46 protein-coding genes and 5 pseudogenes (1 of these 51 running past the window's edge) are annotated in these 57671 nt (G+C 68.9%); 20 read left to right on the forward strand and 31 right to left on the reverse strand.

What is annotated here, in order from left to right; all coding sequences use genetic code 11:
• From VGZ32_RS11970 to VGZ32_RS11985, 4 genes and pseudogenes are all read right to left on the reverse strand, one after another.
• Positions 1–852 (reverse strand): annotated as a pseudogene (locus VGZ32_RS11970) (hypothetical protein); the annotation flags it as partial.
• A 114-nt stretch (positions 853–966) separates the two neighbouring features.
• The gene (locus VGZ32_RS11975; protein ID WP_326886029.1) at positions 967–1530 is read right to left on the reverse strand and encodes a hypothetical protein; all 564 of its coding nucleotides are present in this window, start codon (positions 1528–1530) and stop codon (positions 967–969) included.
• Positions 1531–2296: 766 nt separating this feature from the next.
• The gene (locus VGZ32_RS11980) at positions 2297–2590 is read right to left on the reverse strand and encodes a hypothetical protein (RefSeq protein ID WP_326886030.1); all 294 of its coding nucleotides are present in this window, start codon (positions 2588–2590) and stop codon (positions 2297–2299) included.
• A gap of 211 nt (positions 2591–2801) precedes the next feature.
• Entirely contained in the window at positions 2802–3377 is a 576-nt protein-coding gene (locus VGZ32_RS11985) for an RICIN domain-containing protein (RefSeq protein ID WP_326886031.1), read from the reverse strand.
• Between the two features lie 218 nt (positions 3378–3595).
• On the opposite strand from VGZ32_RS11985, the gene VGZ32_RS11990 reads away from it, so the two are divergent.
• Positions 3596–3883: a hypothetical protein gene (locus VGZ32_RS11990; RefSeq protein ID WP_326886032.1), complete on the forward strand. Its 288-nt coding sequence runs from the start codon at positions 3596–3598 to the stop codon at positions 3881–3883.
• A gap of 1425 nt (positions 3884–5308) precedes the next feature.
• Here VGZ32_RS11990 and VGZ32_RS11995 read toward each other — a convergent pair.
• Both VGZ32_RS11995 and VGZ32_RS12000 read right to left on the reverse strand, forming a co-directional pair.
• Positions 5309–5464 (reverse strand): annotated as a pseudogene (locus VGZ32_RS11995) (PIN domain-containing protein); the annotation flags it as partial.
• 298 nt (positions 5465–5762) lie between these two features.
• Positions 5763–6053 carry a GMC family oxidoreductase N-terminal domain-containing protein gene (locus VGZ32_RS12000; protein WP_326886034.1) on the reverse strand — a complete coding sequence of 97 codons (291 nt, stop codon included), beginning with the start codon at positions 6051–6053 and terminating at the stop codon, positions 5763–5765.
• Between the two features lie 156 nt (positions 6054–6209).
• Between VGZ32_RS12000 and VGZ32_RS12005 the strand changes: the two genes are divergently transcribed.
• The 7 genes from VGZ32_RS12005 (at position 6210) to VGZ32_RS12035 (ending at position 14007) form a co-directional block, all read left to right on the forward strand.
• Positions 6210–6875: a GntR family transcriptional regulator gene (locus VGZ32_RS12005; protein WP_326886035.1), complete on the forward strand. Its 666-nt coding sequence runs from the start codon at positions 6210–6212 to the stop codon at positions 6873–6875.
• Positions 6876–6972: 97 nt separating this feature from the next.
• Complete coding sequence (locus VGZ32_RS12010; RefSeq protein ID WP_326886036.1) at positions 6973–7920, forward strand: dihydrodipicolinate synthase family protein; 948 nt, start codon at positions 6973–6975, stop codon at positions 7918–7920.
• Positions 7908–9698: an IlvD/Edd family dehydratase gene (locus tag VGZ32_RS12015; RefSeq protein ID WP_326886037.1), complete on the forward strand. Its 1791-nt coding sequence runs from the start codon at positions 7908–7910 to the stop codon at positions 9696–9698. Before VGZ32_RS12010 ends, VGZ32_RS12015 begins: the two co-directional genes overlap by 13 nt.
• Before the next feature lie 96 nt (positions 9699–9794).
• The gene (locus VGZ32_RS12020; protein WP_326886038.1) at positions 9795–11021 is read left to right on the forward strand and encodes an extracellular solute-binding protein; all 1227 of its coding nucleotides are present in this window, start codon (positions 9795–9797) and stop codon (positions 11019–11021) included.
• Between the two features lie 36 nt (positions 11022–11057).
• Complete coding sequence (locus VGZ32_RS12025; protein WP_326886039.1) at positions 11058–12242, forward strand: ABC transporter ATP-binding protein; 1185 nt, start codon at positions 11058–11060, stop codon at positions 12240–12242.
• Complete coding sequence (locus VGZ32_RS12030; RefSeq protein WP_326886040.1) at positions 12239–13162, forward strand: sugar ABC transporter permease; 924 nt, start codon at positions 12239–12241, stop codon at positions 13160–13162. The genes VGZ32_RS12025 and VGZ32_RS12030 overlap by 4 nt, the downstream gene beginning before the upstream one ends.
• Entirely contained in the window at positions 13159–14007 is an 849-nt protein-coding gene (locus VGZ32_RS12035) for an ABC transporter permease (RefSeq protein WP_326886041.1), read from the forward strand. The genes VGZ32_RS12030 and VGZ32_RS12035 overlap by 4 nt, the downstream gene beginning before the upstream one ends.
• A gap of 59 nt (positions 14008–14066) precedes the next feature.
• On the opposite strand, the gene VGZ32_RS12040 is transcribed toward VGZ32_RS12035, so the two are convergent.
• Complete coding sequence (locus VGZ32_RS12040) at positions 14067–14945, reverse strand: 2-oxoglutarate and iron-dependent oxygenase domain-containing protein (protein ID WP_326886042.1); 879 nt, start codon at positions 14943–14945, stop codon at positions 14067–14069.
• Positions 14942–15352, reverse strand: coding sequence for an STAS domain-containing protein (locus VGZ32_RS12045; protein ID WP_326886043.1), 411 nt, complete (start codon positions 15350–15352; stop codon positions 14942–14944). The genes VGZ32_RS12040 and VGZ32_RS12045 overlap by 4 nt, the downstream gene beginning before the upstream one ends.
• A gap of 184 nt (positions 15353–15536) precedes the next feature.
• Here VGZ32_RS12045 and VGZ32_RS12050 point away from each other — a divergent pair, with 184 nt between their 5' ends.
• Entirely contained in the window at positions 15537–16928 is a 1392-nt protein-coding gene (locus tag VGZ32_RS12050; RefSeq protein ID WP_326886044.1) for a helix-turn-helix transcriptional regulator, read from the forward strand.
• A 113-nt stretch (positions 16929–17041) separates the two neighbouring features.
• Positions 17042–18400 (forward strand): glycoside hydrolase family 27 protein, encoded by a 1359-nt coding sequence (locus VGZ32_RS12055; protein ID WP_326886045.1) that lies wholly within the window; start codon positions 17042–17044, stop codon positions 18398–18400.
• A 31-nt stretch (positions 18401–18431) separates the two neighbouring features.
• On the opposite strand, the gene VGZ32_RS12060 is transcribed toward VGZ32_RS12055, so the two are convergent.
• The 9 genes and pseudogenes from VGZ32_RS12060 to VGZ32_RS12095 all read right to left on the reverse strand — a co-directional run bounded on the left by VGZ32_RS12060 (position 18432) and on the right by VGZ32_RS12095 (position 27105).
• Positions 18432–19835 carry an alkaline phosphatase family protein gene (locus VGZ32_RS12060; RefSeq protein ID WP_326886046.1) on the reverse strand — a complete coding sequence of 468 codons (1404 nt, stop codon included), beginning with the start codon at positions 19833–19835 and terminating at the stop codon, positions 18432–18434.
• Positions 19832–21004, reverse strand: coding sequence for a metabolite traffic protein EboE (gene eboE, locus VGZ32_RS28695; RefSeq protein WP_349263577.1), 1173 nt, complete (start codon positions 21002–21004; stop codon positions 19832–19834). The genes VGZ32_RS12060 and eboE overlap by 4 nt, the downstream gene beginning before the upstream one ends.
• Positions 21004–21871: pseudogene (locus tag VGZ32_RS28700) on the reverse strand (TatD family hydrolase). Before VGZ32_RS28700 ends, eboE begins: the two are co-directional and overlap by 1 nt.
• A 29-nt stretch (positions 21872–21900) precedes the next feature.
• Positions 21901–22485: an EboA domain-containing protein gene (locus VGZ32_RS12070; protein ID WP_326886048.1), complete on the reverse strand. Its 585-nt coding sequence runs from the start codon at positions 22483–22485 to the stop codon at positions 21901–21903.
• A complete protein-coding gene (locus tag VGZ32_RS12075) occupies positions 22482–23339 on the reverse strand; it encodes a sugar phosphate isomerase/epimerase family protein (protein WP_326886049.1) in 858 nt (285 codons plus the stop codon). Before VGZ32_RS12075 ends, VGZ32_RS12070 begins: the two co-directional genes overlap by 4 nt.
• Entirely contained in the window at positions 23336–24208 is an 873-nt protein-coding gene (locus tag VGZ32_RS12080; protein ID WP_349263579.1) for an SCO3242 family prenyltransferase, read from the reverse strand. The genes VGZ32_RS12075 and VGZ32_RS12080 overlap by 4 nt, the downstream gene beginning before the upstream one ends.
• Positions 24209–24245: 37 nt before the next feature.
• Positions 24246–25382: an inositol-3-phosphate synthase gene (locus VGZ32_RS12085; RefSeq protein ID WP_326886051.1), complete on the reverse strand. Its 1137-nt coding sequence runs from the start codon at positions 25380–25382 to the stop codon at positions 24246–24248.
• 53 nt (positions 25383–25435) lie between these two features.
• Entirely contained in the window at positions 25436–26632 is a 1197-nt protein-coding gene (locus VGZ32_RS12090; protein ID WP_326886052.1) for a prenyltransferase/squalene oxidase repeat-containing protein, read from the reverse strand.
• On the reverse strand, positions 26629–27105 hold the full coding sequence (locus VGZ32_RS12095) for a GAF domain-containing protein (protein ID WP_326886053.1): 477 nt from the start codon (positions 27103–27105) through the stop codon (positions 26629–26631). The genes VGZ32_RS12090 and VGZ32_RS12095 overlap by 4 nt, the downstream gene beginning before the upstream one ends.
• A 239-nt stretch (positions 27106–27344) precedes the next feature.
• Between VGZ32_RS12095 and VGZ32_RS12100 the strand changes: the two genes are divergently transcribed.
• Positions 27345–28073 (forward strand): family 16 glycoside hydrolase, encoded by a 729-nt coding sequence (locus VGZ32_RS12100; RefSeq protein WP_326886054.1) that lies wholly within the window; start codon positions 27345–27347, stop codon positions 28071–28073.
• 111 nt (positions 28074–28184) lie between these two features.
• Here VGZ32_RS12100 and VGZ32_RS12105 read toward each other — a convergent pair whose 3' ends face one another.
• The 6 genes from VGZ32_RS12105 to VGZ32_RS12130 all read right to left on the reverse strand — a co-directional run bounded on the left by VGZ32_RS12105 (position 28185) and on the right by VGZ32_RS12130 (position 36449).
• On the reverse strand, positions 28185–29588 hold the full coding sequence (locus VGZ32_RS12105; RefSeq protein WP_326886055.1) for a PQQ-binding-like beta-propeller repeat protein: 1404 nt from the start codon (positions 29586–29588) through the stop codon (positions 28185–28187).
• 73 nt (positions 29589–29661) lie between these two features.
• On the reverse strand, positions 29662–30867 hold the full coding sequence (locus tag VGZ32_RS12110; protein WP_326886056.1) for a glycoside hydrolase family 88 protein: 1206 nt from the start codon (positions 30865–30867) through the stop codon (positions 29662–29664).
• A 30-nt stretch (positions 30868–30897) separates the two neighbouring features.
• Complete coding sequence (locus tag VGZ32_RS12115; protein ID WP_326886057.1) at positions 30898–31590, reverse strand: polysaccharide lyase family 7 protein; 693 nt, start codon at positions 31588–31590, stop codon at positions 30898–30900.
• Positions 31591–31678: 88 nt separating this feature from the next.
• The gene (locus tag VGZ32_RS12120) at positions 31679–33598 is read right to left on the reverse strand and encodes a right-handed parallel beta-helix repeat-containing protein (RefSeq protein WP_326886058.1); all 1920 of its coding nucleotides are present in this window, start codon (positions 33596–33598) and stop codon (positions 31679–31681) included.
• A gap of 92 nt (positions 33599–33690) precedes the next feature.
• A complete protein-coding gene (locus tag VGZ32_RS12125) occupies positions 33691–34950 on the reverse strand; it encodes a glycoside hydrolase family 27 protein (protein ID WP_326886059.1) in 1260 nt (419 codons plus the stop codon).
• Entirely contained in the window at positions 34947–36449 is a 1503-nt protein-coding gene (locus VGZ32_RS12130) for a glycoside hydrolase family 28 protein (RefSeq protein WP_326886060.1), read from the reverse strand. The genes VGZ32_RS12125 and VGZ32_RS12130 overlap by 4 nt, the downstream gene beginning before the upstream one ends.
• 295 nt (positions 36450–36744) lie before the next feature.
• On the opposite strand from VGZ32_RS12130, the gene VGZ32_RS12135 reads away from it, so the two are divergent.
• The 3 genes and pseudogenes from VGZ32_RS12135 to VGZ32_RS29060 all read left to right on the forward strand — a co-directional run.
• Positions 36745–38238, forward strand: a complete 1494-nt coding sequence (locus tag VGZ32_RS12135) for a glycoside hydrolase family 28 protein (protein WP_326886061.1) — start codon at positions 36745–36747, stop codon at positions 38236–38238.
• A 67-nt stretch (positions 38239–38305) separates the two neighbouring features.
• On the forward strand, positions 38306–39382 hold the full coding sequence (locus VGZ32_RS12140) for a LacI family DNA-binding transcriptional regulator (protein WP_326886062.1): 1077 nt from the start codon (positions 38306–38308) through the stop codon (positions 39380–39382).
• Positions 39383–39479: 97 nt separating this feature from the next.
• Positions 39480–39698, forward strand: a pseudogene (locus tag VGZ32_RS29060) (integrase core domain-containing protein); the annotation flags it as partial.
• A 1392-nt stretch (positions 39699–41090) separates the two neighbouring features.
• On the opposite strand, the gene VGZ32_RS12145 reads toward VGZ32_RS29060, so the two are convergent.
• Entirely contained in the window at positions 41091–41714 is a 624-nt protein-coding gene (locus tag VGZ32_RS12145; protein WP_326886063.1) for a transposase family protein, read from the reverse strand.
• Positions 41715–42083: 369 nt separating this feature from the next.
• Between VGZ32_RS12145 and VGZ32_RS12150 the strand changes: the two genes are divergently transcribed.
• Positions 42084–45119: an ATP-binding protein gene (locus VGZ32_RS12150; protein ID WP_326886082.1), complete on the forward strand. Its 3036-nt coding sequence runs from the start codon at positions 42084–42086 to the stop codon at positions 45117–45119.
• 41 nt (positions 45120–45160) lie between these two features.
• Here the strand turns inward: VGZ32_RS12150 and VGZ32_RS12155 are convergent, their stop codons facing one another.
• Entirely contained in the window at positions 45161–46348 is a 1188-nt protein-coding gene (locus tag VGZ32_RS12155) for a ricin-type beta-trefoil lectin domain protein (RefSeq protein WP_326886064.1), read from the reverse strand.
• A gap of 550 nt (positions 46349–46898) precedes the next feature.
• On the opposite strand from VGZ32_RS12155, the gene VGZ32_RS12160 reads away from it, so the two are divergent.
• A complete protein-coding gene (locus tag VGZ32_RS12160) occupies positions 46899–48089 on the forward strand; it encodes an IS110 family transposase (protein ID WP_422653141.1) in 1191 nt (396 codons plus the stop codon).
• Positions 48090–48344: 255 nt separating this feature from the next.
• Entirely contained in the window at positions 48345–48581 is a 237-nt protein-coding gene (locus VGZ32_RS12165; protein WP_326886066.1) for a transposase, read from the forward strand.
• 97 nt (positions 48582–48678) lie between these two features.
• On the opposite strand, the gene VGZ32_RS12170 is transcribed toward VGZ32_RS12165, so the two are convergent.
• From VGZ32_RS12170 to VGZ32_RS12180, 3 genes are all read right to left on the reverse strand, one after another.
• The gene (locus VGZ32_RS12170) at positions 48679–49188 is read right to left on the reverse strand and encodes a transposase (protein WP_326886067.1); all 510 of its coding nucleotides are present in this window, start codon (positions 49186–49188) and stop codon (positions 48679–48681) included.
• Positions 49136–49732, reverse strand: coding sequence for a transposase (locus VGZ32_RS12175; protein ID WP_326886068.1), 597 nt, complete (start codon positions 49730–49732; stop codon positions 49136–49138). Before VGZ32_RS12175 ends, VGZ32_RS12170 begins: the two co-directional genes overlap by 53 nt.
• 200 nt (positions 49733–49932) lie before the next feature.
• Positions 49933–50697, reverse strand: coding sequence for a hypothetical protein (locus VGZ32_RS12180; protein WP_326886069.1), 765 nt, complete (start codon positions 50695–50697; stop codon positions 49933–49935).
• A 237-nt stretch (positions 50698–50934) separates the two neighbouring features.
• On the opposite strand from VGZ32_RS12180, the gene VGZ32_RS12185 reads away from it, so the two are divergent.
• A complete protein-coding gene (locus VGZ32_RS12185; RefSeq protein WP_326886070.1) occupies positions 50935–53748 on the forward strand; it encodes an ATP-binding protein in 2814 nt (937 codons plus the stop codon).
• Positions 53749–53777: 29 nt separating this feature from the next.
• Positions 53778–53987: an antibiotic biosynthesis monooxygenase gene (locus VGZ32_RS28705; RefSeq protein ID WP_349263578.1), complete on the forward strand. Its 210-nt coding sequence runs from the start codon at positions 53778–53780 to the stop codon at positions 53985–53987.
• A gap of 4 nt (positions 53988–53991) precedes the next feature.
• Here the strand turns inward: VGZ32_RS28705 and VGZ32_RS12190 are convergent, their stop codons facing one another.
• The 3 genes and pseudogenes from VGZ32_RS12190 to VGZ32_RS12200 all read right to left on the reverse strand — a co-directional run.
• A complete protein-coding gene (locus VGZ32_RS12190) occupies positions 53992–54522 on the reverse strand; it encodes a hypothetical protein (protein WP_326886071.1) in 531 nt (176 codons plus the stop codon).
• A 15-nt stretch (positions 54523–54537) separates the two neighbouring features.
• Complete coding sequence (locus VGZ32_RS12195) at positions 54538–54720, reverse strand: hypothetical protein (RefSeq protein ID WP_326886072.1); 183 nt, start codon at positions 54718–54720, stop codon at positions 54538–54540.
• 93 nt (positions 54721–54813) lie between these two features.
• A pseudogene (locus tag VGZ32_RS12200) lies at positions 54814–55187 on the reverse strand (helix-turn-helix domain-containing protein); the annotation flags it as partial.
• A 30-nt stretch (positions 55188–55217) separates the two neighbouring features.
• Here VGZ32_RS12200 and VGZ32_RS12205 point away from each other — a divergent pair.
• On the forward strand, positions 55218–57671 hold the 5' portion of the coding sequence (locus VGZ32_RS12205) for a tetratricopeptide repeat protein (RefSeq protein WP_326886074.1). It continues 534 nt past the right edge of the window; the window shows 2454 of its 2988 coding nt (coding positions 1–2454); the start codon lies at positions 55218–55220; its stop codon lies beyond the right edge, outside the window.

Consider the following 57671-nt stretch of genomic DNA (forward strand, 5'->3'; position numbering starts at 1 on the left):
GAACGAGTCGACGGTTCCTGACACGGAGGTCACGGTGGATGGTTCGGAGGCCATCGAGCCGCCGAGGCTGGCCGGGCCGACCCAGCCGGATCCGCCGACGCTGCCCCAGCTGTGCTGGAGGCTGCCGGATGCGCCCTCGTACAACTCGTCGATCACACCCGAATTCTGCGACGCGGCCTCAGACGCCTGATGCGAACCAGACGAACTCGGAGCGGGTGCGGTGAAGTTGTCGTAGCGGTATGGCCAGTATGTGTCGCCAAAGCTTCCGCTGACCGCGCCGTCCGGTATCCCGTTGGTGCTCCAGTACGGGTAGGGAATCACGTCGGTGTTGTCGCCGCCGATGGTGTTGGGCGGGGTTTCCTCGATGGCGTAGTACTTCGTGTGGGCGCTGTCGTACCAGCCGTTGAAGATCACGGTGTGCCCGCCGGCGATCAGAGCATCCCCGGGCTGAAGCTGGGAGGGGTCGGGGTTGCCATTGGAGGTCAGCTCGTACGAGTACGCGGGCAGTCCGTAGGTGTTGGTGTCGGCTGTCAGACCCCAGGCCATGCTCACGAATCCGGAACAGTCCTGTCGGTAGGGCCCTCCGACCTGGTTGTCGGTCCAGAAGGACCACGGTGAGTTGTCCCAGTTGCCCGACGACCCGGTGTATGGCACGGCCTGGCTGGACCAGTCCTTGGCGCGGCCGATCACGGTCGCCGCACTGATCGAGCCGCCGAGCGTGACGCCGAGGCTGCCGGAACCGCCCGATGTAGGAGCGAGGCCCGCGTCCGAGCTGCACTGGCTGCTGCCGGTGCATGAACTGTCCGCGGATGCCGGCACGGCGGACACGGCGAGCGATCCGGCGATGGACATCGCCAATCCGATCAGGGTTATTCGCCGCCTGATTAAGGCATGCATGAAGACACCTTTCTGTTTGGCTGAGGGTTGGGGGGCGATCGCGCGGTGAGCAAGCCGCGCGGCTTCGGCCTATCCGGCGGAGCCGGAGAGGCTGGCGGTAAGGGCGTCCAGGACGGACTGGTCGCGCACGTTGTTGAGGTAGAGCTGGCTCGGTGTGCCGGTCGAGGTTGCGGTCACCACGTCGACGACGGCGATCAGGGGCCCGTGTTGGGCGAGGTATTCGTGGGTTTCGCGCACCGCCCCGCCGAAGCCCTGCGCTGTGACCGGAGTCGGGTAGACGGCAAACGCCGCAGACCGTGGGCCCACAGCAGTCTGATGGACGCCCGGCGCGGTGGCGTTTGAGGCGATGGCGGCGCAGCCGCGGGCACCGTTTGTGATCTTCGCGAGGGCCTCCGCTGCCGCCCGGCTACTTGTGAAGGAATACGCCTGCTCTTGCGCGGTGAATTCGTCGTAGTACGGGCTGTCGGCAGCGGTGCTCGGCAGCGCGCTGCGCCCTTCGACGGACACGGCGCCGAGCTGCGCGAACGTGCCGTGGCTGCAGACATAGCCCTGATACATCGGATCGGGTACGTCAGACCATGTCCAGTGGTAGACGCCGGCAAGCGGAATCGAGCCGGCGGCCAGCCAGGTCACGCCGCCTGAAGAGTCGAGCGTGACAGAATTCGATGGTACTGCCGGTGTGCCGGTAGACGTGCTCGATGGCGCCGCGGAGGGCCGCTCGACGGGGGCTACAACTCCTGCGGGCGGGCCGCTCGTCGCACGAAACGGGGTTGAGTGAGTCGAAGAGGAGTTGGCCGTCGAGTTCTGCGATGTGCCGCCCATCGCGGGTTGGCCACCGAGCGCGACCACAGCGGCCACGCCGGTGCCGCAGACGATCGCGGTCGTACCGAGCAGCAGCGCGGTTCGCCGACTGCGACGTGGAAGCAGGCGCGCCGGAATCTTCATGCGGTTCAGGCCGTTCACGAACGCCCCCAGAGGAATCTGTGAATTGACGGATACAGATGAGTTTTGAAGGCGCGCAAGCGACCGCCGCGCCCTACATCGCCTGAGCGACGGAGGGCCGTAGCCCCAGGCAGAACCCAGCGATCCGCCACCGTCCGCGATCACCGGAATTTGGGTGTCGCCGATGGTGCCGTTGTCGGTCGCGGCTCGTCGCTGCGGTCGTGGCGCTTCGACGAGAGTCGGGCAGGGCGTTGTGTCGCGGTGATAGCCGCGTTGTGCCGGGTGTGGCGCGCGGCGTCTTAGGGCCCGATGTCGCGTTTCAAGGACGTGGCGCGCATGGGGTCATCCTCGGTGAGTTGCGGCAACGAGGCCTCTGCGACGTCGCGTTTGGCATCTGCCGCAGTCAGCCTGCCGACGCTCGCTAATACGGCGCTCACCGCCCGCTCACGCGTTTCCCTCACCGGCTGCAATCACCGTGAAAAGTGAGGCCCTTTACTGTTGAGGGCTCTGTTTCTAGGAACTGTCCGTGGTTCGGATCGCGTGGCTGAGGTAGGAATTTCAGCCACATGATCGCGCCGCGCATGAGCAACCCGGCCACGTAGATTTCGGGAGACTTGTCGAACCGCGTGACCAGGGCATGCCAGGCCTTGATCTGCCGGATACAGCACTCGACCGCTCGACCGTTGCGCAGCTGGTAGAGCGCCTTGTCGTGGCTGACGGTGCGCCTTCGGCTTAGCAGTTCTAGAGGCATCCTCACCTTCGCGGATGAATTCTCGGCACCCGCACGGGTGGTGTCGACGTCCGCGGCGTCGAACGCGCCGTACGTGTTGGTTGTCAGCGGAGCGCAAGGCGTAGGCATGCGCCGCGGCCCCCGGCGAAGCGCTGGGGGCCGCGGCCCGGCCGATCTTGACACTCAATGCTTACATGCCGGTGATATGAACGTTCGGAGCCTCACGTGCGGTCTAGTCGGGGGAGACCGACCACTCCTGGTTCGTGGGCACCGGGATGAACCCGCTGTAGAGCTGCACGTTGTCGCCGTTCTGGGAAGGGTTGTGAGTTGCGTCGGTCTGGGCGTCCAGCACGAGGCCATACCCGTTGACGAGCGCGTCTTGGCCGGCGGTCGTAAGCACTTCTTGCCACTGCTGCTGCTTACTGCCGTTGCAGGCCCAGAGCTGGATGGGGTCGCGGAGGTTGGTCGGGCTGTGGGTTGCATCGGTGACGGCGTCCAGGCACAGACCGCCGTCGTCGTTGGTGATGGTGCCGTTGTCGTTGAAATTCCACGTCTGGTTCAGGCCGCCGGCACAGCTCCAGAGCTGGACCCTGTCGCCGTTGTGGCTCGGGTCGTGGGTTGCGTCGGTTTGGGCGTCCAGGCACAGACCGCCGTAGTAGTTGACGATCTCGACGTAGTTGACGCTGAATGGCCGGACACCCGCCTTCGTCGCCGCCGCCGCAGGCGTGGCCGCCGCGACAGTGCTGCAGAGCGCTGCCGCGGCGGCGAGCGCGACCGCCGCCGACGTCGTCGTGCGATTTCTTCCCATGCGTGATCCCTCCATAGGAGCGTGCTCCGTGCTGCCGATGGCCCCGTGAACAACCGTGGTGTACGCCGCGGTCGGGGCGTCTCGACTAGAGTCGGCGCAGGGCGTGACATCGCAGTGATAAGTACGCTGCACGGGATGTCACGGCGGGTGTCACAGGGCGCGACACTGCATTTCGGGGGTACCGGGTTTGGGTTGGGGTGCTGGGTACGCTGCGTGTCGTGGCGAAGGGTGCGCAGGAGCGGCCGTTGGTGGTGGCGGGCCGCCTGCGGGTGTTGCTGTGGCACGTCAATGAGCCGGTGTCGGTGGACGAGTTGAGCGAGTTGGTGTGGGACGGGGCACCGCCGCCCGGTGCACCGGCGGCGTTGCGCGCCCTGGGCCTGCGGCTGCGTCAGGCGCTGGGCCCGCAGGCCGGTGCACGGGTCCTGACCCAGTCTCCGGGCTACCTGATCCAACTGCTCGACGACGAACGACGCCACAAACAAGGCCATCGAAGATGGGCTGGATGACGAATAACCAGCGGGCCTCTCATGACCGGAAGCGGCCCCCGAGTTCGGGGGCCGCTTCCTCATTTCCACGGCTATTAGGAGTCATCGCAGCATCGACCCGAGTCGGACCGACTTATCCCTCACAATTCGGGCACTGCTGATCCGCAGCCACAGACTGCCCGGCACTCGTGGGCCGCGTGTACCCACGGGCGCTCATCCGCCGGCCATCCGAAGCCCCGTTACCCGATGCTGGGCATGCTATGAGGCGCGGGCCACCGGGCGCAGTGTGTCAGGAACCCCATCCGCCCCAACACCGGCTCCGCCGGAGGCCAAAAAGCTGGCACGTAGCTGGCACGTGGACGGCGACAAACAGCGACCTACGGTGACACACACTGACAGGGCTTTGATGAAAGAGCGCTGATTCAACAAAGTAGAAAGACCAGGTCAGACTACGTCTGGCCTAGTCTTGATCCTGTAGCCCCGACGGGATTCGAACCCGCGCTACTGCCTTGAGAGGGTAGCTGCCCCGAGGCATATTTCCGCAGGTGAAAGCCTGCTTCAGTGACCTCTCGTAGTACGTCGGCGCACACCTGGCGCACAGCGTGCCCAGCTCACGCTCACTTCAGCTACGGCACGCGACAGACACATGCGACGCTGCGCAACGGTGTGTCACTGCTCCACCACACGAACGCCGTCGGCAGTCGCAGTTCGATGCCACAGCCACAGCAGCGCATGAAGACCGAGACGACGGGCCCGGACAACAACGACGATTCATCGCCTGGCATGAAGTGCCCGGACGTTATCGCCAGCCGGCGCCGCACCCGAAGAGTAGCGTGCATAAAAGCATCGAATTCTGAATCCCCCAGAAAACGATTTCCGCGCATCCATAACCAGAATTAAGAAATGACCGCACAAGGCAACCGGCATACTGAATGAGAATTTCGAAAAGATCAACAAGTCAGATTCGAGGCCTAAGGCCACAAGGCGGGGCGGGCAACTCGCGCAGTCTTCAGATCACGGTGACCTGCGCGCTCCCAAGGATTATGAGTCTGCATCCTGATATGTTAACCCATATTCACGAGTGCCAATCCGTCCACCCGTGTCCGGTCTTCGACCGGTCTCCGTCCCAAATTCACCGCCCCGTGCCGCGGTATACCGTCGCCGCCCCTCCCACTTCCTTCTCACTGCGCACCGCGCATTTCGTCCGTGGTCCCTCTCACCATGACCGATGGCGAGAGGGAGCGTGGAGGCTTATTCAGAACTCGACGCGACCGCGCTCGGGCGAGCGGTCGCGTAGCACTCCGACGCTGGTCGACCGCATCCGGCGTATGGTCGCGCTTGCCAGCTCTGCGAGTTCTGCATAACCCTCATGGTTCCGTGGATCCGTGTCCGATTGCGTGGTCGGCGCGTCGTGCGCAGCGCCTGGCGTGCCGAGGTTTATCGCGTTCAGATCCGCGCGTCGCGCTCGCGTGGTTCGGGCAGGACGCGGGCGAGGGCAGTGAAGTCGTTGTCCACGTGCAGGACGGTCAGGTCATGGTGGACCGCGGTCGCGGCCACCAGCAGATCGAGCACGCCGAGCCCGCGGTGCTGGGAGTGCCCGGTCCCGCCGCCAGCCTCGGGATCACACACGACGTGCTGGGTGCCCAAGACACCCATATCGGCAGTCTGTGTCTGTTTACCGACGGCACCTGGCTCTGGCACTCCGAACTGGCCTACTACGTCGAGCACCACCACCTCGACCTCGACCTCGACCCCAGATTCACCGCCCACGCCCACAGCCACCGCTGGAGTGCGCCGACACCCACCACCGAAAGACGTACTCAAGACCGAGCACACACTCATCCATGCCACCCCGTCAGCCCAGTACCAATCCAAAGAACCGGCCCCGCAACGATCCCCGTCAGAACCACGTCCCGGTTAAGTTCGAAGAGCCGGCATGCGCGGCGTTGCTGTCCTCATTGTGAGAGTGGGCTGCCTTCGCGGCCGCTTTGAAACACGCTTCCCACAGCGGATCGGTGGTCGAGGGAAGCCTGACGTGGACCGGGCCATTCAGATCTCGGTAGTCCGGATCACTACCGACGGCTCGCTCGCTGCGCTTGAAGAACGGCAGTAGCTCGTCGTCGTTCCACCCCTTGGCGCCAGCCGCCTGCCACGCGTCGTAGCCGGACCGGTCGCCGTGAACGAAAATCAAACATTGATTACGCAGGGTCCACCCGGCACTTTGCCTTGCGGCATGAGAACAGGGATTGACGTCCCGGGTACCGAGCAGTAGCGTTCGCACATCGTATACGAAATATCCAATGCGAGATCTCGGGTGTGGCGGCGGCCGCACGCCGAACGGAGTCAGATGTCGAATGCGGTCGTGCCGTCGGTCGCGGTTCCCTCGCGTACCGAGGCAGTGTTGGACGCGCTCAAGCACGCGATCCTCACCGGGGGGCTGCCGCCGGGGCAGTCCCTGGTCGAAAACGAACTGGCCACGCAGATGGGCGTTTCCAAGACGCCGGTGCGCGAGGCGCTCAAGACCCTCGCCGGCGCCGGCCTGGTGACGATGAGCCCGTACAAGGGCGCCACGGTACGCACCGTCGATGACGTGCTCGCCCACTCCGTGTACGACATCAGGCTGCTGCTCGAGCCGGAGGCGTTACGCCGTGCCGTCGCCGCTGACGGTAGTGCATCAGCGCACTGGCGGTCGGCGGCTGACGCGCTCGATCGGGCCGATCAGTGCACCGACCGGGCCGATCGGTCGCTGGCCAACCGGGATTTCCACCGCGCGCTGTATCTCGGCTGCGGCAATGAGCTGATGGTCGGAATCCTGGACGGGCTGCGCGACCAGACCGCGCTGGTCTCGGCCGTCGTGTGGAACCGCACGCCGAGCTGGGAGCAGGAGGCCACCGAGCACCGGGCGATCCTCGACGCGGTGCTCGCCGGATCGGCCGAGCGGGCCGCGACCCTGCTGCACTCGCACATCGCGGCGTTCGTCGAGCGCAACTTCGGCAAGGCGCGAACAAGCTGACCAACCGAGAACAGCGCACGGCGGTCCGGCCCGCGGCAACGGACCGGACCGCCTCTCCACCGCACACGCTCCGCACCTGGACAGAGCTTGGAGCAGCATGCAATCCGACGATGACACAGAAACGGCCTTCGCGGGGCTCGAACACACCCGCGCGACCTTGTCCGGGGTGGTCGCCATCCCGGTCACGCCGTTCGCCGAGGACGGCTCGGTCGACTGGGACCGGCACGCCGCGCTGCTGCAGCGGCTGGTCTCCGCCGGCGTCGGCGCGGTCACGCCCAACGGGAACACCGGCGAGTTCTACACGCTCACCCCGGCCGAGGCACGCCGCGCCGCCGAGAACACCGTCAAGGAGGTCGGCGAGCGCGCCACGGTGATCGTCGGCGTCGGGCTGGACACGGCCGGGGCCGTCGCGGCGGCCGCGCATGCCCGGGACTGCGGCGCGAACCTGGTGATGGTGCATCAGCCGGTGCATCCGTACATCTCCGGCGAGGGCTGGACCGAATACCACCGCACGGTCGCCGACGCGGTGCCTGAACTCGGCGTCGTGCTCTATGTCCGGGACGCGCGCATCACCGGCGAGCAGATTGCGCAGCTCGGCGAGCTGTGCCCGAACGTGGTGGGGGTCAAGTACTCGGTCGCCGATCCCGTCCGCTTCGCCTCGGTGGCCCAGGACGCGGGGCGCGAACGGTTCGTCTGGCTCGCCGGGCTCGCCGAGCTGTCCGCGCCCGGGTACTTCGCGCTCGGGGCCACCGGATTCACCTCCGGGCTGGCCAACGTCGCGCCGGAGATCGCGCTGGAGATGTACCGGTTGCTGGCTGCCGGTGATTACCATGGCGCGCTGGAGATCTGGGATCTGATTCGGCCGTTCGAGCAGTTGCGCGCGGCAGATTCGTCCGCTGACAACGTCAGCGTTGTCAAGGAGGCACTTGCGCAGCTTGGGCTGTCACGCCGCGACGTGCGACCGCCGTCCCGCACACTGCCGACCGCGGTGCGCGGCCACATCGAGTCCATCCTCGCCGACTGGGGCGCGCGATGGCAGCTGTGAGCAACGCACCGCAGCCGCCGGAACCGCGGCAGCAGCCGGAGCAACAACGGCCGCTGCGTAGTGCGGCGTGGTTCGGTGAAGGCGAGGTCGGCGACCATCTGCGTGCATTCAGTCACCGTTCGCGGATGAGCCAGCTCGGTTACCTGCCCGGGGAGTATCTGGGCAGGCCGGTCATCGCGATCCTCAACACGTGGTCTGATATCAATCCTTGTCATATGCACTTGCGCGAGCGGGCCGAGGCGGTCAAGCGCGGGGTGTGGCAGGCCGGTGGCTTCCCGCTGGAGTTCCCGGTCTCGACGCTGTCAGAGACCTTCCAGAAGCCGACTCCGATGCTCTATCGCAACCTACTGGCGATGGAGGCGGAGGAGCTGCTGCGCTCGTATCCGGTGGACGGCGCGGTGCTGATGGGCGGCTGCGACAAGACGACCCCGGCGCTGCTGATGGGCGCGACCAGCGCCGATCTGCCGGCTGTGTTCGTGCCGGCCGGGCCGATGCTGCGCGGGCACTACCGAGGCACGACGCTCGGCAGCGGCACCGACTTGTTCGGGTACTGGGACGAGCACCGCGCCGGACGGATTGGCGACTGCGAACTGGCCGAGGTCGGCCGCGGCCTGGCCCGCTCTCCCGGGCACTGCATGTCCATGGGCACCGCGTCCACGATGACCTCGGTCGCCGAGGTGCTCGGCGTCGCGCTGCCCGGCTCGGCGTCCATTCCGGCCGTCGACAGCGCGCACGAGCGGATGGCTGCGGCAAGCGGGATGCGCGCGGTCGCCCTGGTGCGCGAGGGCCGCACGATCCGCGAGTACCTGACCCGCGAGGCGTTCGAGGACGCGGCCGCGGCCGTATTCGCGCTCGGTGGTTCAACGAATGCTTTGATTCACCTGATCGCGATGGCCGGGCGCGCCGGGGTGGCGTTGGGCCTTGATGACTTCGACGTGATCTCGCGCCGCGTGCCGGTGCTGGCGGACCTGCGGCCGTCCGGCGGGTATCTGATGGAAGACTTCTACTACGCGGGCGGCTTGCCGGGGCTGTTGTCCGAGCTGGCGAAAGTGCCCGGCGCGCTGCACACGCAGCGGCCGACGGTCGGCGGCGGCACGCTGGGCGAGCACCTGGCCGCCGCGCGGGTGCACGACGCCCGGGTGATCCGCACGATCGACGAGCCCTGCGACCGCGAGGGCGGGCTGGCGGTACTGCGCGGCAATCTCGCGCCGGACGGCGCGGTGATCAAGTACATCGCGTCGCGCAACCCGAGCCTGCTCAAACACACCGGGCCCGCGGTGGTCTTCGACTCCTACCAGGAGCTGCGCGACGGCATCGACGACCCCGTACACGGGATCACGCCGGACACGGTGCTCGTGCTGCGCGGCGCCGGACCGATCGGCGGCCCCGGCATGCCGGAGTACGGCATGCTGCCGATCCCCAAGTACCTGTTGGAGGCCGGTGCCACCGATCTAGTGCGCATCTCCGACGCCCGGATGAGTGGCACCAGCTACGGCACCTGCGTCCTGCACATCGCGCCCGAGTCCCACGTCGGCGGCCCGCTGGCGCTGGTACGCACCGGCGACGCGATCAGCCTCGACGTCGAAGCCAGGACCCTGACGCTCGACGTACCCGAAGCGAAACTGGAGCGCCGCCGCGCCGCCTGGCGCCGGCCGCAGCCCCCGTTCGAGCGTGGATACGGCTCGCTCTACCAGGAGCACGTCACCCAGGCGAATCAGGGCTGCGACTTCGACTTCCTGGCCCGGGAGGGCCGCAACCCGCAGCCCGACCCGCATTGAGGCTGGCCGGCCCGGCTCGGTTCATCGCTCGGCTCACGTAACTCAGATCACCGCACGGCTCAACCCCTTACGACGATGTAGGAGGTGCGGAACCCCATGTCCGCTCAGCTTCCCGAGATCAGCCGCCGGACCCTGCTCGGCACGCTCGCCGCCGGCGCCGCGGCCCCGGTGCTCGCCGCGTGCGGCGCGCCGGGCAGCGCCACCTCGACCAGCAGTTCGGCGCCGACCGTCGCGTCGACACCGGGCAAACCGGTCACGCTGAACATCCTGGACGTGGCCGGCAATCTGGCGCTGACCAAACCGGCCATCCAGGCGTTCGCCAAGGCGCATCCGGAGATTGTCTCCGGCGTGACCTACACCACCGGCACCGCGCCGCAGCTCGCCGCCAAGATCGAGGCGCAGCAGCAGGCCGGCAACGTGCAGACGCATCTGGTGCTCACCGGCACCGACGGCCTGTCCGCCGGGATCAAGCTCGGCCTGTGGCAGAACGTGAAGACGTACTACACGCAGTTCTTCCCGTCGCTGATGGACAACTACCAGGCCGCCGCGGCGGACATGGCGACGCTGGCCCAGGATCAGGGCATCGAAATAATCTGGTACCCCTCCGGGCCGCTGATCGAGTACAACCCGGCGAAGGTCGCCACACCGCCGGACACGACGGATGCGCTGCTGGAATGGGCCAAGGCCAACCCCGGCAAGTACCAGTACGCGCAGCCGCGCAACTCAGGACCCGGACGCACCTGGCTGATGGGACTGCCCTACCTGCTCGGCGACTCGGACCCCGGCGACCCGACCAACGGATGGTCGAAGACGTGGGCTTATCTCACGGAGCTGAACAAGTACGTCTCCAGCTACCCGTCCGGCACGACCGCGACCATGAAGAACATCGCGTCCGGCACCGTCGACATCATCGCCTCGACCACCGGCTGGTACATCAACGCGCGCGCCATCGGCACCGTGCCCGCTTCGGTCAAGGTCGCCAAGTTCCAGTCCTTCACCTGGGTCACCGACGCGCAGTACGGCGTCATCCCCAAGGGCGTCTCGGACGACGTGCTGATCGCCGACCTGCGGCTGCTGCAATGGCTGCTCACGCCCGAGCAGCAGGCGGTCACCTACGACCAGGGCTACTTCTATCCGGGTCCCGCGGTGAAGAACGTGCCGCTGACGGCGGCTCCGGCCGCCTCGCAGCAGGTGATCGCGCAGTACGGCGTGCCGGACTTCGACACCTGGATGACGCAGTACCCGATGCGCAACTCGCTGCCCGCCGACGCCCAGGTCACCGCGTTCGACCTGTGGGACAAGAACATCGGCTCGACGAAGTGACGAAGGACCCTGAGCCGAGAAGGACCATGAGCCGTCATGAGTAACGCCGTGCAAAGCCCGCAGCCGGCGCCGCCCGGCTCCGTGCGCGCGGCCGCCCGCGAGCGCGCCGGGGACAAGCGTTTCAGCGAGCTGCGACTGAACGGGATCAGCCGCGCGTACGGCGGGCACGTCGCGCTGCACCCGCTCGACCTGACCGTCCGCGGCGGCGAGTTCATCGCGCTGCTCGGGCCGTCCGGCTGCGGCAAGACCACGGCGCTGAGCAGCATCGCCGGGCTGCTGCCGCTGACCGCCGGGTCGATCGAGCTGGACGGCCGGCGGATCGACACGCTGCCGCCGGAGCGGCGCGGGTTCGGCATGGTCTTCCAGAACTACGCGCTCTTCCCCCACCTGACCGTGCGCTCGAACGTGGCGTTCGGCCTGAAGATGCGCAAGCTGCCGAAAGCGCAGATCAACCAGCGGGTCGACGACGTGCTGACGCTTGTGCGCCTGACAGAGCACGCACACAAGCACCCGGCGCAGCTGTCCGGCGGCCAACAGCAGCGGGTCGCGATCGCCCGCGCGATCGTGCTCGAACCGCCGCTGGTGCTGATGGACGAGCCGTTGTCCAACCTCGACGCCGCGCTGCGCCTGGACATGCGCGCCGAGATCCGGCGCATCCACCAGGAGTTCGGCCTCACCACGCTGTACGTCACGCACGACCAGGAGGAGGCGCTCTCGCTGGCCGACCGGCTCGTCGTGCTCGATTCGGGCCACGTCGCGCAGATCGGCACGCCGGCCGAGCTGTACGAGACGCCGGCCAGCGCGTACGTCGCGGCGTTCATGGGCTATCGCAACATCCTCACGCTCACTGCCGACGCCGTGGACGCGGCCGGGGTGCGCGCGAGCGGACGCGGAATCTCGTTGCTGGGCAAGGCGAGGCAGCATGCGGACGGCCGGGTCGGCGAGCAGATCAAGCAGGGCTCGAAGGTGCGGGTCGCGGTGCGGCCCGAGGATCTGAGGGTCGTGCATGACGGCGCGCAGGCGGGTGCGGGCGTCTCCGCGGTCTTCGACGTGGCGGCCGAGGTCGTCGAGTACCACGGCCGCGGCTTCCACATCGACGCGCTCACCCCGGCAGGCGACCGGATTCACCTGCGCACCGACGTGCGTGTCGCGCCGGGCGATCCGCTGCGCCTGACCGTGTCCCCCGAGCGCGTCCTCGTCTTCCCTGGAGCGGACGAATGAGCACACTGACCGAACCGGCAGGAGTGCGCCCGCCGCGCCCCGCGTTGCGCCACCGCCTGGCCGAGCGTGGGATCGATCGTACGCTGCTGCTGCTCGTACCCGCCGTCGTCGCGATGATCGCGCTGTTCTGCTATCCGTTCATCTACGGGCTCGGACTCTCGTTCCAGCCGCAGGGCGAGAACGCGGGCCACGGGATATTCGCCTCCTACCGCGCGTTCTTCGACGACGGCTTCGCCCGCGGCTCGATCGGCACGACCTTCCGGCTGGCCATCCCGGCGGCACTCATCAACGTCGGGCTCGCCGTGCCGATCTCCTATCGGATGCGCTCGGAGTTCCGCGGCAAGCGGGTGCTGCTGACGCTGCTGGTCATCCCGATCACGCTCGGGACCGTGCTGACCGCGGAGGGCATCCTCGAGTACTTCGGGCCGGTCGGCTGGTTCAACTCGACGCTCAGGCTGCTGCATCTGACCGCCAGCCCGATCACGCTGATCAACGACTACTGGGGCGTGCTGTTCTCGCTGATCATCAGCGGGTTCCCGTTCGCCTTCCTGCTGATCCACTCCTACCTCTCCGGCATCCACCCCTCGCTGGAGAAGGCCGCCGCGACCCTCGGCGCGGGCTGGTGGCAGCGCTTCCGGCACGTCACCTTCCCGCTGCTACTGCCGGGGCTGCTGACCACGTTCTGCCTGACTTTCGTGCTCGCGTTCGCCGTCTTCCCCTCGGCGATGATCGTCGGCGACCCGGACGGCAAGACCCACGTGATCTCCATCGAGGCCTATGAGCAGGCGCTGCAGAAGTTCAACTATTCGCAGGGCTGCGCGATCGCCATGGTCATGACCGCGCTGATGCTGGCCGTGATCGGCGCCGCCATGGCGCTGCGCTCCCGCCTCTACATCGGTGCGACTGGAGGCAAGGGATGAGCACCGTGACTGCCGACGCGCGCCGCCGCGCGGTGACGCTGCGTCCCGGCGCGTGGCTGGTGTGGGGCGTCGTCGTGTTCTTCCTGCTGAACCTGATCGGCCTGGTCGGCACGGTGGTGCTCGACTCGTTCGCCCGTACCTGGTTCAACGGCTGGCTGCCGCGCGGATATTCAAGCTCGAACTACTCGGCCGCGTGGAGCGAGTTCGACCTCGGACAGGTGATGACGGTCACCTTCGAGGTCTCCTTCCTCGTGGTCGGCATCTCGCTGCTGCTCGGCGTCCCGGCGGCGTACGCGCTGGCCCGGCGCTCCTTCCCGGGCAAGAAGGCGGTGATGCTGCTGCTCGTGCTGCCGATCCTGGTGCCGCCGATCGCCTATGGCATCCCGCTGGCCACCGTGCTCTACAAGTTCCACCTGGCCGGCTCGCTGACCGGGGTCGTGCTCGCGAACCTGGTGCCGTCCATCCCGTTCGTCGTCTACACGATGACGCCGTTCATCGAGCAGATCGACCCGCGGCTCGAGGCGGCGGCCCGGATGTGCGGCGCGCCGACCCGCGCGGTACTCGTGCGGATCATCGCGCCGCTGCTGCTGCCGGGCATGCTCGCGGCCGGAATCCTGGTCCTGGTACGCACGTTCGGCATGTTCGAACTCACCTTCCTCACCGCCGGGCCGACCAGCCAGACGCTGGTGGTCAGCCTGTTCTCGGCGGTGTTCTCGGCAGGCATCCGCAGCGCTCAGTCCATCGACGCGATGGCAGTCGTCTACACCGGCTCCATGCTGGTGCTCCTGGTCCTGGCGCTGCGCTTCGTCAATCCCACCCAACTGGTCGCCCGCACCCGCGACTGACGGCTGACAGCTGACAGCTGACAGCTCACGACTCAAAAGGAAGGCTGAAAGGCTCTGCTCTATGAGGTCAGGGAGCTGAACGGCACCGACCCGCAGGCGGAAAAGGTCTGAGACGCCGCCTGCTCGCGTAGGCCGGTCAGAACGGCGAGCCGATCTTCGGCCAGGATGCGCGAGGTCGTGACGCGTTCGGGGTACCGGCTCATGAACGTGCCGGTGAAGTGTGTGCCGTAGTGGAGATAGTCGTCGCCTGACATGCCCGCGGTCACCGGCGCGCCGGGCAGCGGCCTGACGCAGCTCTGGAAGTTTGGCACGTGGAAGTACGTCATCGTGTACTGCTCACGCGCCTCCGGCTGCGGCTGCGGACACTGCGGCGCGGGCGACAGTATCCCGCCGGTGAGGAACCGCAGGACGGCGCCGGGCAGTACGGTCAGCTCGTCCGAGTCGTCCCTTATCGCGATCACCAGCAACCCGTCTTTTCCGGCTTCGGCCGCAGGGTCGATCGCCGCGCGTCGCGGGGGGATGCGCGCAGCGCGCAGATGGTGCCAGCCGCTCCACGTCAGCCGGGCGAACACACCCGGATCGTCGAGCCCGAGGTCCTGCGCCGCCTCTCGCAGCATTCTGTCGGCCATGACGCCGAGCGCGTCGGTGAGGGCGAGCATCGCGCGCCGGAATTCCGCGTCCGGCCAGGGCGCCGGGCCGTGGCAGGGCCAGCGTTCGCGCACCCGGGGATCGGGCGGCGCGATGTCCTGGCAGACGGTGAACACCTCGCAGCCCGCCGCCTCGGCTCGGTCGTGGTCCTCCCCCGGCGCGGCGTATCCGGCATAGGTCAGATCGCTGACGAAGCGCGACTTGCGGCCGGGCGGCTGCGCGAAGAACCGGCGCAGCGACGCGAAGGCACGCTGGACCCGCGGCCGCAGCGCGTCTTCGTCCCCTGTCACCGTCGGTTCCCCGTACCGGGGCTCCCGTGCGGGGGAGCCCCGGCGGCCAGGGCGGTCCCGAGGTCGGGCAGGGCCGGCAGCCGCCGGTCGCCGCTCAGGACCCGAAGATGCTCGCGCACGGTGCCGGGCGGGCACACCAGCCGCATGCTCCCGCCGAGCTCCGCCGCCCGGTCGCGGGCGCGCACCAGCGCCCGGAAGCCGCCGGAGTCGAGGAAGGTGACCGGGGTCAGGTCCACGATCACGTCGGGCCGCGCCGGGCTGAGCGCGCCGGCCAGCTCCCGCTCCACGGTCCGCTCGGCCGCGCAGTCGATCTCCCCGGACAGCTCCACCACGAGCCAGCCGTCGACGACATAGTGGAATGCGGAGTGCAGTCCTGGCGGCGGCGCAGCGCGTGAACCCGGGTCCATGATCAACGCTCTCTCCGTCTCGTCGTCGCCACTCCGCGTCCTTCACCGCCTCCACAGTACCTGGTGTATGAGATACGATCGGTGGGCTGATGCAACAGTCGCATCTCCTATGCGGAATCGGCATACGCACGCGCCGGGCACGGTCCGAAGCACGAGGTTCGAAGTCGACGCAGACGGGAGACCAATGCTGATCTCGACACCGGACGGCGAGCCGGCCGCCGGCCGGCCATGGGGCTCCGGCTACGCGCTGAGCCCGTTGCCGGTCGTCTTCTGGCGGTCCTGGGAGGTGACCCGCGCCGCCTCGGCCGGGACGCCCGGCGCGGTGATCGCGCTCGCGCGCCAGGCCCACGGGCTGAGCCAGGCCGAGCTCGGCGCGCTGGCGGGTTTCTCGCAGTCCGCGCTCTCCCGGCTGGAGTCCGGCGGCAATCCCGGCTACGACATCAGGGTCCTCAAGTCGCTGGGCCGGCTGCTGGGGGTTCCGCCGCGCCTGCTCGGCCTCGCGGACGAGGGCGGTACGCCGGCCGCCGCGGCGCAGATGACCGCCGCCCTGCCGCGCACCGCGGTGGACCGCAAGTCGGTGCTCGACGCGTGCATCGCCGCGATCGTCGGCGCGCCGACCGCGCGGGCGTGGCGGCTCGCGGACGACGGCCTGCCCGCGGACGAGCAGACGGTGCACAGCCTGCTCGTGGTGCGCCGCCTGGTGAACGACGCGGACAACTGGATCGGCGCGGGGAATCTGGCGCCCGCGATCGCCGAGCTGTACGGGCTGATCGACCGGATGCGGCGGGCCGCGAAGGGCGAGATGCGCCGGTGGCTGCTGGACGTGACCGCGCTGTACGCCGAGTTCTACGGCTGGCTGTGCCAGGAGATCGGCGACCTGCGCGGCGCCGCCGAGTGGACCGAGCGCGCGCTCCAACAGGCCCAGGCCGCGGACGACCGGGACCTGGTCGCGTACGCCTACGTGCGCATGGCGCAGCTGGCCGAATGCGACCACGACGATGACCGGGTCATCGGTCTGTCCCGCGCCGCGCTGCGCGAGCCGGACATCAAGATGCAGGTGCGCGGCCTGGCTCTGCAGCAGAAGGCGCGCGGCCACGCCCTCGCCCGGGACGAGTCGTCCTGTCTGCGCGCGCTGGACCGGGTGCGCGAGCTCGACCTGCCCGACGTGCCGCCGTGGAGCGACGAGTACCGGGTCGGCTACTACTTCAGCGCGCACCACCAGAGCGCGCAGCGCGCCTCCTCGCTGCTGGACCTCGGACGTGTGCGCGAGGCGATCGCGTCGTACGAGCGGCACCGCGACAGCTGGGAGCAGCTGTGCCGGTGGGAACAGGCGGTGCACACCGCACGGCTCGCCCGCGCGTACGCGCTCGTCGGCGAGGTCGAGCACGCCGCGGCCGTAGGCTCGCAGGCGCTGGGGCTGGGCGCCGGGACCGCCTCCGCGCTGGTGGTGACCGAGCTGCGCAAGCTCGACGCCTGGCGCGGCGTGCCGGCCATCGCGAGCCTCACCGCGGAACTGGAGTCCGCGGCGCCGGAGTCCGCGGCGGTGGAACCTGCCGCCTCAGACAGTGAAACCTGATGAAACATCGGATCAATTCTTGTTCTGGTGTGTCGGCCGGAGTAAACCTCTGATCCGAAGACTGGATTAGTACGCGGTGCCGGACATACACCGATAGGACACCGATGAACCATATGCCCCGGAGAGCCTGGGCCCTGATATCCGCGGCATTGCTGGCCGCGACTGCCGCCTTCGCGGCCGGAGCCCTGCACGCGACGACGGCCGAAGCCGAGAGCAACGGTGTGGGGCTCACCCCGGCGCTGGGCTGGAGCAGTTGGAGCTTCATCCGCCACGACCCGACGGCGGCGAAGATCGACGCGCAAGCCGACGCGATGAAGAACAGCGGGTTGGCGGGCGCCGGCTTCCAGTACGTCAACGTCGACGACTTCTGGTATCAGTGTCCGGGCAGTCAAGGTCCGAACGTCGACGCCAACGGCCGCTGGGTGACCGACCCGGCGAAGTTCCCGGCGAGCGGTTCCACCAACGGCATCGAGGTAGTGGCCGACCACGTACACGCCGACGGCCTCAAGTTCGGGCTCTACGTCACGCCGGGCGTCTCGCACCGGGCCGTCGTCAAGAACAGCCCGATCCTCGGCACGCCTTACCACATCGACGACATCGCGACCACGACCGGTGAGAAGAATTACAACTGCCACGGCATGGTCGGCATCGACTACAGCAAGCCCGGCGCGCAGCCGTTCATCGACTCGTGGGCGGACGAGTTCGCGTCCTGGGGCGTGGACTACGTCAAGATCGATGGAGTCGGCACCGGCGACATCCCGGACGTGAAGGCCTGGTCGGCGGCCCTGCGGCAGACCGGCCGGCCGATCCACCTGGAGCTGTCCAACAACCTGAGCATCAGCGCCGCGTCCACGTGGGCGCAGTACTCGAACGGCTGGCGCACCGGCGGCGACATCGAGTGCTACGGCTGCGAGAGTGGCGGCAGCAGCTACCCGCTCACCGACTGGGCACAGGTGCAGCGCCGGTTCGGCCAGGTCGCCTCGTGGCAGCCCGACGGCGATCCCGGCGCCTTCAACGACTACGACTCCACCGAGGTCGGCAACGGAAGCAACGACGGGATCAGCGCGCCCGAGCGGCAGTCGATGCTGAGTCTGTGGGCGCTGGGCGCCTCGCCGCTGATCCTCGGCACCGACCTGACCCACCTCGACGCGACCGACCTCGGCTACCTGAAGAACGCCAGGGTCCTGGCCGTCGACCAGGACGCGATCGACGCGCGGCGCATCGTCGACAACGGCAACCAGCAGGTCTTCGCCAAGACCGAGAAGAACGGCGACGTCATCATCGGCCTGTTCGACTACAGCGGGACGAGCGGCCTGACCGTCAGCGTGAGCCTGACCGCGGCCGGCGTCAGCAGCGGTAAGGGCACTGCGACGGACCTGTGGAGCGGCGCGTCGCTCGGCACTGTCAGCGGCACGTACCGCGTCACGCTCGGTGCCGGCGCGGTCCGGCTGATCCGGGTGACGCCGAACTGACGGAACTGACGACCTGACGACCTGACCGGGGTCACGCCGACTCGGTGAGTCCTGCGAGCCCGAGAAGCAGGCCCTTCACCTCAACGGCCGCGTACCTCGGCCGAGCGGCAGCCCCGGGACGCGAGCACAGCAGAAGCGGCGCGTGCCGGGGATCGGAGGGGAGGCGGCCGTGCGTACCGCGCACGGCCGCCGCTCCCGCGTCGAGGCCGATGACGTTCATCAGGTACCGCATGCCGAGCCGCTTGCGCAGCAACGCCGCCGCCGCGCGTGTCCGCGCCGCCGCCGGGCCGGCCGGATCGAAGAACAGCTCGGCCGGGTCGTATCCGGGTTTGCGGTGGATGTCGACGAGCCGGGCGAAGTCCGGGGCGCGCGCGTCGTCCAGCCAGTAGTAGTAGGTGAACCAGGCCTCCGGCTCGGCGATCAGGACCAGTTCGCCCGACCGGGCGTGGTCGAGTCCGTATTCGCTCTTGCCGGACTCGTCGAGCACCTGCGCCACGCCCGGCAACGCCTCACACAGCTTGTGCACGCGCCGCAGGTCCGCCGGGTCGGCTACGTATATATGCGCGATCTGATGGTCGGAGACCGCGAACGCCCGCGAAGTCCACGGGTCCAGATACTCCATCCCGGCCTGGGTGTAGACGGTCAGCAGGCCTTCCGCGCGCAGGGCGCGATTGACGTGAACCGGAAAAGACGCCTTCGTGATCCCGTATTCGGACAGCACGACGACCGTCGCCTCGCGCGCTGCGGCCGCGTCGAGCAGGGGCATCAGTACGAGGTCGAGCCGCGCCGCCGCGGCGGCGACGTACGGCCCGGCGGGGCCGTGGCGCTGGAGGTCGTAGTCGAGTTCGGGCACGTACACGAGGGTCAGGTCGGGCGAGTGCTCGGCCATGATCTGCTCGGCGGCCCGGCAGATCCAGCGGGAGGAGGCGATGCCCGCGCCGGGGCCCCAGTACTGGAAGAGCGGGAACGGCCCGAGGCGGGCGGTCAGCCGGTCGTGCAGTTCCGGCGGCCGGGTGTAGCAGTCGGGGTCCTTTCGGCCGTCGGCGTGGTAAATGGGGCGCGGGGTCACCGTCCAGTCGACGTCGGCGCCCATCGCGTACCACCAGCAGACGTTCGCGACCGTGTAGCCGGGGTGGGCGCGCCGCGCCGCGTGCCAGAGCTTCTCGCCGCCTACCAGCGCGTTGTGCTGGCGCCACAGCAGGACCTCGCCGAGGTCGCGGAAATACCAGCCGTTGCCGACGATGCCGTGCTCACGCGGGAGCGCCCCGGTGAGCAGCGTGGACTGCACGGTGCAGGTGACGGCCGGCAGCACCGTGCCCAACTCGGCGCGGGAGCCGGCATCGGCGAGTGCGGTCAGCCGCGGCATGTGTTCGAGGATGGCCGGGGTGAGTCCGACGACGTCGAGTACCAGGAGAGGTGTGGGCCGGGTCGTCATCGTGATCGTGGCTCCGCTGCGGTGTGGTTCAGCTCGCTGAGATCGAGCGCGCGCAGTTCGTCGCGGGCGAAGGCCAGTTCCGCGGCGATGCCCCTGGCTAGGCCGTCGGGGTCGTGCGGTCGCTGCGCCGGGGGCAGCACGCTCCAGGTGTAGGTCTCCACCTCCAGGTGATCGCAGAGTGCTGCCGGGCCGCCGAGGAGGCAGCCGAGCGCGTCTCGCAGCACGTCGGCGGTGGAGCCGAGCGGCGGCAGCGGCTCGGCGTGTAAGGGCACGTGGTAGTGGATCCGCCACGGTCCGGGCAGCGCGCGGATCAGGGCCTCGTCGAGGTCGTCCGCGCTCGGCCCGGCGGCGGAGCGGACCTGGTGCAGGAAGCGCGGCTCGGCGTATTCGTTCAGGACGTGCGCATCCCGCTGCGGCCGGTCGCTGACGAGGGCGGCCGACAGCTGCACCTTGACGATCGGAAGCCCGGCTTTCGTCAGCGTGTCAAATGCCTGCGACGGCTGTTCCCAGGCGCAGGCCAGGTGCGCCAGATCGACGCAGACGCCCAGGTACTCCGGGTCCACCCCGGCCAGGTGGGTGGCGGCCTGTGCGGTCGACTCGACTACGCAGCCGGGTTCGGGCTCGAACGCGATGCGCACCGCGCGACCGGTGTCCCGATGCAGGGCCCGCAGATGCCGCGCGAGCGTGTCGAGGGCGCGCCGGGCGGCGTCGCCGCGCGCCGCATCCCAGACGGTGCGCCAGGCCAGCGGAAGGGTCGAGACCGAGCCGCGCGCCGCGTCCTCGGGCAGCAGCCCGGACAGGACCGCAGCCAGGTCGAGGGTGTAGTCCAGGCGCCGCGGCGAGGTCCAGTCCGGCCGGTACACGGCGTGCTTCACCACCGGCGCGTGAAAGGCCTGATACGGAAATCCGTTGAGCGTGACCGTCTCGAGCCCGCGCGCTTCGAGCTGCCCGCGCAGGCGCCGGACCGCCGCGGGATCGGCCGCGAGCGCCGCGGCGGCGGGAGCGGGCAGCCACAGCCCGACGCCGAGCCGGTCCGCGCCGAGCCGTTCGCGCACCGCGACCGCGTGCAGGTCGAGCTGCGCCACGATGTCGGGCAGGCTCTCGGCCGCGTGGACGTTCGTGCAGTAGCCGAGGTGGACGGCCTGGCCGTCGCGGTGCGCGAACCGCATCAGCCACCGCGCACGATCGTGTTGCCCGCGAACGTCGCGGCCGGTGCGTCGGCAGCGTCGTTCTCGGGTGCGCCGGCCAGGTCGAGACGGCCCGACCGGCCGAAGAACTCGACCGGGTTGCGCCACAGCACCCGGTCCACGTCGTCGTTCTCGAACCCGGCTTCGAGCATCAGGCGCGCGACGTGCACGGTGGACAGCGGGTCGCTGCGGCCCCAGTCGGCGGCGGAGTTGACCAGCATGCGTTCGGGGGCCGTACTCGCCCAGGATCGCGACCATGCGCTCGGCGGACATCTTCGTGTCCGGATAGACCGAGAAGCCCATCCAGCAGCCGCTGTCCGCGACCGCACGGACCGTCAGCTCATTGAGATGGTCGAGGACGACGAGTGCGGGCTCGATGCCTGAGTCCTTCACGACGCGCAGGGAGCGCTCGGTGCCGCGGGGTTTGTCCCGGTGCGGCGTGTGGACCAGCGCCGGCAGGCGGTGCCGCAGCGCGAGGTCGAGCTGTGCGGCGAACGCTTCATCCTCCTGCGCGGTCATCATGTCGTAGCCGATCTCGCCGACCGCGACAACGCCGTCCTTGGCCAGGTAGCGGGGCAGCAGGTCGAGTACGCCGCGACAACGCGGATCGTTGGCCTCCTTCGGGTTGAGGGCCAACGCGCAGTGATGGTGGATGCCGTACTGCCCCGCGCGGAACGGCTCCCAGCCGACCAGCGCGTCGAAGTAGTCCGCGAACGACCCGATGTTTGTGCGCGGCTGGCCCAGCCAGAACGCGGGTTCCAGCACCGCGCGCACACCGGCCGCCGCCATGCGCTCGTAGTCGTCGGTCGTGCGTGACGTCATGTGGATGTGCGGGTCGAAGATCCGCATTGTCAGGTCCCTCCGTCGTGCGTCGTACGTCATGCCTGTGGCGTTTGAAGCCGGGCGAGCAGCGCGGTCGCGTCGGCGGCGAAGGTCCGGCCCGCGGCACGGCGCTCGGCGGCCAGGTCCGCCAGCATGAGCGCGAGTTCGGCGTCGGCGCGCTCGTCCAGTGCGTCGATCGCGGCCAGCTCGATGCCCATGAACACGCACTTGAGCACCCCTTGCCGCCAGGCCGCGGCGTCCAGGTGCCGGGCATAAGGACCCAGCGATGCGGCGACCAGGCGGGGATCGTTCGTGCGCAGCGCGTCGCGCAGCAGCTCCACGGCGCCGTCCGCGAGGTCGAGCCGGGGCAGCGCGCGCAGCACGCCCCGCTTCTCGGCCGCGTCACCGTCGTGGTAGAGCACTGTCACGGTCGCGGCCAGCGCTTCACCGCGTTGTGGCAACGCGGTCAACAGCACGGTGCGTGCCGCGTCGTCGACGGTCCAGCTGGCCTCCTGCGGACCGGGGTGCGGCAGCGGTCCGCGTCCGCAGTGCCGGCCGGCCGACGGAAACAGCTCCCTGATGGCGTCCGGATCGGCGGCGACGCGGGCGGCAGCGGCGCCGAGCCAGCCAGGATCGGTCACCCGGGCTCCTTCTGTTCGGCGGCGCGCAGGAATGCCAGCGACTCACGGGCCACGACCGGCGCCGCGTGCGAGTGGCGGGGCAGCTCCACGGAGACCAGCCCGCGATAGCCGCAGTCCGCGAGCGCGCGCAGCACCGGAGGGAAGTCGATCTCGCCGACGCCGAACTCAAGATGCTCATGCACGCCGCGCCGCATATCGTCGATCTGCACCGTGGTCAGGTACGGCCCGGCCCTGGCGACGCAATCCGGCACCGGTTCGGGTTCGAGGCAGCGGCAGTGCCCGATGTCGAGCGTCAGCCCGAACACGCCGGGAGCGCCGAGCGCCGCGCGCAACGCGAACCACTGATCGAGCGTCTGCACGAGCATGCCCGGCTCGGGCTCGAACCCGATCCGCACGCCGGCCGCGTCGGCCTCAGCCACCAGCGCGGCGCAGCCGCGCACCAGCCGGTCCCACGCCTGGCCCGGCGCCAGCTGCGGCGGCGCGGTGCCGGACCAGCACGAGACCGCCTCGGCACCGAGGTCGGCGGCGATGTGCACGGCGCGGCGCAGCAGGTCGAGCCGGGGTTCGGGGTCGTCGTCGAGCAGGGTCGGGGCGTGTTTGCCCTGGGGGTTGAGCAGGTAGCGGGCACCGGTCTCGACGACGACCGCGAGCCCGAGCCGCTCCAGCCGCACCGCCAGCCGCGCGAGCCGGCGGGGCAGGCCGGGCGGGTAGGGGTCGAGGTGCCGGTGGTCGAGGGTGAGCGCGACCCCGACGTATCCGAGCTCTGCGACGATGGCCAGGGCGTCGTCGAGTCGGTGGTCGCCGAAGCCGTTAGTTCCGTAGCCGAATCGCAGGGCCTTGTCGGACGTCGTCATGTTACCGCCGTCCTGGCGGCGAGGCGGCGGCCGACCGCGGCGGCCAGGGCCAGCGCCGCCGCCGCTCCCGGCATTCCCAGCCCGGCGGCCAGCGTGCCCTGGAGAGCAGGCAGGCTGGTGATGCCCGCACCGACGGCGCGGCGCACGTTGGCCGCGCTCGGCTCGGCGGCCGCACGCAGCTGCGGCGCGCCGTAGAGCGCGGCGTATCCGGCGGCGAACGCTCCCGTCAGGAGCCTGCGAGAACTTTGGCCGCGTGCCGGCGCCGTGGCCAGCGTCGTCACCGCGGCCGTCGCGATCAGCGTGGCCGCCGGCAGCCCGCGGCTCGCGCCGTGAACCTCGTAGCGCGACAGCGCAGTCACCGTATACGTGTGCGCTGCGATGGTGAGCGCCGGCAGCGCGGCCCGGCGCATCCGGCCCGCGCTCGCGCCGAGCAGGACGTCCAGACCCCGGCAGGCCGCCATCGCGGCCGGCCCGACGACAGTGCCCTTCAACGCGACGTCGTACGCCCACACCGTCCCGGCCAGCACGCTCGCCGTCGCCGCGGCGCTCCTGCCGCCGGAGAACCCTGCGAGCACGCACCCCGCCGCCGTCAGACCGACGGCCAACCCGAACGCGTCGCCGGGCCGCACCCGTCCCGACGGGATCGGCCGGTGCGGGCGTTCGGCGGCGTCGAGGTCGCGATCCGCCCAATCGTTGGCGGCCATTCCAGCCCAGTAGAGGCATACGGACGCGGCGGCCAGTCCGGCGGTGCGAGTGACGGCGCGGGTGCTGAGATCGCCGGTCGCGGCGGCGCCGACTAGGGCGTCTCCCGGCACGGACAGCGCGGCCGGGGCGCGCACCAGCTCGGCCAGGTCGCCGCAGGTCGTCATCGGCGCGGGCACGTGCGGCTCAACCCGGTCAGTGTCGTCATCCGATACCGGCGACGAAGGCGCGCAGCGCCTCCCACTGCGCGCCGAGCGCGTGTTCGGCCGGTCCGAGCGGGTCTTTGAAGAAGAACGCCAGCGCGTGCAGCGCTCCGCGGTGCCCGGCGCGGTGCGCCGCGGCGGTGATCCGGGCCAGATCGAGCACGAGCGGGGCGGCCAGCGCGGAGTCGCAGCCGTGCCAGGTGAACTCCAGGCGCATCGCCGTGCCGAGGAAGCCGGAAAAGCCGACCAGGTCCCACGCGGTCTTGAAGTCGCCGAGGTCTTCGACGTACTCGATCCGGGTCGGCCCGTCGGGCTGATAGCCGAGGGTTTCGGCGAGCACCCGCTGTTTGCTGGCGCTCTTCGCGGCGTTGGCGCCGGGTGCGGCGAGGGACGCGCCGTCTCCGCCGCCGAGCAGGTTGAACCCGGACCACGAGCGCACCTGCAGGCGGCGCATCGCGAACATCGGCGCCAGCACCGAGCGCAGCAGCGTCTCCCCCGTCTTGCCGTCGTGTCCGGCGTACGGCAGCCGCTCACGCTCGGCCAACTCGGCGAGCGCGGGCAGGCGCGCGCCGGTCGACGGAGTGAAATCCACATACGGGCATCCCGAGCGGAACGCGGCGTAGGCGTAGAGCGAGCTGGGCGGCAGCACGTCGCGGGACGCCCCGGCGAGCGCGGACTCCAGCGCGGCCAGGCTCGCGTGAGCCGGGTCCGGCGCGGCGGCCGGCTCGGTCGACGACACGTTGACGACGACGATCCGGTCGAGGCCGTGGCGGCGCCGGAACGAGGCGAGGTCCGCGGCGACCGCGTCCGCGAGGTCGGCCTGCCCGAGGCCCGAGGGCACCGGTCGCAGTTCGGCGTCGACCGCGTCCATGTCGTCTTCGAGGGCTGTCACCAGACCGTCTGGCAGCACGCCAGCGCTGGCGAGCAGCCGTGCCTTCTTCGCCAGGCGCCCGGCCGCGACGTCGTGGCCGCCGAACACCAGATCGGCGAACGGCGGCAGGGCCGTGTTGCGCAGGTCAGGGTGCACAGTGACACAGCCGACCGGCTCGACCAGCCCGCGGCGCAGGGCCAGCGCGCCGGTGATCGTGGTGGTGGCGACCGATCCGCGGCCGCCGATGAGCCAGACCCCTGTGCGCACACGCCCTCCAGCGATGGTTCTCACTCGCGGGTTTCTTATTCACTGCTTCCCGTTCACTGCTTCTTACTCAGGATATTGATTGTGCTGAGCGCGAACGCGGTACTGAGTACGGCGTCGAACTCGAGCCACCGGGGGTTCGGGTTGGTCCAGCAGCCCTCGGGCGATTGGGCCGCGCGCAGTGCCGCCCCGAGCTCGGCACTACACGCATGCCGCGTGCCGTCAGCGGTCTGGATCACCTCGACCCCGGCGCCGTCGAGCGCTTGGGCGAGGGAGAAGACGTACAGGTACCAGCCGGCCTGCGTCATGTCGTCGGAGTCCGTCTGTCGGAACCCGCCGTGCTCCGTGGGCCACAGCGGGCGCTGGCCCGCATGCATGACGTCGGCGAAGCCCGCGTGCTCGGTCACCGAGTAGTGATCCCGTATCCAGCGCAGCGCGGCGGCTGCCTCGGGCGCGTCCGGCGACAGCCCGGACCGCAGATACGCGGTCAGTCCTTGGCAGGTGCTGATTCCGGAGGCGACGACCGGATCGGCGTCGGCTCTCCTCGTCCATCCCGGCGGTCGGCGCAGGTTCTCCAGCGTCGAGACGATCCCGCCGTCGCCGCTGAGCTGGAAACCGTTGCCCGCGAGGTAATCGAGCACGTCCGGCCGAGTGTTGACGCCCAGGTCGTTCTGGCAGCTGCGTACGTACTCGATGACGCCGGTCAGGAAGGGATCGCCGGGCAGGACGCCGGCGCGGCGCATGCCCTCGGCGGCCATGCTGGTGGGCGAGATCATCGCGAACGTACGGGTGAAGGTGGCGTGCGGGTCCTGCGGCGTCGGGGCCGGGGCCACCATGCCGTGGCCGATGCCGCCGTGGTCCAGGCTGCCGTGCCGCTGGTTGCGGCGCAGGTAGTCGACGGCCCCGATGATCTGCGCAGCGTGACGCCCCGCGCCGCCCGGCAGCATCCAGAGCGCCAGCGCCGTGCAGTACGGCCGGTAGTAGCGGCCGTCTTCGCCGTCGCCGAACGAACCGTCAGGGTTCTGGCGCGCGGCGAGCCATGTCACGCCCTGGCCGACCGCGTCCGAGTGCGGCGCGTCGCCGTCGTCGAGTGCGGTCAGGGCCAGCACGGTCATCGCGACGCTCGGCGCCGAGACGCCGGGGCGCAGCGGCAGCGTCCACGCTCCGGACGCGTCTTGCCGGGCCAGCAGCCAGGATTCGGCGCGTGCCCGCATGCCGTCGAGCGACGACGCGGCGTTGACTGGCACCGTCACGGGGACACCTGTTCGATCACCGGCACCGGTTGCACGGCATCGGCGGGAACAGCCGGAACGGTGAGAAGCCTGGTCGCCGCCGCCGTCAGACTGCTGATTTCCCCCTCCGGGATCTCGCGCTCGTCGTCGAAGGCGATCCCCACGACGCCGACGATCTCGCCGGCCTCGTCGCGAACCGGCAGGGCGACGGCCGCTCCCGCCCCGACCGCGCGTGCCCCCGGCCGCACGACGCCTCCGGCCGTGTCGGACTTCAGGTCGCAGGTCTGCACGGGTTCGCCGCGCAGCCACGCGGTGCCCGCCATTCCCTTGCCGCGCGGGATCACCGCGACCGCGGCACGCAGCGGCTCGGGCAGATTCACGTCCGCGGTCAGCAGCAGATCGTCCCGGTGGACGAGATGCACGGACCCCGCGACACCGCCGAACACCTCGACGTAGCCGCGCAGCCGCGCGCGCAGTTCGTCCTCTTGCGCCATTGTCGCCCTCCGCCTCCGGGACTGATGCTCCGTTTCGTATCAGTGATCTACTCGCCGTTCGTCCTCGGATCAATGATTCCTCGGATGTTTCATCGTGTTTCACTGGACATGACGCGCATAGCTCCAGGTCGATATGAAAATGCACGCTGTAACATCCTATGAATTGTTGATTCGATTCTGATTGTGGAGTACGCCTCCGGCTGGTGGCACAACCCACACCGAACAGACAGGGAGCAGATATGCGCCGACCGCTCGCAATCCTCGCCGCCGCAGCCGTCGTGCTCGCGGCGTCCGTCGCCGCGCCGACCCCGGCCGCGCAGGCCGCCGCCGCGACCAAGCCCCCGGCCGCCAACCCCTACGGCGACCCGAACCTGGTCTCCATGTTCGACGGCACCAATCTCAACGGCTGGACCCAGGCGGCGCCCGGAGAGTGGTCCGTCGTGGGCGGCGCGATCCACGGCAACGGCACCGCCCGGGGCTGGATCTACTACAACGTCAAGCAGGCGGGCACCTTCCGCTGGATCTTCAACGTGCGGCAGGTCAGCGGGAACCACGCGCCGACCGTGCTGATCTGGGGCACGGTGACGCCGCTGCGCGACGCCCTGAGCGCGATCCAGTTCCAGCCGCCGAACGGCGGGCACTGGGACTACCGCCCCGGGCACAACAACGGCGGAAAGGGCGAGTTCACCCAGTTGCCGCACACGAAGATCCCGACCTCGTCCTGGGCGCAGTGCGAGATCATCGCCGACCAGGCCACCGGCGTCGCCCGGATGGCCTGCTGCCCGCTGGCCCCTGGCGCCGCCACCTGCAAGGGCGTCGAGGTACTGGACTTCAAGGACAAGACGGCCGGGCGCGTCGGTCCGCTGGCGATCCAGGTGCACAACAAGGGCATCCACGACGAGTACAAGAGCCTTTACCTCGAGTCGCCGGTCGTCGACAACCCCGGCGGCTTCATCACCACCAAGTAGCAGTAGCGACAAGGGCTGACAGCCCTGATAGCTGAGCCGGAACGCGGGTCCCAGTCCCCTCGCGGGGAGCCGGGACCCGCTCTTTCAACCGGCGCTGTTCGGGACTCTCGCTCAGCGCGGGGCGAGCGCGGTGACGGTGCCGTCCATGCCGGGCGCCAGCAGGTGCCCGTCCCCGATCGACGGCGCGCCCCAGTACTGCGCGCCGGACGGGTTCTTGTAGGCGAACAACTGCTTGCCGCTCGTCGCGTTCAGCACGAGCACGTCCGGCCCGGCGGGCACCGCGATCACGCCCGGGGCCGCGGCGATGGCGCCGAGCACGTGGCCGGTCGTGGCGCAGAACTGCCACTTGGACGCCCCGGTCGCCGGGTTCAGGGCACGGACACCGCCGGCGCAGCTCTTGCCGCCGATCTTGGTGCTGCCGCCGGCGACGTACAGGGTCGAGCCGTCCCACACGGCCGGCGAGAGCGTGCCGTTGCCGCCCTGCGGGTTGTCCCCGCTGACCGCCACCTGGTCTTCCCAGACCGGCCCGGCCGCGATGTTCGTGCGGTCCCAGGCGTAGAAGATGCCGTTCTTGTTGCCGAGGCCGACCAGCTGCCGGGCCTTCCCGCCGATCGTCGCGGTGAACAGCGTGGGCACCGAGCCGAAGTCGCCGTCGGCCAGCCGCTGGCTCGCGGGCACCGTCCAGTGCGCGAGCACGGCCAGGTCGGAGGTGCGCAGCTCGATCAGCGAGAACGCCAGGTTGGTGCCGCCGCCGCTCGGACCGCCTCCGGGCACGTACATGTCCCCGGTGGCGGTGTCGATCGTCGGCGTGCCGAAGATGCCGCCGCCGACGCTGACGCTCGTCTGCAGCGCGCCGGTCATGGCGTCCAGCTTGTAGACGCGCGCCGCGATCACCGGCTGGTCGGCCAGCGACGAGGTCGAGACGTACACGCTGCCGCCGAGCACGCGCACCGAGCTCCAGGCGAACGTGTCGCCGCCGACCGCGACGATGTTGGTCCGCCAAATGATCGCACCCGTGCTCGCATTGATCGCGAAGGCCGCGACCTGGCCGCCGCCGACGGTGTCGTTGCCGCCGCCGAACGCCCAGAGCACCGGCGTGCTGCCGATCTCGCCGTACGCCGGGGTCGCGGCGGCGCCGGCGACCTTCGGGCTGCACTTGCCGCAGGTGGTCGTGCCGATCGCGCGCGTCCAGAGCGTGGCGCCGGAGGCGAGCGAGGTCGCGTGCAGGTTCCCGTCCCAGGAGCCCCAGTAAGCGACTCCCCCGACGACGAGCGGCTGCGCGCTCGCGGCGCGGCCGCTGTGCGCGACCCACGTCGCGTGCAGCGTGGCCGCGTTGCCGGCGTTGATCGTCATGTCGCCGGCGTTGAGGCCGGACCCGGCGTCGTTGTACGTGTACTGAGCCCAGTCCGCGCCGCCGGCCTGGGCGCTGGCCGCCTGGCCGGACGCGGCCCACAGCCCGCCGGCCAGGACGGTTGCGACCGCGGCTACCGGGACGTACCTCTTCCAGAGTTTCACGTGCGTGCCTCCAAAGGCGTCGAGACGTGCGCATGGACTTTCGGCGTGCGCCGCGCCGAAGGCGGAACCGGACTCAGCCGGCGTGGTTCCCTTGCAGCCATTCGTTCATGATCAGGAACGCGCCCAGGCCGTGGAAGTCGTTGGTCGCCCGCGGCCGGGACAGGTAGTAGGACAGGTCGCCGACGTTGGTGCCGATGCAGATGTTCTTGATGTCGGTCAGCCCGCCCGAGCCGAGTGAAACCTCCGCCATGACGCCCTGCTCGCCGCGGGTAGCGACGGACTCGTCGGCGGCCGAGACGTAGCCGAGCGAGACCGACTTGGCGACGATGAAGGTGTACATCGAGGAGCACGACGTCTCGGTCCAGTCCGAGGACAGGCTCCCCTTGTCCACGACCTGGAACCACCGGCCGGTCGCCGGGTCCTGATAGTGCGCGATCGCCGCGACCAGGTTGCGCACCGTGGCGAGGATCGCCGGCCGGTGCGGGTCGGCGGCCGGCAGTGCGTCGAGCGTGGCGAGCGACGCCATGCCGTACCAGCCGATCGAGCGGCACCAGAACTGCGAGGAGTGGTGCGTCGCCGGATCGGCCCAGCTGATCGGGTTGAGCGAGTAGGCGTGGTAGAGCAGCCCGGTCGGGCTCTCCAGGTGGCTGCCGTAGACGGTGATCTGCTTGGCGGCCTCGCTGTCGGCGTACGCCGAGTCGTTGTACGCGGCGCCGTAGCGCAGCAGGAAGGGCACGACCATGTACGTGCCGTCCAGCCACAGTTGGTTGGTCAGGCCCGTGGCGTGCCAGAACCCTCCGTCGGGTGTGCGGGGGTAGGTGTTGAGGCGGTTGCGGATCTGCGCGGCCGCGGTGGCGTACTTGGCCTGTCCGGTCTGCTGGTTGAGCAGGATCAGCAGGTTGCCCGCCTGCATGCTGTCGAGGCTGTTGAAGCTGTTGGAGATGTGCCCGGACGAGCTGACGAAGTGGTCCACCCAGCCTTTGATGTACGCCAGGTAGCTCGGGTCGTGGGTGCGCTGGTAGACCAGGTCGGTCCCGTAGAGGAAGAGGCCGACCTGGTAGCCCCAGCCGCCGAGCTTCGTCGGGTCGGGGAAGCGCTTCATCGTGGAGTCGACGACGGCGCGCGACCAGTCGGTGGCGGGAGCGGCGGCCGCGACCGGGGCGGTCCGCGCCGTGGCGGTCGTGGCCGCGGCGGCGTTCGGCCCGGCGGTCAGGCCGAGGCCGAGCAGCGTCGCGAGGGCGGTCAGTGCGGCGGTGATGCCGAGGTGACGGCGCGTCATGGGATTCTCCGTGGCGGCGGGGGATGCGGCTCACTGTCGCCAGAGCTCGATGTTCTTGAAGTGGGTCTCCGACTTGGCGCCGGAGAGGTTGTAGACGCCGTTCTTGAAGTAGAACTGCGTGCCGGCGCTCTTGGTGTAGTGCGTGGTGAGCGCCAGGGTGTTGTTCACCCAGATCTGCACCAGGTGGCTGGTCGGGTTGTACGCGGCAGCGAGGTGGAACCAGGACCCGACGATGTTCCTCGCCAGCAGGGTATTGACGCTGTTGTAGAGGTTGCCGTTCTTGGTCTGGATGTAGATCGCTTCGCCCTGGCCGTTGACGTGGACCTGCATGATGCAGGTGCCGGTCGTGCCGGGGTCGATTTCGACGTCCGCCTCCCACAGGTGCTCGCCGCTGGACCAGTTAGTGTTCCAGCGCAGCTCCGTGCGCGCGCCGGTGGAGCTGCCCGGCGAGAACGGCTTGTCGCCCTTCAGAATCCACGTGTTGTACACGCCGCCGGTGATCGAGAAGCGCGCCGATTCCGGCAGGTTGTACGGGCTCTGAACCTTGTAGGTGTCGGTGTACTGCGTCAGCCCGGCCGTTGGGCCGGCGGGCGACGCGGCCGTGTTGGCGTGGCTTCCGGTCGTGGCCGTGGCGGACTGCGCCACGGCGACACCCGCGACGCCGCCGGCCGCCAGGGCGCCGGCCAGTATCGCGGCCCTGATTCGATAACCGTGTATCAACATTGACACTGCCGTATTCCTCCGGTCGGTGGGTGGTACGTGCACGACTCGGGGCGCTCACATGGCGGGTGCGAGCGCCCCGGCGTCCTGGTCAGCGCGCCGGCTGCCAGCTCAGGATCGAGCGGAACCCGGACTCGAGCCCCGCGTTCGCGGTGATGCTCGACGGGATCTGGCTCGCGCTCGTGATGTTCGTGTTGTTCTTGATGAGCACGGCCTTGGCGTTGTACGGCGCCGGGCCGTTGGTCCAGAAGTTGCCCTCGATGTCCAGCGGGTCGTACGTGCCGTTGTTGAGGGTGTAGTTGGTGTGCTTGCTGCCCCACACGGTGGCGGCGATGTTGTACTCGCCGTTGCCGGTGATCGTGATGTAGCTCGAGCCGTTGTCGGTGTAGATGCCGTGGCCGGTCGGGCTGACCTGGTCGTGCACGAGCGTGCCGGTGATGTGCTCGCCGGTGGTGAGCGAGCTGCCGGTGATGCCGTTGGTGTAGATCGCGCCGCCGTCGGCGAGCACTGACATGTGGTTGAAGATGAGGTTGTCGGAGAACAGGTTGTGGTTGGAGTAGTTCGGCTCCGCCGGCAGCTTCACCTTGTCCGGCCAGCCGCCCCAGCCCACCGAGATGCCGGTGTACGGCAGGTGGTCGAGCTGGTTGTGCGCGACGGTGGCGCTCTCGACGTATCCGATGTCGATCGCCACGCCGCCCTGGTACTCGACCGAGGTGTTGTAGAAGTGGTTGTCGGCGATGGTGTCGCCGCTGGTGTGCTGAGCCGCGTTCGCCGGCTCGTTTACGTCCACACCGCCGAGGTCCACGCCGTTGCCGGAGATGTCGGTAAACACGCAGCCGGTGATCGTGTCGCTCTGTGAGCCGTCGCCGAGGTCGAGCCCCGCCGCGCCGAGGTGGACGAAGTAGTCGTGGTCGAACGTGACGTCGCGGTCGTAGGCGAGCGAGACGTTGCCCGGCATCTTGGTCCAGTTGCCGTAGGGGCAGCTCCCGCCGGGCACGAAGGTGCACAGGCCCTGTGCCGCGTAGCCGTGCGTGCCGGTGATCGTGTACGTGGCCTGAATCTCCGAGAAGCCCTCGGGAGAGCTGGTGTCGGTGTCGGTCGCGTACGAGAACTGCAGGCCGCGGAACGCGATATCGTGCACTGCCGCGATCTGCGTGCCGACCGCCGTCAGCAGCGTCGGCAGCGCCGCGGCCTCGACGTCCTCGCTCTGCAGGTTCTCGCCGGAGCGCGGGATGTAGTACACCTGGTGCGCGGTCGGATCGAGGTACCAGTGCCCGGTGGTCAGCAACTCGTAGGCGTTCTCCACCGAGGTCGGCGACTCGGTGATCGACTGGCGGCCGACCAGTTCGTAGGTGCGGCCCGAGCCGTCGGTGCGCAGGACCCGCTTGGTGGAGTTGTTCCAACAGGGCTGCGCCATCGTGATCGTCGTGGAGCTGATCGAGGCGACCGGGCAGCGCGGCTCGGTCCACGCGCCCAGGCCGCCCTTGTAGACGAATTCGATGCCTGACGGATTGCGCCAGCCGGCCATCGGATCGCCGGACGCCGTCGTGTAGCCGGTCGAGGTCTGAGTCACCTTCACCGGCAGGCTGCCGGTCGCGCGCGGCGCGCGGGTGCCGTCGACGTACAGCTGGCGGGTCGCCAGCGAGGACGGCGCGGGGGCCGACCAGATGTTCTTGCCCGCGTCGGCCACCTTCCAGCCGGTGATCGGCACGCCGCCGCTGATCACCGGGAACGTGCCGGGTTCCGCCTGCCAGGTGACCGGAGCGCCGGGGCTGCCGGAGTCCGCCGGGGTGAGTGTCAGCGGGCTGCTGAGCTGGTAGTCGCCGCCGGCCAGGTTGACGGTGACCGGTGCGCTCGAGCCGAGCGCGCCGCGCACCGCGGTCTGCGCGCGTGCGAGCGTTGCGAAGGGGCTTGCGGCGCTCGTTCCCGAGTTGCCGTCGCTCCCGGTCGGGGAGACGTAGAAGTTGACCGTCGTCGCCGCCTGCGCGGTGAGCGCCGGAAGCGCGGTCAACGCGCCCGATGCACCGAGGGCAGCCGCGGCGAGCCAGATCCCCTTCCCACTCTTCCTGCTAATGCGTGCCGATCTCGCCACGGTTGGCCCTCTCATGACGCGCTCGCCGGGTGGATGCGGAGCAGGACCGTGCCGTGTGAGGGCACGGTGACCGTCCACGACGAGCTGGTGGTATTCGTCGTCTTATGCGCCCACAGATCCCTGAGGGTGTAGCTGCTGGCCGCGCCGAGGCCGACCGCGCTCGCCGAGGTGGAGATCGGCGCGCTCGCCCCGGTCTCGTTGAAGAAGGCCACCGCGACGTCTCCGCCGGACAGGCGCTTGGCCAGCACGCGCAGGCCGCCCTTGTCGCTGATCTGCACTCCCTGCACGCCGAGCGGGTCCTGGTCGACCGCGATCACCTCGGTGTTGCCGAGGACGTCAAGGGTCTGCGTCGTGGCGGAGGCCAGCTTGGTGCCGATCAGCAGCGGCGCGGCCATCTCCGCCCACATGCTGAACTGGGTCTGCGCCTCGGTGGCGCTCAGCCCGGCGTTGCCGACCTCGAGCATGTCAGGGTCGTTCCACGCACCGGGGCCGGCGTACTTGGCCAGCGGGATGTTCTTGTCGATGTTCGAGTCCAGGCGCGCCCAGTTCGGCTTGACGTCGCCGGTGGTCCGCCACAGGTTGCCGACCTGCGGCGACCAGTCCTCGGTGTTGATCCCGTTGTCGCCCTTCTGGCAGATGCTGAAGACGATCGCCTGCCCGGTCTTCGAGCGCGCCGCGGCCAGGCCGTTGCTCATCGCCGTGTAGCGCTGGATGGTGGCCGCGCGGGTGCCCTGTCCGGCCGCCTGGTTGCAGTTGTCGTCCTTGAGGTAGTCCACGCCCCACTGCGCGAACTCGAGCGCGTCCTGCGCCTCGTGCTGGAAGGAACCCGGGAAACCGTGCGAGCTGCACGTCTTGAGCCCGGAGTCGTTGTACAGCCCCAGCTTCAGGCCGAGTGAGTGTACGTACGCGGCGGTGCCCGCGATGCCATCGGGGAACTTCGCCGGGTTGGGCACGAGGTTGCCGTGCGAGTCCCGGCTCGGCTGCGCCCAGCAGTCGTCGATGTTCACGTACTCATATCCGGACTGTTGCAGGGTCTTGCCGTCCGAGAGCACGTGGCCGTGGATGAAGTCGGCGGTCTGCTTGATGAAGGCCTCGCTCACCCCGCAGCCGACCGCGTTCCAGTCGTTGAACCCCATCGGCGGAGTCAGCGCCAGACCGTTGGCGAGCGCGTCGGCGGTGCTCTCGTGCGCGACCACTCCCGTCACCGCCGCCGCGACGACCGCGAACGCGGTCAGGGCTCTGGCAGGCAGCCGGTTCGTCAGCGCCTTCACTTCGTCACCGTCTTGCCGTTGATCGTCACGTTGCTGAACGCGATGCCGGTGACGTGGCTCATCACGTCCGCGCCGTGCGAGATGTTGGTGAACGTGCAGTTCGAGGCGGTGATCCCGTGCACCGGGTCGCTGCTCAGGCCGGTGACGTCGAAGGCGTACGGCGCGGTGTGCCCGGTCGAGTTGGTCACCGAGAAACCGCCGAAGTCCGGCGCGAACGAGCCGGTCTGGCCGTTGTAGGTCATCGTGACGAAGGCGAACGCGCCCTTCTGGTTCGACGCGGTGATGCTGTCGAGGTTGATGTTGGTCGCGTAGCCGCCGCGCTGCGTGTTCGACTTCACGTACAGCGCGTAGCGCGTCGGGTTCGCCACGATCTTGTAGGCGTAGACGTTGCGGATGCCGCCGGTCAGCTCGCTGCCGCAGCTCACCGCGCCCCACGGGCCGCTCATGTGGCAGCCCACGATGACGATGTTCTGCGACGGCGTGTTGATCCGGCGCCCGTCGGCGTCCCGGCCGGACTTGATCGCGATGTTGTCGTCGCCCGCGCCGAGTGTGCAGTTCTGGATCACCACGTGGTCGCAGCACTCGGGGTCGCAGCCGTCGGTGTTCGAGTTCGTCGCCGAGGTGGTCACCGAGTCGATCGTCACGTTCGTGCTCAGCGTCGGGTGCAGCTGCCAGAACCGCGAGTTGTGCAGGGCCACGCCCTGGATCAGCACCGTGTCACACGCGTAGGGCTCGACGAAGGTGGAGCGCATCTGGTGCCCCGAGCTCGGCACGATCCGCTGCTCAGGCGGCACGCCCTTGACCACCAGCGTCTCCAGGTACGCACGGTCGGAGCCCACGTTCCACGGCGCGGTGCCCGACGCGTCCAGCGTGCCGGAGCCGGTCAGCGCGATGTTCGAGGCGCCGTGCGCGTAGATCATCGGCGAGCGGTTCATGCACTCGATGCCCTCGTACCGGGTGAGCACGAGCGGGAACTTGGTGGCGTCGCCGCTGAACTTGAGCGTCGCGCCGCCCGCCAGGTTCAGGTCGACGTTGCTCAGCAGCCTGATCGCGCCGGTCAGGTAGGTGCCCGCCGGGACGGTGACGTGGCCGCCGCCCGCCGCGTTGCACGCCGCGATGGCCTTGGCGAACGCGGCGGTGTTGTCGGTCGTGCCGTTGCCCACGGCGCCGTACGAGGTCACCGGGAAGGTCGCGGTCGGGAACGCGGGCAGCTTCGTGCTCGCGACGATGGCGTTGGCCGCCGGCCACGGCAGAGTCGGCACGGCCGAGGTGCGCAGCTGCGTGACCCGCCCGGCCAGCAGCCTGCCGGGCGCGGCGGTCGTGCGCGGCAGGCCGGCCGCCTGCGCGCCGACCGCGCCGGCCAGGGAGGCGGCGGCCGCGCCGCCGAGCACGGCTGCGCCCCCGGCCAGCAGGCCGCGCCGGCTGACGGACGGACGGCTGACGGCGGACCGGCCGCCTTCTTCGGAGCCCTCGTCGGAACGATCGGGCTTACTGCTCATGGGTGTCCTGCCTAAGGAAGTGGGTGAGGGGTAGGCGCACAACGCCCGATTACGGGCGGATTTCGACACTCGGGTGAGAGGTCTACACCTCTGTTCCGCAACCGGTCAAGAATTCATCCGATGTTTCAGCTTGTTACAGTCACTGATTCATCAGACATGCCGTCGTGGCAGCTCAGTCGGCACGCCTGGATTTGCGCCGCCGACCGGTGAATCAACACTCTTTGACCTCAGCCGCAACCTGGCGTACACCAAGCGCGATGTAAACGTTTGCGCATCCCGAAGGGAAGCACCCACCGTGAAACGTACGCGCATCACTCTCGCCGCGGTCGCCGCGCTCGGCACCGCGGGCGCTCTCCTGGCCGCCCCGGCGCAGGCCGCATTCGCCTCAGGGCATGCCGCGCCGCAGGTCTTCAACGTCAAGTCCTTCGGCGCGACCGGCAACGGCAAGACCATCGACACCCCGGCGATCAACAAGGCCATCGCTGCCGCGAGCGCGGCGGCGGGCGGCGGGGTGGTCGAGTTCCCGTCCGGCACCTACGAGTCGGTCTCGATCCACCTGATGAGCAACGTCGACCTGCAACTCGATGCCGGCGCCACCATCAGGGCCGCGTCGAGCGGCTTCGACGCGGCGGAGCCGAACTCCTTCTCGCAGTATCAGGACTTCGGCCACAGCCACTTCCACGACGCGCTGATCTGGGGCGAGCACCTGACCAACGTCGCCTTCACCGGCTCGGGCACCATCGACGGCGCTGGCCACCTGAAGACCGGCAGCATCAGCTCCGGTCAGGCCGACAAGGCGGTATCCCTCGCCATCGTCAACGGCCTGACCTTCTCCGGCATCACCATCAAGAACGGCGGCCACTTCGGCATCCTGCTCAACGGCGGTAACAACGTCACGGTCGACCACCTGACCATCTCGACCGCCTCGAACCGCGACGGCTTCAACGTGATCAACACCGCGAACATGACGGTGACCGCGAGCAACATCGCCTCCAGCGACGACGCGCTGGTGTTCAAGAGCGACTTCGCGCTCGGCCGCACCTTCCCGAGCACGAACATCAACGTCAGCAACACCACGGTCTCCTCGACCGGCAACAACGCGTTGCAGTTCGGCTCGGAGACCTGCGGCGACTTCAGTAACGTGCACTTCTCGAACATCACGATCAACTCCGCCGGCAAAGCCGGCATCGGGATCGTATCGATGGACGGCGCGCACATCTCCGACATCAGCTACGACCACATCACGATGACGCACGCGGCGACGCCCATCTTCATCAAGATCGGCGACCGCGGACGCTGCCCCGGCCACCCCGGCGCCGGCACGATCAGCGGCGTCACCATCAGCAACGTGACCGGCACCGGCCTGAGTGACGGCGGCTCGTACACCAGCACCATCACCGGGCTGCCCGGACACCCGGTCACCGGCGTGACCATCTCCAACGTGAAGCTGACGGTCCCCGGCGGCGACCCCGCCTCGGACGCGAGCATCAACCCGCCCGAGGCGCCCACGACCTACACGCCGAAGGACTACGGCACGCGGCCGTCGTACGGCTGGTGGCTGCGGCACGTCGGGAACATCTCGTTCCAGAACGACCAGGTGGGCTTCACCAGCAACGACGGGCGTCCCGCCTTCCAGACCACTGACGGATCGGCCGTCTCCCTCAATAATGTCGTGGTGGAGCGGGGCACGGGCAGCCCGTACGACGTGGGGTTCTTCTCGTCGAGCGGGCAGAGCGTGACCGGCAGTACCACCACCACCGGCGCGCCCGTGCGCGTCAAGACCGGCTGACCGGCGACCGGCCGACTGCGACTAGGGCTGGGATCCCGTGCCCCGTGAACGAGGAGGCAGGCGCGCGATGGCGGTCACGATCCGGGACGTCGCGCGGCACGCCGAGGTGTCCATCGCCACGGTGTCGCGCGCGCTGAGTGCACCCGACCTGGTGGCCGAACAGACCAGGGCCCGGGTCGTGGCGGTGGCCCGGGAACTCGGCTACGAGCCGAACCGGGCCGCCCGCAGCCTGATCACCGGGCGCACCGGATTCATCGGAGCTGTGGTGCCCGACGTGGCCAACCCCTTCTTCCTTGGCGCGCTGCGCGGAATCCAGGGCGCGGCCCGCGAGCACGGGCACCACGTCCTGCTCGCCGACACCGCCGAGGACCCGGTCGCCGAGGCCGAGCTGATCAACTCGATCAGTCGGCAGGTGGACGGCATGATCCTGCTCTCCTCGCGGCTGTCCGTCGCCCGGCTCCGGGAGTTCCCCGGAGCCGGGCGCACGGTGCTGTTCAACCGGGTGCTGCCCGGTTTCCCCGCCGTACTGCTCGACAGCGCGGACGGCGCCCGGCAACTCGTCGCCCACCTCGCGGCGCTCGGACACCGCCGGATCGCATACGCCGGCGGCCCACGCGAGTCCTTCGCGGACGCCGAGCGGCGGCGCGGGCTGGCGAAGGTCTGTCAGGACACCGATATCCGGGTCATCGACCTGGGCGCGTTCCCACCGGTGTTCTCCTCCGGCGCGCGCATCGCCGATCTCGCCCTGGAGGCCCGGGTCACCGCCGTCATCGCGTACAACGACCTGGTGGCGCTCGGCGTGATCGCACGGCTGCGCGACCGGAGGATCGACGTGCCGGTGGACATGAGCGTCACAGGCTTCGACGACATACCGATGGCGTCGATGAGCGCGCCACGGCTGACCACGATGTCCGTGCCGCTTGAGCAGGCCGGACGCGCCGCGGTGGAGCTGCTGCTGCGCCAGTCCGAGGGCAACGGCGCCGGGAACGGAAGCGGGAGCGGGAACCTGATCTCCGACCCGCAGCCGCGCGGCAGGCTGCTGCCGGTGCGGCTGGTGGTGCGCTCGTCCACAGCCGCGCCCCGGCGTCCCGGCGGCTGGACCTCGCGCGGTTCGCGCGAGGCGGCCGACACACCCCACAAGTAACCCCACATTCGTACCCACACGATCGCGACAACGACCACGAAACATCGCAATGCCCTGATCACGATGGGCGCGCTCGCGCTGACAAAGCACCAGCCGAACCGGCTCCTGCCTCGACGGCGCACCCGCCGAGTCCTTCTTCGCCACACTCAAGGCCGAGATCGGGGTCCACTCCTGGCCCGACCGCGCCACAGCGCGCCGAGACATCGAGAACTGGATCAAGCTCTACAACGAGCGGCGCCTGCACTCCTCGCTCGACTATCGGACCCCTCTCGAAGCGCGAACCGCCTGGCAGCAGCGAATGTCAACCGCTGCATAAATTAAAGGGAGGTAAGAGAACCCGTCGACTTCATCGCCTGGGTAGACCTGCAGGGCGCCGCTGCCGGTCGAGTTTGTCACCGTGACGCCCAGGGCTAAGGCTCCCGATGAGTTGGCCGGTATCGCAGCGTATGACAAGGCGTGTACCTGCAAAATCCGTAGGTCCTGCCCACGAAGCCACCGGTGCCGAGTCCGGTGTGGGTGTCGATGATCCGTACCGGGTTGACCGGGCTGCGGCCTCAGGCGCCAGACCACTGCGTCGGCTCAGGACGATTTTCACCATTTGCCGCGGCCCCACCGTGCCAAGCGCCCGGCCACGAGCATGCGATGGACTGCACCCTCAACCTTGCGTTATGCACCCCGACACTTGTGGACGCCCGTACGCCGAGCAAAACGGCAGGTCAGGCACCATAAGATCGATTGTCCTCGCCAAGACTGCTGCCGCTGAAGGGCAGCGTGCCAGGCAACCGCGCGTTACGTTTGCCTGGCACGCTGCCACGGCGAGAAGCGCGCGAGATCTTCACGGCCGCCGGGAGCCGACCAGCGTGTCCACCGCCACCGAGCCCGGTTCGCCACCCGTGACGCCGGATCAGCAGGTCGCACCGCCATTCGACCCGCCTGGGAACAGCTCCTTGAGATAAGACGCAAGTAGAGACGGAACGATCTGCAGAATCTGGTGCACAAATGGCGCACGGAACAGCTGCACAGCCCGAAGATAACCACCCACGAGAAGAACAAAGGCACAGGTCAAGAGGCCTTCACCGACCTAACCCAACCATGATCGCCATCTGGGCGGCCAGCGCACCGCGCAGATCAAACATCAGACATCGAGCGACACAAGAGGCCAGGTCAGGAGCAATTCTGACCTGGCCTCAGCCGTAGCCCCGACGGGATTCGAACCCGCGCTACTGCCTTGAGAGGGCAGCGTGCAACGAGAGAAGAAGCCCGGTTCGGAGCACATTATGTCTTGCTGCCAACAGATGCTCAGCCACCACTCAGCCACAAGCGCACAGATCCAGCTCGCCACTGCCCGTTCTGCGGCGTCTTGATACGCAGCGGTGTGCAGCGATGCTCTACGAGCACGAGGTCGTTCTCAATTCAGTTAGCACCGGCCCGCTCGTGCAGCGCGAGCCAGCGAAGCCGCTGCCAGCGCAGGACGACGAGACAGGCGTACGGCATGGGCATCGGACACTTCCGACCTTTGGTGGTGTCTTTTGTACCGTTCGCTGTAACGGCGTTGCAGCTGGCGGACCGAGGCGAGTCGTCTTGGTGGCGAAGTCCACATATGACCAACTTCAGGCCGACGATCCACAGTGCGAGCATGCGGACAATCTCAGCCATGTTCTCTCGATGCGCGCCGCTCACCCGGTAGCGAAGCCGAGTTGTGCGTTATTCACGTAAAGCATCGGCCGGAATCGCAAAGGCCGCTCTCGTCGTATCCGTCAAGGAGAGTGAGTTGGCCGCCTGGAATCGCTCTATCCAGTGGCTTGCCGAAGCCGGTGAGGTAGACCGGGTCTTTGCCGAGTTCCGCTCGGCGCTCATTGAGGTTTTCTCGGTGACGCGAAGCGGGTGATCGGGGGCGACACGCGCATTCCGGGATGATCGGCATGGTTTGCTGAGCGCAGCGGAGCCTTCCGGTAGAAGAGGTCTCACCACAAGATCGTCTACCTGAAGGCTCCGCGGGCCAACTTACAGCGTCGTGCTCGACGTGCCCAAAGAACTGATCGCCTACGCCGCGCAGCAGCCGGTTGTGCGCACGGGTGTCTGGGTCGAGTTCGTAGCCGTCCTTCGGCTGCTTGACCGGGGTGTGCACGCCGTGGCCTGCGCTCTCGTATCCGCTGTCGGCCAATACTGGCAGGTCTTTGAGATACGGGGCGAGGGCGGCGAGGACCAGTTCGCGGGCGGCGGTGATGTCGTGTACGGAGCCGGGCAGGACCTCGGAGATCCACAACGGGATCCCGTTCGGTGCGATGAGCGCTTGAATCCGCCAACTGTACAACCCGGCGAAAGTAGGCACCGCCCGCTACCGCTACCGGGGAGCGCGCATCCCCTCGCCATGGCCGCCCACCGGATGAGGAACACCACCACCCGCCCGGGGTTCGTGGAGCGCCCGGTGCCTGGAAACAGGCACGCCGGGTGCGGGAAGCGGCCTGGGGAAACGGACCGGTCACTACGACCGAAACCGCGCCCCAGGCCGACTTTCACGACGATCACCCTGTCCGGCGCGCTGCTGTACGCGTTCGCGGTGACCGAGTACGCCAGCCGCAGGCTCCAGGTGGTGGGCGCGACAGCGCACCGTTCGCGGCTTGGGTGGCGCAGGCCGCCAGGAACCTGGTGCCATTTGTCCCCCATTAACGGATAGTGCACTTTCTCATTGAAGGCCCCAATGATTCCGGTGGCGCTGGCCAGGCTCCGCGAGGCTTCGATAGTGTGTACGACGGCTGCTACCGGCCGGGCCGTGGGCGAGACGCTTGCGGTGCGCCGCCCGCCAGCCGACGCCGCGACCAACGACGCTCGCGGTTTGGCTGAGGTGCCCCCGAATCCAATCCCATGCATACCTCTCCGATTGGCTGCGGCGTGGCTCGCGCCCTGCTGGCGACCCGGCCTCCCTCGAAAGGCACGGAGGTGCGGCGCGTTGGCTCCCGATGCTTTCGTCGATCGGCTACCCGAGCTCTTAGAGCTCGATCGCATGGTGGCCGGTCTGGAAGCCGGTCGCGGCGGTGTGTGCTGGATCAATGGTGAGCCGGGGATCGGCAAGTCCACCCTGGTCGACCTGTTGGCGGATCGCACTACGGACCGCGGTTGCCAGGTCTACCGCGGTGCCAGCGACGCGCTGCTCGAGGCGTTCCCGCTTCGAGTCGTGGCCGATGCGCTGGGCGTCTCCTCCCGCTCCGCAGACCCGGGTCGTGCGCAGGTCGCGGCGCTGCTGCGCGGCGAGCGCAGCGGCTCGGAGGTGCTGGATCCGGTGCTTGCCGCCAGCGAACGCCTCCTCGATCTCGTGGATCGGCAATGCGCAATCGGCCCGACCGTGCTGGCGCTGGAGGACCTGCATTGGGCCGACGAGCCGAGCCTGCTGCTGTTCAGCCGTCTCGCCCGCGCGACGGGGCAGCTTCCGCTGCTGCTGGTCGGGACGGCGCGTCCGCTGCCCAGGCGGGACACGGTCGACCGCTTGCGGGAGCTGGTGATCGGGCGCGGCGGCGTGCTGATCGCCCTCGGGCCTCTCAGCCCCGGTGGCGTCGCCGAACTCGCGGGCAGAATCGCGGGCGGCGCGCCGGGGCCCCGCTTGCGCGCGGTCTTGGAGCGGGCAGGCGGTAATCCACTGTATGTGCGGGAGCTCGTCGATGCGCTTGTCAGAGACCATGTGCTGACCGTGAACGGGGGCGCGAGCGAGTTCGACGGCGACGTGCCAGCCACGCCCTTGTCCCTGAGCGCCGCCATCGCCGACCGGCTCGGGTTCCTCTCCCCGAGCGCCCGGGCGGCCCTTCGGACCGCGGCGCTGCTGGGCGTGGAGTTCGATGTCGCGGACCTCGCGGTGGTCACCGGGCGCCCAGTCACGCAGGTCGGCGAGGTCCTCACGGAGGCGGTGGAGAGCGGGGTCCTCGGCCAGAGTGGTCGGCGGCTGCGTTTTCGCCACGAGCTGCTGCATCGTTCGCTGGTGGAGCAGATGCCCGCAGCGCTTCTGGACGCTCTTCACAACGAGATCGCACGCGAACTCGCCGCCGCCGGGAGTCCGCTCGGCGTGGTGGCCCGCCACTTGCTGCTCGTGCCGGAGCGCGTCGAAGACTGGGCTCTGAGCTGGTTGGCGGCAGTCCCGGAGACGGTGCTGTACGCGCTGCCGCAGGTATGGGGAGAGCTTCTGGACCGTGCGGTGACGGCGGTCGCCCCTTCGGATCCGCGCTACCAGCCGCTGGCCACCAGGTCGGCGCAGGTGCTCTTTTGGCTCGGCAGGGACGAGCAAGCCAGCCGGATCGCGGGTCGCGTCGCGCGGGACACCGGTGACGCCCCACTCGCCGCGAGGATGCGGGTCCTGCTGATCCGCTCCGCCGGTCGGCTGCGCAGGATCGACGAGGCTGTGAACGTGGCCCTATGCAGTCCTGGCGACGAAGGGTTGCCGCTACTCTGGCGTGCGCGGCTGGGGGCTTGGTCGGCAGTGGCGCTCTTCGACGCGGGCCAGGTCGAGCAGGCTGCGGCGACGGCGCTCGAGGCACTGGACGCGGCCCTGGAGAGCGGCGACGAACTGGCCATGGGGTCCGCCAGGCACGCTGCGTCGATCTGCTGCGGCCCAGCGGATCGCCCGGGGCACATGAAGGCGGCGTTGGAGGTCCTTTCCGTCGGCGACCCCGAGGCGATGGATCTCAAGATGCTGGTGATGGCGAACGCGGTGACGCAGTTCGAGGACCTCGGCTGGATCGAGGAGGCCGCGGCGATGTCCGCCGAGGCGTTGCGGTTGGCGGACCGGATCGGCACTGTTCGGATCGCGCGGATTCAGGGCACTGCGGCGGGCCTGTGCTATCGCACCGGACGCTGGGACGAGGCGCTGGCGCACCTGTCCGCACTCGACCCGGGGCTCGCCGCCGCCGATCGTGTCGACCAGGTCCACGCGCTCGGCGTCGTCATCGCGCTGCGGCGCGGCGAGGTGGAGAGCGCGGACGCGCACATTCGCGCCGTCGGCGTCACCTCGCCGAGTGCGCCGGGTTTCTACCCGTTCGCCGAACCCCTGGCCATGCGGGCGGAGTTCGACGGCGATCTCGAGCGGGCTGCCGCGCTGATGGCCATGCGGCTGGAGGGGCCGAGGATAGACGGGCATCGCGACGACCTTCCCTACGCTGTGCGCCTGGCGTTGGAGACCGGCGATCGCGCCCTCGCGGCGGTGGCCACCGAACGCGCCGAGGCCGAGGCAGTCGAGCTGGGCTCGCGCGGCCGTGTGCTGGCTCATGCGTTCTGCCGCGCGTTGATGCACGGCGACACCGCGGGGCTGCTCGCTGTCGCCGACGACTATCGACGCTGCGGCTGGGTGCCGTACAGCGGGTCCGCGTTCGAAGAGGCCGCGGTCTCTCTCGCGGCCGCCGGCGAGACCGTGCAAGCCAGGGCCGCGCTGACAGAGGCGGCGCGGGTCTACGCGGAACTCGGTGCCGCGCGGGACCTGCGGCGCGCCGATGCGCGGCTGCGCCCCCACGGTGTGCGGCGGGGCTCGCGCAGCACGCATCGACGCGCGGCCCACGGGTGGGAGGCGTTGACCCCCGGCGAGCAGCGCATTGCGCGTCTCGTCGCGCAGGGGCAGTCCAACCCTGATATCGCGAAGGAGCTGTTCCTCTCCCGCCGCACCGTCCAGGCGCACGTCTCGAGCATCCTCGCCAAGCTCCAGGTGCGCTCGCGGATCGGCGTCGCGCTCGAAGCGTCCCGGGCGCCCGCCGCGGGCTGAGCGAGCGGTCGGCGCCCGGGAGCGTCATAGGGATCATGCGGTCAGGACAGCGCCCACTGCTGGTTGGCCGCGTAGCTGCAATCCCAGATCTCCAACTGCGTGCCGTTGTCCGTCGACCAGCCCGTGTCGTCAAGGCAGCGCCCGGACTGCGGGTTGTACAGGCCGCCGTACTGGGCCACCCAGACCTGGTTACCGCCGCCGTTGCAGTCCCACAGGTCGACCGGCGTGCCATTGCCGGTGCCGTTGCCGACGATGTCGAGGCACTTGCCGAAGATCGTGATCCGGCCGTCGGACCAGGACGTCCACGCTTGTGCGTCCGTCCCGTTGCAGTCCCACAGGTCCACCGGGTTGCCGCTCGCGGCGCTGCTGAAATGGTCGTCCATGCACTTGTTGCTCATCCCGGAGGAGACTGGTCCGGTGTTCCCAGGCGTCGGCAGTCCGTACTCGGCGGTGAACTCGCGGAACCATGCCGGGAAGGCGCTGGCGATAGCCAAGACGTACGTATTCGCATATCCGGCGATGGCCACCGCGCTGGCGCCTATCCAACCGGACATCGTCCTCAGGGTGTTGGAGATGTAGTTGGCCACCGCCAAATAGATCCCTGGCAGGTTGGTCAACATCCACGGGGCCATCCCCGCCATGGCTGCGGCGCCGAGACCGGCGAACAGCGAGTAGACCAGCATCTGCTGCCAGGCGTTGGCGTCGAACGGGGCGCCGGTCATCTGGCGTGTGACGATTTGGGTGACCAGCGCCGTGATCGCTCCTGCGATGCCCGGGCAGAAGAACGGCCCGACCACAGTTCCTGCCAGAGCGATGACGCAGACTCCCAAGGTGGCCAGTCCGGCGAGGAATCCGCTGGTCCACGACACGAAGGCGACCCAGGCACCACTGTTGTTTTCCATGGTGGCGAAGTCGGCGACCGGGACGTAGAGCTCGACGGAGCCGTCGTTCACGAAGACCTGCGCGTCGGGGATGTACGGGACCGGAGTGTCGCCCTCGGCCGACGCGGCCACATTGTATTCGGCCACCATGATGTCATAGGGACTGGATCCGTCGGGCAGCCCGAGAGATTCCGGCAGGGTGGTGGCGAGCAGGTTGCCCATCGTGCTGGCGTCGATGTCGGTCTGGATCGACACCACGAAGTCACCGGCCTGGACGGCCGAGGCGGTCTGCGGAACCGCTCCGACGAGCGCAAGGGTCGTGGCCACCGCCGCCACGACTGCGATCACACGCCGGAAGCGGTGACGGTCTCGCGAGCGGCGGGTTCGTGTGCGGCGGGGTGTCAAAGGTGGTTTCTTCCACATGCCACAAGCCTGCTTCCAGGGGCGCGACGAGTGATCCGGCACGGTCTGGCCGATCAGGAAGCATGCTCACAGCGGGGCGGGCACGAGATATCGGCCAGGATGCCTAAGTTTGGGCTGTCGTGCTCGTGGACGGGCACGCCATCCGGATTTGGATGATGCGGCCAAGACACCGGATTCGTCGATGCCGACCGGCGGCCGCGACGGGTCGCGATTGCGATTTCTTCGAACTCTAAGCTTGTCCTACCTTCTTGATGCGGGCTTGAGCTGATCATTCGTAAGATCGGTGGACCCGGGGGCTCCGGGTATGGCTGTGAGCTTGTAGCCCAGGTGATGGCTCAAAGAAGTTGGCCGCCCAGAGCCCCGCGACGACCCGACCGCCAATTGGGAGATGCGACTCGATCGCTGTGTAGGACTACGTCGGCGCGGTTGTCTGCTGGGACCGAGCAAGCACGCGACGAGCCTTCATGAGGTGACTGTGCCCCGGATCTGGGCCGGAGTGGACATCGGCAAGGAACACCACCACTGCGTGGTGATCGATGCGGAGGGACGGCGTCTGCTCTCGCGCCGGGTGTTCAATGACGAAGCAGCGCTGCTGGAGTTGATCAGCGATGTGCGGGCGATCGATCCCGACGTGCTGTGGGCGGTCGACCTCAACCACGGTCCGGCGGCGCTGCTGGCCGGACTGCCGTTCGGTGCCGACCAGCCCGTCGGGTTCCTGACCGGCCTGGCCGTGCACCGGGCATCGGGTACCTATCGCGGCGAGGGCAAGACCGATGCGAAGGACGCCTTCGTCATCGCGGATCAGGCCCGCGTGCGCCGGGATCTGAGCCTGCTGCGGCCCGGAGACGAGATCGCGGTGGATCTCAATATGCTCACCCGACACCGCTCGGACCTGGTGGCCGACCGGACCCGTCAGATCAACAGACTCCGCGCCCAGCTCTTGGAGATCTTCCCGGCGCTCGAGCGGATCCTGGAACTGGCCAACCGCGGCCCGCTCGTGCTGCTGACCGGCTACCAGACCCCGGCGGCTATCCGCCGTATCGGGGCCAAGCGCCTGGAGACGTGGCTGCGCAACCGCAAGGTTCGCAGTGCCGCGGACCTGGCCCAGCGGGCCGTTCATGCTGCCGAGGCTCAGCGGATCGCCCTGCCCGGCGAGCGGTTGGCCGGCAGCGTCGTGGCCCGCCTGGCCCAGGCCGTGATCGCGCTCGACGAGGAAATCGCGCAACTGGACTCAGCGATCGAGGCTCGATTCGCCGAGCACCCGGCGGCCGAGGTGATCCGGTCCCTTCCCGGCATGGGCCCGTTGCTGGGAGCCGAGTTCCTGGCCGCGATCGGCGGAGGCATCGACGCCTTCGCCACCGCGGACCGGCTTGCGGGCTACGCCGGCCTGGCCCCGGCTCCCCGCGACTCCGGCCGGGTCAGCGGCAACCTGCACAGGCCGAAGCGCTACAACCGCACGCTCCTGCGGGTGTTTTATCTCTCCTCCATGGCCAGCCTGCGCAGCTGCACGGCATCACGGGCCTTCTACGATCGCAAGCGGGCCGAGGGCAAGGGACACAAGCAAGCACTGATCTCACTCGCACGCCGCCGTGTCAACGTCCTGTGGGCCATGCTCCGTGATGGAGCGTTCTACATAACCCCGCAACCAGCTACACCCGGCGTTTGACAAACTCATTGGGAAGTTCTTTAAGAGACCATCTGGTGAGTGTGATCAAGGCTGCTTGACCCTGGCGTATGTGCGGTGGTCTGCGTGATCGCCGGACGGCCGCGTCGTCTCGCGGTATGCCGGTGACATGGACAACCCAAGGCGTACCGGACAGACGTGAGCGACGAGGAGTGGGCGCTGATCGAGCCGACGCTCACCGCATGGCGTGCAGGCAGGCGCTTCATCAAGGAGGCGACCACGCCTTGACGGGAGATCGTGAACGCCGTCGTGTACCAGAACCGCACCGGTTGCCAATGGGATCTTTTGCCGCACGACTTCCCGCCGCCCTCGACCGTGTACGACTACTTCTCCGCCGGGCACGACGACGGCACGGACCGGAAGATCCACGACCTGTTGCGCCGCCAGGTGCGCCGGGTCGCCGGGCGCGCAGGAGCCGAGCGCGATGTGCGTCGACTCCCAGTCGGTGGACACCGGCGCGTGTGTCTGATCTGAAAATGCACGTGGGGCAAGGCTGGTGGTGGCGTGCCGGGATATCGGGCCGGCCGCTCGATGCCGTCGACCCGATCTGGGTGGCGGGCGGTTGTGGCCGTTAGGCGGCCGGGGTCAGTGCGACGTGGTAGCCGAGGCGGTGGAGTTGGGCCAGGGCGCGGTGTTTGGCGCGTTCGGGGTTGAGCTGGTCGAAGTGGGCCGGGCCCAGGTCGTGGTAGGCGACGTTGTGGGTGAGCATGTGCCAGACCGCGATCAGGATCGAGTGCTGGAGCGCGACCAGGGCCTTCTTCTTGCCGGTGCGGGCGATCAGCCGTCGGTAGCGGGTGCCGAGGTAGGTGTCCTTGGTGCGGGAGGCGGCCAGCGCGGTGGTGCCGAGCGTGGCGGCGAGCCAGCAGTTGCCGTGCCGGGTGGCGGCGGGTTTTCGCCTGCCGGCGGACTCGCGGTGCCCGGGGGTGGTCCCGGCCCACGAGGCCAGGTGCCCGGCGGTGCGGAACCTGTGGGCTCGAATATACGGTGCGCGGTGGGTGGTCAGGTGATTTGGTAGTGGTCGTACCGTGTCAGGCTGCTGTGGCGGTCCAGCCTTCGTGGGTGAGACCGCCGAGGATCGCACGGCAACAGACTCGGTGTTCGGCGAGGTTGATCGGTAAGGGCGGTTCGTGCTCGGCTTGGTCGGGGGTCAGTTGTCCGAGGCTGCGATGTGGTCTGCCGTGTGCGTAGTGATGCACCCATTCGGTCAGCACGCGTCGTAGGTGTTCCTCGTGCAGGATGAGGATCCTGTCGAGCAGTTCTCGGCGCAGCGTGCCGATCATGCGTTCACAGACGGCGTTCGCGCGGGGCGCCCGGACCGGGCTGCGCGGGATCTGGATGTCTTCGGCTTGGAAGACGGCGTCGAAGGCTGCGGTGAAGCGGCTGTCGCGATCGCGGATCAGGTATTTGACCTGTGCGGCGCGCCCACCCAAGTCCAAGTCCATAGGCGCGTTGCGCGCTGCTTGGGTGGCCCACGCGCCCATGAGATGGGCGGTGACGCCGGGCAGGTGGGTGCGACGCGTGCCGTGCTCGATCAGGACCAGGGCGTAGAGAGGTTTGAGCAGCACGGTGTCGATGTGGACGAAGTCGACGACGACAATGTGCTTGGCTCCGCCGAAGGCCAGCACTGAGCGGAATCTCGATTCCGCTCGGCTGCGTTCTTACCGACCACTCAGTGCAGTTGCCGGCCCCTCACCAGCCAGCTGCGTTCATGCGCATCGAGCCCTGGCAAGCGTTCCGCAGTGCTTCCAGGTTGACGCAGCGCCGCCGATCACGGTCCGTTGGCCGACGGCGCTGTTCAGTCGGCTCCCCGGTGGGCCGGGGCGTGTCAGATTTCGGTGAGTGCGGTGATGGAGACGGGGCGGCTGGTGTTGACCGTGGCCGCGGCCATGGCCTTGTCGTAGAGGTCCTGGCCGGGCGGCCGCCCGTGGTTGAGCTTTTCCGCTACGCCGACGTTGCCGTTGTAGGCGGTGCAGACCACCTCAAGGGTTTCTATGGTGCCGTCCGAACCCCAGGTGCAGTCGGCGTCGGTGATCATCCGGTTGACGACGGCATTGTCGGCGTCGAGGAGCACAGCGCGCAGTCCAGGGGTGGTCAGGCCGGCATAAGCGCGGGCCATCATGGCCAGCGGGCCGATGGTGTTGACCGCGTAGCCAAGCTGGTCGATCGCTGCCTTATCGGGGATGGTGTCGAGCAGGCTGTCGGCGGCGGTGACGCAGGAGGTTGCGTTCATGGCGAAGGTTTGGAGGGTGTCGGGTGTCATGTGCTGGATGTCGTTGAACTCGATGACCGTGTCGCTCGCACAGCCCTGGACGCTGGCGGCGGCGACCTCGTCGATCTGGTCGATGAGCGTTTGCTGCTCGGATTGGATGGCGTCGAGGATCTGGGTGGTGGCCGCTTGGAGGGTCAGCCCGCCGCCGCCGCTGAAGAACTGCTTGTAGATGCTGTAGACCTTCTGGATGACCGCGATCACCGTGGTGATGTCCTGCGGGTGCGCCACGGCCGGGGCACGCACTGCGGCGTTGGCGGTGCCCGCGGTGGCCGGCACGGCCAGTGCGCCAGCCACCAGAGCGCACGTGAGCGCTCGGAGCATGCGGTTCTTCATTCGCGAACCCTTCTTCGATCGGCGAGGGCTGCCGCCCTGCAACGCGGCAGCTTCTGTCGTCTCGCGCGGCCTATGGTCACGCGCGTGCGCGGCGCTTACGGCGGGTTCCGAATTCGGGCGAGCACCGGCGAACATCGCCGAAGGCCGCCGGATTCGTCCCCCGGACGCTGATAGCCTGCCACGGAAGGTATGTTCGAGTTCATATTCTCTACGGGGTGTGTGTCGATGGCCTCCGGCGAACGGCAGCAGGCGCAGGATCACGGTGACAGCCTGGTCGGGGCCGCGGCCGTCGCGCGGTCGATGGAGGACCTGGCGCAGCTGCTGCGGACCCTTCGGCGGCGGCACGCACGCGCCAACCGGGACAGCAGCCTGACCTACCGGGAGTTGGCGGCACGCATCGGGTGGTCGCAGACGGCCGTCGCGGAGTACTTCACCGCCAGCACTCTGCCGCCCACCGACCGGTTCGACGCGCTGGTCGAGGTGCTGGGCGCCACGCCCGTCGAACTGCGCGCACTGGCCGACGCGCGGGACCGGGTGGAGGAGACCCGGCGACGGGCCAAGTACGACCGTGCCGAGCCGGAGACCGACTCCCCCGCTGCCGACAAGCCGAGCTCCGGTCCCGCCCCCGCGACGATGGCGACCCGGCAACTGCCCGCGGGTACCGCCCTGTTCACCGGCCGGGCGCAAGAGTCTGCGAAGCTGTTGGAGCTGGCCGCGCCGTTGGCCGACGGACGGATGCCGGGCGTCGCGACGGTCTTCGTGATCGACGGGATCGGCGGCGTCGGCAAGACCGCGCTGGCGATCCACGCCGGGCATCTTCTGGCCTCACGCTACCCGGACGGCCAGCTGTTCCTTGACCTGTACGGCTTCGCCGAAGAACGGCCCCCGCGCGATCCCGGCGAGGCACTGGCCGAACTGCTGGGCAGCTTGGGCGTCCCCCCGAAGCAGATCCCCGAGCAACGCGATGCGCGTGCCGCGCTCTACCGCGACCGTCTCTCCGGCACACGCACCCTTGTCCTCCTGGACAACGCGGCCGACGAGGCGCAGATACGCCCGCTGCTGCCTCCCGCCGGCTGTCTGGCGTTGGTCACGAGCAGGCGGCGACTCAGGGCACTGGACGATGCGGTACCGCTGCCGCTCGACGTGCTGCCACAGCCGGAGGCGGTGGAACTGGTCCGCAAAGCCGCACGCGCACACTCCGACGGAGAGGAGGCCGACGACCGGTGGGAAACCGTGGCCGAGCGCTGCGGGCGCCTGCCCCTGGCCCTGCTGATCGCCGGAGCGCTGTTGCGCACCGGCGGCAGAGCTTGGAGCCTGCAACGGCTGATCGACCGTCTCACCCCGGAAGCCGGGCGTGAACTGGCCGGGTACACGGACGAGACGCGCAGTTTGACCGCGGTGTTCGACCTGTCCTACCGGAACCTCGCCGCGGACGAGCAGCTGCTCCTGCGTCGTCTCGGCCTGCTGCCGGGGTCCGAGCTCGACGCGTACGCCGCGGCGGCGTTGATGGAAGTCGACCTGCCTTCGGCCGAGCGGCTCCTCGATCGCCTCGCCGATCACAACCTGCTCGCCGGCGTGTCCATCGGCCGCTACCGCCTGCACGACCTGCTCCGTGCCTACGCCGGTGATCTGGCCCTGACGATCGATTCCGAGCCCGCGCGGGCAGCCGCCCAAGACCGACTGCTGAGCTTTTGGGCGTACGCCGCGCATACCGCTTCCGTACGCAGCGCCCTCTACCCCAAACCCGTACAGGACGGCCCCGGTCCAGCCAACACCCCCGACTTCGCCGGGCCGGAGGCCGCCCGCGCCTGGCTGCGCACCGAACGCGGAAACCTGGAGGCCGCCTATGCCCACGCCCGTGCCCACGGACTGGACAGTCACGTAACCGCCCTCGCCGCTGGATTCGCCGAGATCGTATTCATCGACGGCCCTTGGACTTATGCACTGGAGATACACCACGCGGCGCTCAAGAGCGCCGAACGGCTGAACGACCCGGCCGGCCGAGCCACCGCGCTGGCTGACCTCGGACAAGTGCTACATCTGACCGGAGACTATCCCCGCGCCAGAACCGCCCGCACGCAGGCGCTGGAGATCTACCGCGCGCTAGGCGACCGACTCGGCGAAGCCAACGTCCTCGTGGACCTCGGGCGGATGCATTCGGCGAGCGGAGACAACGTGCGCGCGAACCAGGCCATGACCCAAGCCCTGGAGGTCTACCGCGCGCTGGGCAACCGCCTCGGCGAAGCCAGCGCCCTCGACGACCTCGGGCGAGTGCAGCAGCAGAGCGGAGACTACGCCGGCGCCGTTCAGACCCTGACGCGGACCGCGGAAATCTATCGCGCACTCGGCAACCGGAACGGAGAGGCCAGTACCCTTACGAACCTGGGGCGGACCCAGTACGCGGCCGGAGACCACCGCGCGGCCGCAGACCTCCATCTCCGGGCCCTGAACACATACCGCGAGCTGGGCAACCGCCTCGGCGAAGCGAATGCGCTCACCGAACTCGCGCGGGTGCGGCACGCCACCGGGCAATACGCGGCCGCCGCCGACCTCCATCTTCAGGCGCTGACGACATTCCGCGAGCTGGGCAACCGCCTCGGCGAAGCGAACGTGCTTACCGAACTCGGGCGCGTGCGGCACGCCACCGGGCAATACGCGGCCGCCGCCGACCTCCATCTGCGGGCACTGAAGACATACCGCGCGCTGGGCCGCTACGGAGACCACGCCGTGGTACTGAACTACTACGCCGACACCCTCGCCGCCACCGGCCAGGGCAACCGAGCCCACAAGCTCTACCAGCGGGCTTTGGTCCTGCACCGCGCGCTGAACAAGCCCGACGACGAAGCCGTATCCCTCGAAGGCATCGGCCGATACCACCTCGACCAAGGTGACACCGTCGAAGGCCTCTCCCACTTGCACCAGGCACTGGACATCTACCAGAGACTCGGGATCGCTCCCGACATGCACCGCGTCCGGAACTGGATAGAAACGGTCAACGGTGACACCCGGACCACCGTGGCACGCTCCGCCGACTCCTGACGAGCGCGGCCCTGAACGGCTCCCCCTTGATGTCACAAGTTCGGTGCGTGTGTGGTCTTGATGGGTATGAGTCAATCCTTGGCATCGAAGACCGGCGTGACGAGCCGGTCACCTTGATCAAGAACTACACGGTGTCGGCGGACGAAGCGGAGTACTTCATCGAGGTATACCGGGAGAACGCCCGGACCATGTCGACCCAACCCGGCTTCCTTCGCTCCCCTCGACTTTCGCGGTTTTAGCTGATCATGTTTCGGCTGCGGCCCAGGCCAGTAGGACGGCGCGGGTTTCTTCAGGTTGTGGCTGGTAGGGCCCTGGGTGCTGAAATCTCGCGGCGATGATCACGCCGCGGAGCTTGACGGCCATGTCCTCAAACGAGGGCTCGGTCTTGGTGGTGTACCAGCGGGAGCGGGTGCGACGCTCGGCGATCTGCTCGGGGTCGTGGCCGCTACGGGTGTACCAGAGCACGGTCAGGCTGTAGGCGATCATGCCGAAGGGTGCGGTGTGCTGGACGGCGTTGCGCAGCCGGGTGCGCGCTTCGCCGATCCCGAGGACGCGGCAGGCGTGGAAGAAGACCGGCTCGATGCTCCAGCGGGAGGCATAGCGAGCGACAAGGTCTTCGCAGGCTGTTGTCAGGTCGGTGGTGATCAGGGGTAGGCCGTAGCCGCGTTCGTCCTTGTCGGCGGTGCGGGGTCTCTCGTCGCGCACGAGGACAACCCGTACGGCCTGGGTGCGACAGACCCCGTACCAGATGCACACGATCTCGGCGATCTGCACCGTGTTGCTGCACCATTAGCGGCGCACCACGGCGTTACGCCAGGTCGCGGCCTTGGCGAGGTTGCCAGGGGTGCCCAGCCGCGGACCTTTCGTGCGGGGTCGGCCGACCTTTGCGGTGCGCGGCGGCGGGGCCTGGTGCAGCACGGAGGTGACTTTCAGCCTGGAGGTCCAGGTGATGTTCCCGCTCAGTTCCCGCAAAACGGGATGATCAAAACTGGCGAGCTGCGGCTGCGGCGGTCCTGTCGGCGTGCTTCGGAGTGCGCGGCCGGTCGCGCCATCTGACGTGACGGCTCATTTCGCATCGCCTGTCGGGCTATGGTCGGCGCGTTCGAGGACCCGGTAGACGGTGGCGCGGCCGACGGAGAAGATCACCATCAGGTCGGCGACGGTGTACTCGCCGCTGGCGCGCATCCGGATCAGTTCGGCCTGCTGTCGAGCGGTCAGCTTGGGCTTCTTACCTTTCAGCTTGCCCTTGGCCCGGGCGACGACCATACCCTCGCGGGTGCGCATCTTGGGCAGGTCGGCCTCGAACACGGCGAACATGTTGAAGAACATCTTCGACATCGGGTCGGCCGGGTCGTAGATGCTGTCCCCGAGCGAGAGGCGCGCGCCGCGGGACACAGGGTGTCGCCGATGTCGCTGGCGCCGGGGACTAAGCGGGCGAGGCCGAACGTCGGCGGCTGCGGCTGCGGCGGATGGCGCTGATCAAGCCGATGGTAGGTTTGTTCTGTGCGTGTGTTCGAGCTCGTAGATTATGGGCCGGGGGCGTAGCAGTGGGCCCCGGCGAGCGGCGGCGGGTGCAGCCCGGTGACGCGTTGGAGGAGAGCGCGGCGGGCGTGCAGTCGCTCGAAGACCTGGGCGAGTTGCTGCGGGCGTTGCGCCGCCGCCATGCGCGCGCGAATCGGGGCAGCATCCTGACCTACCAGGAGTTGGCCGAACGGACTGGTTGGTCGCGAGCCGCGATCGCAGAATACTTCACCGCTCGTACCCTGCCGCCGACCGACAAGTACGACGCCCTTCTCCAACTGCTCGGGGCCGCCCCTGAAGAGCTGCGCGCGCTGGCCAAGGCCCGCGACCGAGTGGAGGAGAATGAGCGCCACGCGAGGCAGGCGCGCGCGAAGTCCGCAGCACCCGACACCGGTGTGGGGCAAAAGCAGGCACTGGGAGCACAACCCCTAGCGCGCGCGGCGATGCGGCAGCTGCCGGCCGACACTGGGTTGTTCGTCGGGCGCGCGAACGAACTGGAGGTCCTGCTCGCGCTGGCCGAGCAGACGCAGGTCACAGACGGCGAGCCGGGAGTAGTGCTGATCTTGGCGATCGACGGGATGGGCGGAGTGGGTAAGACGGCCCTGGCCGTTCACGCTGCGCACCGATTGACCGATCGTTTTCCGGACGGGCAGTTGTTCCTGGACCTGCACGGCTTCGCGGAGGATCGGCCGCCGCGCGAGACGGGCGATGCGCTGGCGACGCTGCTCGCGGCCATGGGCGTGGCGCCCGGGCGGATACCCGCGCAGGTCGACGCCCGCGCCGCCCTCTACCGTGACCGTCTGGCCGGCACCCGCACCCTGATAATCCTGGACAATGCCTTCGACGAGAACCAGGTCCGCGCCCTGCTGCCCGCCAGCCCCGGCTGCCTAGTGATGATCACCAGCCGCCGACGGCTCAAAGCCCTCGATGACGCCGTGCCCCTCCCGTTGGGCATGCTCGAACGGCAGCAGGCGGCTGCGCTGCTGCGCCGGGCGGCCCGGGCATCCCCTGATTGCGTGGCCGACGCCCGGTGGGACCAGGTGGCGCAGCTGTGCGGGTGTCTACCCTTGGCGTTACTGATCGCCGGGGCGCTCCTGCGTGTCGGCGGGAGGGCCTGGAACCTTGACCGGCTCATTGACCGGCTCGCCCCATACGAGCCCCGGGACGAGCTGACGGGCTACACGGATGAGGCCCGCAGCCTGTCAGCCGTCTTCGATATCTCCCTTCGAGTTCTGCCCGAAGGCGAACAACGGCTCTTTCGCCGCATAGGCCTTTCACCGGCGACCGAGATCGATGTCTATGCCGCCGCCGCTTTGCTGGACGCCGACCCGGACGACGCCGAGCGTCATCTCGAACGCCTGACCGATCACAGCCTGCTGATCGGCTCCTCGCGACGCCGCTACCGCATCCACGATCTGCTGCATCGGCACGCCCGTGCCCTGGTCGAAGCGGATTGCGACGGTGAGAATGACGATGCCGTGGGACGGTTGCTGGAGTTCTACCAGCACACCGCTTCCCAGGCGTCGATGCACATCGCGCTCTCCCCCCGGCGCGCGTCAGCGGGACCGGGGCCGACCCATCAGCCGGCGATCGATTCCGCGAGCGTCGCGCTGGCTTGGCTGCGCACCGAGCGGGCCGGCCTCGAAGCGGTGTTCGAGCTGGCCGTCGCCCGCGGGCTGGATGCCCAGGTGGCCAAACTCGGCTCGGCGATGGCGGAACTGCTCAGATACGACGGGCCGTGGTCTCGGGCGCGGGACGTACACACGGCGTCCGCCGACGCGGCCCGTCGCCGCGGGGACGCGCTCGCGCAAGCAGACGCACTGACCGATCTCGGCCGACAGCTACAGCTGCTTGGACAGTACAGTGACGCGGTCGATGCCTTGGACAGCGCCCTGAACCTGTTCACAGTGCTCGACGACGCGCCCGGCCGGGCCAACGCCCTGGCCGAGCTGGGACGAACCCACCGCTTGATGGGTCAACCTGCCGCTGACGCGCTCGATCAAGCCCTGTCCCTGTACGGCTCGGTCGGAGACCTGCTCGGGCAGGCAGATGTGCTCTCCAACATCGGGCACGTGCGCCGCGCCGCGGGCGACCGCCCGGGAGCCGCTAAGGCGTTCGAGCAGGCTCTCGAACGGTACCGGACGCTCGGACACCAGGCCTGCGAGGCCAATGCACTGACGTACCTGGGTGGAGTCCAACTGGCGACCGGAGACCGTCCGGCCGCACTCGACGTGCTAGAGCGCGCGCTCATGCTGCACCGAACGAACGGCAGCCTGCTCGGCCAGGCCAACACCCTGCAGTTGCTCGGCCAGGCCCGCTACATGACCGGCGACTACCCGAAGGCCGAGGAAAACCTCGAACAGGCGCTGGACCTGCATCGCACGCTCGGCAACCGCTTGGGA

Source organism: Actinocrinis sp., assembly GCF_035938995.1.
In the GTDB taxonomy this organism is placed as follows: domain Bacteria; phylum Actinomycetota; class Actinomycetes; order Streptomycetales; family Catenulisporaceae; genus DASZGI01.

What these genes read in the sequence shown, in the direction of transcription:
- VGZ32_RS11980 (WP_326886030.1), bottom strand. Translation starts at nt 2,590, where the DNA reads ATGCCTCTAGAACTGCTAAGCCGAAGGCGCACCGTCAGCCACGACAAG.
- VGZ32_RS11985 (WP_326886031.1), bottom strand. Translation starts at nt 3,377, where the DNA reads ATGGGAAGAAATCGCACGACGACGTCGGCGGCGGTCGCGCTCGCCGCC.
- VGZ32_RS12005 (WP_326886035.1), top strand. Translation starts at nt 6,210, where the DNA reads ATGTCGAATGCGGTCGTGCCGTCGGTCGCGGTTCCCTCGCGTACCGAG.
- VGZ32_RS12010 (WP_326886036.1), top strand. Translation starts at nt 6,973, where the DNA reads ATGCAATCCGACGATGACACAGAAACGGCCTTCGCGGGGCTCGAACAC.
- VGZ32_RS12015 (WP_326886037.1), top strand. Translation starts at nt 7,908, where the DNA reads ATGGCAGCTGTGAGCAACGCACCGCAGCCGCCGGAACCGCGGCAGCAG.
- VGZ32_RS12020 (WP_326886038.1), top strand. Translation starts at nt 9,795, where the DNA reads ATGTCCGCTCAGCTTCCCGAGATCAGCCGCCGGACCCTGCTCGGCACG.
- VGZ32_RS12025 (WP_326886039.1), top strand. Translation starts at nt 11,058, where the DNA reads ATGAGTAACGCCGTGCAAAGCCCGCAGCCGGCGCCGCCCGGCTCCGTG.
- VGZ32_RS12030 (WP_326886040.1), top strand. Translation starts at nt 12,239, where the DNA reads ATGAGCACACTGACCGAACCGGCAGGAGTGCGCCCGCCGCGCCCCGCG.
- VGZ32_RS12035 (WP_326886041.1), top strand. Translation starts at nt 13,159, where the DNA reads ATGAGCACCGTGACTGCCGACGCGCGCCGCCGCGCGGTGACGCTGCGT.
- VGZ32_RS12045 (WP_326886043.1), bottom strand. Translation starts at nt 15,352, where the DNA reads ATGGACCCGGGTTCACGCGCTGCGCCGCCGCCAGGACTGCACTCCGCA.
- VGZ32_RS12050 (WP_326886044.1), top strand. Translation starts at nt 15,537, where the DNA reads ATGCTGATCTCGACACCGGACGGCGAGCCGGCCGCCGGCCGGCCATGG.
- VGZ32_RS12055 (WP_326886045.1), top strand. Translation starts at nt 17,042, where the DNA reads ATGCCCCGGAGAGCCTGGGCCCTGATATCCGCGGCATTGCTGGCCGCG.
- VGZ32_RS12060 (WP_326886046.1), bottom strand. Translation starts at nt 19,835, where the DNA reads ATGACGACCCGGCCCACACCTCTCCTGGTACTCGACGTCGTCGGACTC.
- eboE (WP_349263577.1), bottom strand. Translation starts at nt 21,004, where the DNA reads ATGCGGTTCGCGCACCGCGACGGCCAGGCCGTCCACCTCGGCTACTGC.
- VGZ32_RS12075 (WP_326886049.1), bottom strand. Translation starts at nt 23,339, where the DNA reads ATGACGACGTCCGACAAGGCCCTGCGATTCGGCTACGGAACTAACGGC.
- VGZ32_RS12080 (WP_349263579.1), bottom strand. Translation starts at nt 24,208, where the DNA reads ATGACGACCTGCGGCGACCTGGCCGAGCTGGTGCGCGCCCCGGCCGCG.
- VGZ32_RS12095 (WP_326886053.1), bottom strand. Translation starts at nt 27,105, where the DNA reads ATGGCGCAAGAGGACGAACTGCGCGCGCGGCTGCGCGGCTACGTCGAG.
- VGZ32_RS12100 (WP_326886054.1), top strand. Translation starts at nt 27,345, where the DNA reads ATGCGCCGACCGCTCGCAATCCTCGCCGCCGCAGCCGTCGTGCTCGCG.
- VGZ32_RS12110 (WP_326886056.1), bottom strand. Translation starts at nt 30,867, where the DNA reads ATGACGCGCCGTCACCTCGGCATCACCGCCGCACTGACCGCCCTCGCG.
- VGZ32_RS12115 (WP_326886057.1), bottom strand. Translation starts at nt 31,590, where the DNA reads ATGTTGATACACGGTTATCGAATCAGGGCCGCGATACTGGCCGGCGCC.
- VGZ32_RS12130 (WP_326886060.1), bottom strand. Translation starts at nt 36,449, where the DNA reads ATGAGCAGTAAGCCCGATCGTTCCGACGAGGGCTCCGAAGAAGGCGGC.
- VGZ32_RS12140 (WP_326886062.1), top strand. Translation starts at nt 38,306, where the DNA reads ATGGCGGTCACGATCCGGGACGTCGCGCGGCACGCCGAGGTGTCCATC.
- VGZ32_RS12150 (WP_326886082.1), top strand. Translation starts at nt 42,084, where the DNA reads ATGATTCCGGTGGCGCTGGCCAGGCTCCGCGAGGCTTCGATAGTGTGT.
- VGZ32_RS12180 (WP_326886069.1), bottom strand. Translation starts at nt 50,697, where the DNA reads ATGCTCCGAGCGCTCACGTGCGCTCTGGTGGCTGGCGCACTGGCCGTG.
- VGZ32_RS12185 (WP_326886070.1), top strand. Translation starts at nt 50,935, where the DNA reads ATGGCCTCCGGCGAACGGCAGCAGGCGCAGGATCACGGTGACAGCCTG.
- VGZ32_RS28705 (WP_349263578.1), top strand. Translation starts at nt 53,778, where the DNA reads ATGTCACAAGTTCGGTGCGTGTGTGGTCTTGATGGGTATGAGTCAATC.